This is a genomic window from Pedobacter sp. MR2016-19, assembly GCF_014947265.1.
GTDB lineage: Bacteria > Bacteroidota > Bacteroidia > Sphingobacteriales > Sphingobacteriaceae > Pedobacter.
On the sequence record NZ_JADCNK010000027.1, the window covers coordinates 1 to 57671 of the forward strand.

The 57671-nt window shown below is 35.2% G+C and carries 49 protein-coding genes (1 of these 49 running past the window's edge); 3 read left to right on the forward strand and 46 right to left on the reverse strand.

What is annotated here, in order from left to right:
- The first annotated feature begins 471 nt into the window (after window positions 1-471).
- The gene (locus IM793_RS22545) at window positions 472-1170 is read left to right on the forward strand and encodes a ComF family protein (protein WP_193425378.1); all 699 of its coding nucleotides are present in this window, start codon (window positions 472-474) and stop codon (window positions 1168-1170) included.
- Window positions 1171-1230: 60 nt separating this feature from the next.
- Complete coding sequence (locus IM793_RS22550; RefSeq protein WP_193425381.1) at window positions 1231-2604, forward strand: hypothetical protein; 1374 nt, start codon at window positions 1231-1233, stop codon at window positions 2602-2604.
- 407 nt (window positions 2605-3011) lie between these two features.
- On the opposite strand, the gene glmS is transcribed toward IM793_RS22550, so the two are convergent.
- The 3 genes from glmS to IM793_RS22565 all read right to left on the reverse strand — a co-directional run bounded on the left by glmS (window position 3012) and on the right by IM793_RS22565 (window position 7077).
- Complete coding sequence (glmS, locus tag IM793_RS22555; protein ID WP_121286146.1) at window positions 3012-4850, reverse strand: glutamine--fructose-6-phosphate transaminase (isomerizing); 1839 nt, start codon at window positions 4848-4850, stop codon at window positions 3012-3014.
- 149 nt (window positions 4851-4999) lie between these two features.
- A complete protein-coding gene (gene glyA, locus IM793_RS22560) occupies window positions 5000-6271 on the reverse strand; it encodes a serine hydroxymethyltransferase (protein WP_193425383.1) in 1272 nt (423 codons plus the stop codon).
- 62 nt (window positions 6272-6333) lie between these two features.
- The gene (locus IM793_RS22565) at window positions 6334-7077 is read right to left on the reverse strand and encodes a ScpA family protein (RefSeq protein WP_193425386.1); all 744 of its coding nucleotides are present in this window, start codon (window positions 7075-7077) and stop codon (window positions 6334-6336) included.
- 237 nt (window positions 7078-7314) lie between these two features.
- Between IM793_RS22565 and dxs the strand changes: the two genes are divergently transcribed.
- Entirely contained in the window at window positions 7315-9240 is a 1926-nt protein-coding gene (gene dxs, locus IM793_RS22570) for a 1-deoxy-D-xylulose-5-phosphate synthase (RefSeq protein WP_193425389.1), read from the forward strand.
- Between the two features lie 226 nt (window positions 9241-9466).
- Here the strand turns inward: dxs and IM793_RS22575 are convergent, their stop codons facing one another.
- The 43 genes from IM793_RS22575 to IM793_RS22785 form a co-directional block, all read right to left on the reverse strand.
- Window positions 9467-11062, reverse strand: coding sequence for a gliding motility protein RemB (locus IM793_RS22575; RefSeq protein WP_193425392.1), 1596 nt, complete (start codon window positions 11060-11062; stop codon window positions 9467-9469).
- A 390-nt stretch (window positions 11063-11452) separates the two neighbouring features.
- The gene (locus tag IM793_RS22580) at window positions 11453-12844 is read right to left on the reverse strand and encodes an undecaprenyl-phosphate glucose phosphotransferase (protein ID WP_193425395.1); all 1392 of its coding nucleotides are present in this window, start codon (window positions 12842-12844) and stop codon (window positions 11453-11455) included.
- A 332-nt stretch (window positions 12845-13176) separates the two neighbouring features.
- Window positions 13177-14160, reverse strand: a complete 984-nt coding sequence (locus tag IM793_RS22585) for a UDP-glucuronic acid decarboxylase family protein (RefSeq protein WP_193425398.1) — start codon at window positions 14158-14160, stop codon at window positions 13177-13179.
- Between the two features lie 4 nt (window positions 14161-14164).
- Entirely contained in the window at window positions 14165-15478 is a 1314-nt protein-coding gene (locus tag IM793_RS22590) for a UDP-glucose/GDP-mannose dehydrogenase family protein (protein ID WP_193425401.1), read from the reverse strand.
- Window positions 15479-15519: 41 nt separating this feature from the next.
- The gene (locus IM793_RS22595) at window positions 15520-16731 is read right to left on the reverse strand and encodes a WcaI family glycosyltransferase (RefSeq protein ID WP_193425404.1); all 1212 of its coding nucleotides are present in this window, start codon (window positions 16729-16731) and stop codon (window positions 15520-15522) included.
- 17 nt (window positions 16732-16748) lie between these two features.
- A complete protein-coding gene (locus IM793_RS22600) occupies window positions 16749-17594 on the reverse strand; it encodes a glycosyltransferase family 2 protein (RefSeq protein WP_193425406.1) in 846 nt (281 codons plus the stop codon).
- A 1-nt stretch (window position 17595) separates the two neighbouring features.
- Window positions 17596-18153, reverse strand: a complete 558-nt coding sequence (locus IM793_RS22605; protein ID WP_193425409.1) for a WcaF family extracellular polysaccharide biosynthesis acetyltransferase — start codon at window positions 18151-18153, stop codon at window positions 17596-17598.
- Window positions 18154-18302: 149 nt separating this feature from the next.
- Window positions 18303-19319, reverse strand: coding sequence for a glycosyltransferase family 1 protein (locus IM793_RS22610; protein ID WP_193425412.1), 1017 nt, complete (start codon window positions 19317-19319; stop codon window positions 18303-18305).
- Window positions 19309-20268, reverse strand: a complete 960-nt coding sequence (locus IM793_RS22615; protein WP_227256357.1) for a GDP-mannose 4,6-dehydratase — start codon at window positions 20266-20268, stop codon at window positions 19309-19311. The genes IM793_RS22610 and IM793_RS22615 overlap by 11 nt, the downstream gene beginning before the upstream one ends.
- An 82-nt stretch (window positions 20269-20350) precedes the next feature.
- Entirely contained in the window at window positions 20351-21463 is a 1113-nt protein-coding gene (locus IM793_RS22620; RefSeq protein WP_193425415.1) for a glycosyltransferase family 4 protein, read from the reverse strand.
- 47 nt (window positions 21464-21510) lie between these two features.
- Entirely contained in the window at window positions 21511-22893 is a 1383-nt protein-coding gene (locus IM793_RS22625; RefSeq protein WP_193425418.1) for a hypothetical protein, read from the reverse strand.
- Entirely contained in the window at window positions 22871-24040 is a 1170-nt protein-coding gene (locus tag IM793_RS22630) for a glycosyltransferase family 4 protein (protein ID WP_193425421.1), read from the reverse strand. The genes IM793_RS22625 and IM793_RS22630 overlap by 23 nt, the downstream gene beginning before the upstream one ends.
- A gap of 8 nt (window positions 24041-24048) precedes the next feature.
- Window positions 24049-24642, reverse strand: coding sequence for an acyltransferase (locus IM793_RS22635; RefSeq protein WP_121286103.1), 594 nt, complete (start codon window positions 24640-24642; stop codon window positions 24049-24051).
- A gap of 1 nt (window position 24643) precedes the next feature.
- Window positions 24644-25750 carry a glycosyltransferase family 4 protein gene (locus IM793_RS22640; protein ID WP_193425423.1) on the reverse strand — a complete coding sequence of 369 codons (1107 nt, stop codon included), beginning with the start codon at window positions 25748-25750 and terminating at the stop codon, window positions 24644-24646.
- Window positions 25750-26346, reverse strand: a complete 597-nt coding sequence (locus IM793_RS22645; protein WP_193425426.1) for an acyltransferase — start codon at window positions 26344-26346, stop codon at window positions 25750-25752. The genes IM793_RS22640 and IM793_RS22645 overlap by 1 nt, the downstream gene beginning before the upstream one ends.
- A gap of 5 nt (window positions 26347-26351) precedes the next feature.
- The gene (locus tag IM793_RS22650; protein WP_193425429.1) at window positions 26352-27446 is read right to left on the reverse strand and encodes an acyltransferase; all 1095 of its coding nucleotides are present in this window, start codon (window positions 27444-27446) and stop codon (window positions 26352-26354) included.
- On the reverse strand, window positions 27447-28562 hold the full coding sequence (locus IM793_RS22655) for a glycosyltransferase family 4 protein (RefSeq protein ID WP_193425432.1): 1116 nt from the start codon (window positions 28560-28562) through the stop codon (window positions 27447-27449).
- Window positions 28563-28997: an acyltransferase gene (locus tag IM793_RS22660; RefSeq protein ID WP_193425434.1), complete on the reverse strand. Its 435-nt coding sequence runs from the start codon at window positions 28995-28997 to the stop codon at window positions 28563-28565.
- Between the two features lie 142 nt (window positions 28998-29139).
- Window positions 29140-30243 carry a hypothetical protein gene (locus IM793_RS22665; RefSeq protein ID WP_193425437.1) on the reverse strand — a complete coding sequence of 368 codons (1104 nt, stop codon included), beginning with the start codon at window positions 30241-30243 and terminating at the stop codon, window positions 29140-29142.
- Between the two features lie 10 nt (window positions 30244-30253).
- Window positions 30254-31309 carry an NAD-dependent epimerase/dehydratase family protein gene (locus tag IM793_RS22670; protein ID WP_193425438.1) on the reverse strand — a complete coding sequence of 352 codons (1056 nt, stop codon included), beginning with the start codon at window positions 31307-31309 and terminating at the stop codon, window positions 30254-30256.
- Between the two features lie 8 nt (window positions 31310-31317).
- A complete protein-coding gene (locus IM793_RS22675; RefSeq protein WP_193425441.1) occupies window positions 31318-32061 on the reverse strand; it encodes a CatB-related O-acetyltransferase in 744 nt (247 codons plus the stop codon).
- Window positions 32058-32798, reverse strand: a complete 741-nt coding sequence (locus IM793_RS22680) for a hypothetical protein (protein WP_193425444.1) — start codon at window positions 32796-32798, stop codon at window positions 32058-32060. The genes IM793_RS22675 and IM793_RS22680 overlap by 4 nt, the downstream gene beginning before the upstream one ends.
- Window positions 32785-33936, reverse strand: a complete 1152-nt coding sequence (locus IM793_RS22685) for a polysaccharide biosynthesis protein (RefSeq protein ID WP_227256358.1) — start codon at window positions 33934-33936, stop codon at window positions 32785-32787. Before IM793_RS22685 ends, IM793_RS22680 begins: the two co-directional genes overlap by 14 nt.
- A gap of 141 nt (window positions 33937-34077) precedes the next feature.
- Window positions 34078-35193, reverse strand: coding sequence for a GDP-mannose 4,6-dehydratase (gene gmd / locus IM793_RS22690; protein ID WP_193425449.1), 1116 nt, complete (start codon window positions 35191-35193; stop codon window positions 34078-34080).
- A 30-nt stretch (window positions 35194-35223) separates the two neighbouring features.
- Complete coding sequence (locus IM793_RS22695) at window positions 35224-36255, reverse strand: acyltransferase (RefSeq protein WP_193425452.1); 1032 nt, start codon at window positions 36253-36255, stop codon at window positions 35224-35226.
- A 27-nt stretch (window positions 36256-36282) separates the two neighbouring features.
- Window positions 36283-38628 carry a tyrosine-protein kinase gene (locus IM793_RS22700; protein WP_193425455.1) on the reverse strand — a complete coding sequence of 782 codons (2346 nt, stop codon included), beginning with the start codon at window positions 38626-38628 and terminating at the stop codon, window positions 36283-36285.
- A 22-nt stretch (window positions 38629-38650) separates the two neighbouring features.
- Complete coding sequence (locus IM793_RS22705) at window positions 38651-39445, reverse strand: polysaccharide biosynthesis/export family protein (protein ID WP_193425458.1); 795 nt, start codon at window positions 39443-39445, stop codon at window positions 38651-38653.
- A 106-nt stretch (window positions 39446-39551) separates the two neighbouring features.
- Window positions 39552-40286, reverse strand: coding sequence for a tyrosine-protein phosphatase (locus tag IM793_RS22710; RefSeq protein WP_193425461.1), 735 nt, complete (start codon window positions 40284-40286; stop codon window positions 39552-39554).
- 378 nt (window positions 40287-40664) lie between these two features.
- A complete protein-coding gene (locus IM793_RS22715) occupies window positions 40665-42278 on the reverse strand; it encodes a gliding motility protein RemB (RefSeq protein WP_193425464.1) in 1614 nt (537 codons plus the stop codon).
- A 6-nt stretch (window positions 42279-42284) separates the two neighbouring features.
- The gene (locus tag IM793_RS22720) at window positions 42285-44225 is read right to left on the reverse strand and encodes a nucleoside-diphosphate sugar epimerase/dehydratase (RefSeq protein WP_193425467.1); all 1941 of its coding nucleotides are present in this window, start codon (window positions 44223-44225) and stop codon (window positions 42285-42287) included.
- Between the two features lie 259 nt (window positions 44226-44484).
- On the reverse strand, window positions 44485-45459 hold the full coding sequence (locus IM793_RS22725; protein ID WP_193425470.1) for a glycosyltransferase family 4 protein: 975 nt from the start codon (window positions 45457-45459) through the stop codon (window positions 44485-44487).
- A 60-nt stretch (window positions 45460-45519) separates the two neighbouring features.
- Window positions 45520-46590, reverse strand: coding sequence for a mannose-1-phosphate guanylyltransferase (locus IM793_RS22730; RefSeq protein WP_193425474.1), 1071 nt, complete (start codon window positions 46588-46590; stop codon window positions 45520-45522).
- A 19-nt stretch (window positions 46591-46609) separates the two neighbouring features.
- Entirely contained in the window at window positions 46610-47542 is a 933-nt protein-coding gene (locus tag IM793_RS22735) for a GDP-L-fucose synthase (RefSeq protein ID WP_193425477.1), read from the reverse strand.
- Between the two features lie 48 nt (window positions 47543-47590).
- Window positions 47591-48718: a GDP-mannose 4,6-dehydratase gene (gene gmd / locus IM793_RS22740; RefSeq protein ID WP_193425480.1), complete on the reverse strand. Its 1128-nt coding sequence runs from the start codon at window positions 48716-48718 to the stop codon at window positions 47591-47593.
- A 6-nt stretch (window positions 48719-48724) separates the two neighbouring features.
- On the reverse strand, window positions 48725-49684 hold the full coding sequence (locus tag IM793_RS22745) for an NAD-dependent epimerase/dehydratase family protein (protein ID WP_370629849.1): 960 nt from the start codon (window positions 49682-49684) through the stop codon (window positions 48725-48727).
- A 182-nt stretch (window positions 49685-49866) separates the two neighbouring features.
- Complete coding sequence (locus IM793_RS22750) at window positions 49867-50988, reverse strand: glycosyltransferase family 4 protein (protein WP_193425483.1); 1122 nt, start codon at window positions 50986-50988, stop codon at window positions 49867-49869.
- A gap of 96 nt (window positions 50989-51084) precedes the next feature.
- A complete protein-coding gene (locus IM793_RS22755) occupies window positions 51085-51993 on the reverse strand; it encodes a glycosyltransferase family 2 protein (protein WP_193425486.1) in 909 nt (302 codons plus the stop codon).
- Window positions 51994-52011: 18 nt separating this feature from the next.
- Window positions 52012-52836 (reverse strand): hypothetical protein, encoded by an 825-nt coding sequence (locus IM793_RS22760; RefSeq protein WP_193425488.1) that lies wholly within the window; start codon window positions 52834-52836, stop codon window positions 52012-52014.
- Window positions 52836-54269 (reverse strand): MBOAT family protein, encoded by a 1434-nt coding sequence (locus tag IM793_RS22765; RefSeq protein ID WP_193425491.1) that lies wholly within the window; start codon window positions 54267-54269, stop codon window positions 52836-52838. Before IM793_RS22765 ends, IM793_RS22760 begins: the two co-directional genes overlap by 1 nt.
- A 15-nt stretch (window positions 54270-54284) precedes the next feature.
- Complete coding sequence (locus IM793_RS22770; RefSeq protein ID WP_193425494.1) at window positions 54285-55601, reverse strand: O-antigen polymerase; 1317 nt, start codon at window positions 55599-55601, stop codon at window positions 54285-54287.
- The gene (locus IM793_RS22775; protein ID WP_193425496.1) at window positions 55601-56326 is read right to left on the reverse strand and encodes a glycosyltransferase family 2 protein; all 726 of its coding nucleotides are present in this window, start codon (window positions 56324-56326) and stop codon (window positions 55601-55603) included. Before IM793_RS22775 ends, IM793_RS22770 begins: the two co-directional genes overlap by 1 nt.
- Window positions 56319-57080, reverse strand: coding sequence for a glycosyltransferase family 2 protein (locus tag IM793_RS22780; RefSeq protein ID WP_227256359.1), 762 nt, complete (start codon window positions 57078-57080; stop codon window positions 56319-56321). The genes IM793_RS22775 and IM793_RS22780 overlap by 8 nt, the downstream gene beginning before the upstream one ends.
- 117 nt (window positions 57081-57197) lie before the next feature.
- Window positions 57198-57671: the 3' end of a glycosyltransferase family 4 protein gene (locus IM793_RS22785; RefSeq protein WP_193425498.1), read on the reverse strand. It continues 684 nt past the right edge of the window; only the last 474 of its 1158 coding nucleotides appear in the window; its start codon lies beyond the right edge, outside the window; the stop codon is at window positions 57198-57200.

Consider the following 57671-nt stretch of genomic DNA (forward strand, 5'->3'; position numbering starts at 1 on the left):
ATATCCCTGTGCCATCCTTTAATCAAAACCCCTTCCTCCGAAGCGGGATGCAAAAGTAGGAAAATTATGTACAACGCCAAAGGTTTTTTATGGAATAACGCAGGCTTTAATATAAGTCGATGGTTTACAGCAAGAAAAAGTTTTGCCCTCAGCAAAACTTTTTGACAAATCAGGTGTTTGCACCTCTTATAAACCTCGCAGGTTTTTAAAACCTGCGAGGTTTGACCTAAAGACTTACGAAGTTCCCTGCACCCTGCCATTAGAAACTTCGTAAGTTACCCCTGCCCTCCACCACCTAAACCCGATTGCAGTGGTAGCTGTCGGCTTCACGCCGGCACTACAAACGGAAAGCGGGACATATCTATATAGTAGCACAACAACTGCTTTGCTGAAAAAAAACGAGTGTATACTATATTTCACCCTAGCCTTAAAAACATAGTATTCTTCGTAAATATTTTATAAATTAGTTAGATGCTTCTGGTTAAACAATGGACTTCTGATTTATTTGGCCTGCTATTTCCAAATTTATGCAATGCATGCGGCACTGCTTTGTTTCGCCATGAAAAGTTGATTTGTTTAAAATGCTTATACGATCTCCCTTTTACCGACTATCATCAATATGCAGATAATAGGGTTGCCAAGCAGCTATGGGGCCGTTTACCACTTAACGCTGCAATGGCCATGTTATATTTTAGAAAAGGAGCGAAGGTTCAAAACCTAATACACAACTTAAAATATAACGGCAGAACAGATGTTGGCGTATTATTAGGCAATATGCTGGGAGAAAGGCTGAAAACCGCAATGCTTTACCAGGATATTGATCTGGTTATTCCGGTTCCCTTACATCGCAAAAAATATAGGAGCAGGGGATATAACCAAAGTACCTTTATTGCCGAAGGAATTGCAGCCCAGATGGGAATTGATGTCAGTGAAGACCACCTCATCCGGAATAAGGTTACCGAGAGCCAAACTAAAAAAAGCAGGTATAACCGTTACGAAAACATGACAGATGTGTTTAAGGTAAATTCTCCTGAAGACATCATCGGCAAACATGTTTTACTGGTTGACGATGTAATTACCACCGGGGCAACGCTTGAGGCCTGTGCCAATGCACTCTTAGCTATAGGAGCAATAAAAGTGAGCATAGCAGCACTTGCATTCGCAGAATAATTACCACGATACAATTTAAGTGCTATTGTAAGTAGCCAAACATTTTTCTAAGTTTGATTTATGCGTTTAAATATTGGTTTAGTGCTTTTAATTTCATTCTTTGGTTTAGCTTGCCGGAAAGGAGAGCGTATCACCACAGATCCAAATGCTAAACTCAATATCTCTGATAAAGAAGTATTATTTGATACCATTTTTACTTCGGTGGGCTCAACAACCAGAAGAATAAAAATTGTAAATAAAAATAACGATGCGGTTAAAGTATCCGAAATCAGATTATCAGGCGGGAATACTTCGGCTTTCAGTATCAATATTAATGGAGAGCAAACCCAGCGTAAAAACGATCTCATCATAAACGGTCAGGATTCTATAAATCTTTTTGTCAAGGTTTCGATCAATCCAAATTCAACTAATCTACCCTTTCTGGTTCAAGATTCTATTCTATTAAATACAAATGGGAATAAACAGGTGATTCAGCTTATAGCTTATGGACAAAATGCTGTATTTATTAACGAATCTACAGTTAATGCGAATACCATCTGGACAAAAGCCTTACCCTATATTATTAATGGATCATTAACCGTTAAGAGTGGTACTTCATTAACAATCCAGACTGGAACTAAAATTTTTTTCCATAAAGATGCTAGTTTAAACATAGAAGGAAATCTGATCGTTAATGGCGGCCTTACTGAGCCGGTACTATTTTGTAGCGACAGGCTTGAACGAATTTATAGCGATGAGCCCGGGCAATGGAAAGGAATTTTCTTAAAACGCACGGGATATGGGCTAATTAAAAATGCGATCATTAAAAATGCATCTGTTGGCATTACCTCCGATTCTTTATCTGTTAACAACAACCCCAAATTAATTTTAAGCAATAGTATTATCAAAAACATGCAGGTGGCAGCTTATATTGGCTACCACTCAGAACTGCTCGCGTTTAATAATGTGATGTATAACTGCGGTAATTATTTGATATATGGAGTTGGGGGAGGAAATTATAATTTGAAACAGAATACCTTTGTTGGCTACAACTTAAATTTTCCGCGTAAAACTGCCTCATTGAGCTTTTCAGATTATTTATCAGCAAATGCTTACAATAAACTTCAAATCGATTTGACCAATAACATCATTTGGGGAAGTTTAACTAATGAACTCGATATCCAAAAGAAAAGTTCTGCAATGGTGCAACTCAATTTTTGGAGTAATTTAATCCGATGTACCAACAGCACTTATAACAGTAATGGCAATATTTTGAATATTGACCCCTTATTCATCAAACAGGAAATGGAAAATTTTGAGCTCTTGGCGAATAGTGTAGCCAGAAAGAAAGGTACTGATTTGAATACCGATCCTTATTTTACCGGTTATCTTAATAAAGATATCAAAGGCACTACAAGAATTTCTCCCTCAACCTTAGGTAGTTACGAAAAATAACGGCTTTTTTTTATTTTTCAAAAACAAATCGTCTGGAAATCTCGTTTATATATACGAGAGCGTTAATTTAGATGGTAAGGGTCGATATTTCTTCTAAAGAATATCGGCCCTTTACTTTTTTAATAAGATTTTAAGATTGCCACTCCATTCTTTCAGGTCATTTTTGCCTGTTGCCTCTATCCCTAACAATTATTTATTTTTTTTGAAAGTTAGCGTTGTTGCAAAATGGCAGCCTGCGGTCCCGCTTTTCCTCCTGCCGTTTTAATTTATCAATATAAAAAAATATACGGTTCAAAACGGCATCCGTTCAATCGGGCTTAGTTAACAATGTCAATATTAAATACCTCTACAATCAAAAAAGCAGCTACAAATAATGCAGCTGCTTTATCTGTTTGTTGTGTTGTAAATTATTCTACAGTTACTGATTTGGCCAGATTTCTTGGCTGGTCTACATTACAACCACGCATTACCGCAATATGATACGACAACAACTGAAGCGGAATGGTTGCTATTAGCGGTAAAAAGGCTTCATTGGCATCAGGAATTTCAATACAATAATCGGCCATTTTTTTCACCTCGGTATCGCCCTGGGTTACAATCGCAATTACTTTCCCTTTTCTGGCTTTTACTTCCTGTATATTGCTGATCACTTTTTCGTATGATGAGTTCTGCGTAGCGATAAAAACCACCGGCATTTCTTCATCAATTAAAGCGATAGGACCATGTTTCATCTCTGCTGCAGGATATCCTTCTGCATGGATATAGGAAATTTCCTTAAGTTTTAAGGCTCCTTCCAACGCTACAGGGAAACCACTTCCTCTACCTAAAAATAAACAGTTGGTAGAATCTTTAATCTTTTCTGCTACTTCTTTAATCAGGTCGTTCGATTCTAAAGCAATCTGGATCTTATCAGGAATATTATCAAGCTCGGTTAAAAGTTCGATGAGTTTTGAAGTAGTAATGGTTCCTTTTTGTTGTGCCATATAAAAGGCCATCAACGTTAAAACCGTTACCTGTGCAGTAAATGCCTTTGTAGAAGCTACGCCGATTTCTGGTCCGGCGTGGGTGTAAACACCCGCATGCGTTAAACGTGGGATGGAAGCACCCGCAACGTTACAGATCCCGAAAATAGTTGCCCCACGTTCTTTAGCCATCTCTATAGCCGCCATGGTATCGGCCGTTTCTCCAGACTGCGAAATGGCAATTACCACATCTTTTTCTGTGATGATCGGATTTCTGTACCTGAACTCGGAGGCATATTCAACTTCAACAGGAATACGGGCATATTCTTCAATCAGGTATTCGCCAACCAAACCTGCATGCCACGATGTTCCACAGGCCACAATGATGATGCGATCTATATTTTTTAATTTCTCTGCAAATTCTTTGATTCCACCAAGCTGAACTTTCCCTTCTTCAGGATAAATACGGCCACGCATACAATCTTTAATCGAACGCGGTTGCTCATAAATTTCCTTGAGCATAAAGTGATCGAAGCCACCTTTCTCCAGCATTTCTAACTTTAACTGCAACTCCTGGATTAATGGCGTTTGTACCACATTATCCAATCTTTTAACTAAAAGATCATCTTTGGTGATCAGCGCAATTTCATTATCATTCAGATAGATTACGTTTTTGGTGTATTCAATAATCGGTGTTGCATCAGAAGCGATAAAGTATTCTCCCTGGCCCACACCAATTACCATCGGACTGCCTTTTCTGGCCGCAATTAAACGATCAGGATGATCCTGATCCATAATTACGATGGCGTAGGCGCCAATCACTTCCTTCAAAGCCAAACGAACGGCTTCTAAAAGATCTATATTTTCAATTTCCTGGATTTCTTCTACCAGATGAATTAACACCTCCGTATCGGTATCGCTTTTAAATTCGTGCCCGCGGTTAATCAGCTCTTCTTTTAAAGTAGCATAGTTTTCTATAATGCCATTGTGTATAATTGACAGTTTACCATTGTTTGAAGTATGTGGATGGGAGTTACGGTCAGAAGGAACACCATGGGTTGCCCAACGGGTATGGCCCATACCAATAGTACCAGACTTATCCTGATCTTGAGCAAATTCTTCTAAAACTGCTACTTTACCTGCTTTTTTATATATATGCTCACCACTTTCATTCATTAATGCGATCCCCGCACTATCATAACCACGGTATTCTAATCTTTTTAGGCCTTTAAGTACAATTGGCCAGGCTTCTCTATAGCCAATATAGCCCACTATTCCACACATATTTATATCTATTAATTTGGGATAAATATATAAAACAAACGTTTGTTTTAAAGCATTAAGCGCTAAAGATCTTTTTATTTAATCAAAAAAGCAGCTACAAATTAATGTAACTGCTTTTTATATATTATCACTAAATCGAATTACCTGTCCTATTTATAAAGTGGAAATGCACTCACCAATTTAATCACTTCAGCTTTCACTGTATTTAGGTTAGCTTCATCTTCCGGATTAGTTAAAACCCTGTCGATTAATTCAACAATCTGTTCCATTTCGGATTCTTTTAAACCGCGGGTAGTAATGGCGGCAGTACCCACACGGATACCAGAAGTTACAAACGGTGATTTATCATCAAAAGGTACCATGTTTTTATTCACGGTAATTTCTGCTTTCTCTAAAGCATTTTCAGCTACTTTACCCGTAATGTTTTTATTGCGCAAATCAATTAACATCAAATGGTTATCCGTACCGCCAGAAATAATGCCATATCCTTTTGCTACAAATGCTTTAGCCATTGCCTGTGCATTAGCCGCTACCTGTTTAATGTATGTTCCATACTCCTCGCTTAAAGCTTCGCCAAAAGCAATTGCTTTAGCTGCAATAATATGCTCTAACGGACCGCCTTGTGTACCAGGGAAAACCGCCATATCGAGCAGGTTGCTCATTAAACGGATTTCGCCTTTAGGCGTTTTCAATCCCCATGGGTTTTCAAAATCCTGTCCCATCATAATCATACCGCCACGTGGTCCACGTAAAGTTTTGTGGGTAGTAGTGGTTACAATATGGCAATGTGGAAGTGGGTTGGCTAACAATCCTTTTGCGATTAAACCTGCAGGGTGAGAAATATCAGCTAAAACCAAAGCACCAATTTTATCAGCTACTGCACGGATAAAAGCATAATCCCACTCACGTGAATAGGCAGAGGCACCGCAGATAATCAGTTTTGGTTTTTCAGCTAAAGCAACCTCTTCTAATTTTTTATAATCAATTAATCCGGTTTCTTTTTCTACCCCATAAAAGAAAGGTTGATATAATTTACCCGAAAAGTTAACAGGCGAACCATGTGTTAAGTGACCGCCGTGAGAAAGATCAAATCCTAATATTTTATCACCCGGTTGCAGAACAGCAAGCATTACCGCTGCATTGGCCTGCGCTCCAGAATGTGGCTGAACATTTACCCAAGCCGCGCCGAACAATTCTTTTGCCCTATCAATAGCAATCTGCTCTACCACATCTACTACCTGGCAACCGCCATAGTAACGTTTTCCTGGTAAGCCTTCGGCATATTTATTGGTCAGTACCGATCCGGCAGCTTCCATTACCTGCTTGCTTACAAAATTTTCTGATGCAATAAGCTCTAAACCATGCTCCTGGCGGTTTAATTCTTTATCGATAAGTTCAAAAATTTGGTTGTCGCGTGTCATTGTATATTTAGGTTTGTATTTTTTCTGCAAAAGTAAGAATTTCAAATTTAATTTTGGCCGTATTAAGATAATGCTTTCACATTAAAGTTGTTAAAGCCGCTCCCAATGGTTATCTCTACCACTTGTTGCTGCAACATCTCTAAAATAGCCAGAAAATTATAAACAAAATGCACTTTATTTTCTGAGTTTTTAAGCACGAGGGCAAAATCGATCTGTTTATTGATATCAAGCAAATTGGCAATAAAGTGTTTTTGCTGTTCGATAGTGTAGGGATATTGGACCACTGTATGTTTAACTTCTTCACTGCGCAGCTCATACTTCTGCATGGTCCGGTGATAAACGGTTAACAGCTTATATAGATCCAGTGATAAAAGCTCATCCTGATTTGTAGACGAAGCGGCAGCCAATGTAAGATCATATGCAATGTTACCCCTGTGGTTTTGCTTTAATCGCTCCTCTTCAAAAACCTTCATTTCTTCTGCTGCAGATTTAAACTGCTTATAGGCAATCAGCCGTGCAATAAGGTCCTGCTCCGAGTTGATTTCGTTCCCAACCTCATCCACTTCAATCCTTGGCAATAACATTTTAGATTTAATCCGCATCAGGGTGGCAGCAACCAGAATAAATTCGCTGGCTACTTCTACATTTAAGGCAAGGAGTTGGTGAATATAGGCCAAAAAGTCGTTTGTAATCTTCGCAATCTCCACATCCTGTATATTAAGTTCATCGCGTTCAATAAAGAACAGCAACAAATCGAAGGGACCTTCAAATACCGGAAGCCTTATTTCAAAATTTTCTGCCTGCATGTGGAGTAACAAACATAATGAAAATTTTTAGGCCTTTAAAGGATAAACCTAATTCAAAAATGCTCCATACCCATCACTAGCTGCTCTATGCCAAACCCTTACCGCTCAACACTAATCGCCATACCTATATAACTAAACCCCAGCCGCTTAACCCGCTATAACAAACTGCTATTTTTCTCTTCTATATTAAAACAAATTTACCTTACTTTGTATCTTGTTTTTTACCCTAAATTTCGAATGCAAGTAAAAGCTGGCCCCTTATTATCTAAAATTAACTATCCTGCTGATTTAAAGCAATATAGTGAAGCTGACTTAGTACAAATAAGCCAGGAATTACGACAATATATTATTGATGTAGTTAGTGTTAATGGTGGCCATTTTGGCGCCAGCTTAGGTGTGGTAGAATTAACCGTAGCCTTACACTATGCCTTAAATACCCCTTACGATAAGTTAGTTTGGGATGTGGGCCATCAGGCATATGGGCATAAGATTTTAACTGGCCGCCGGGATTTATTCCATACCAACCGTGTATATGGTGGCATTAGCGGTTTTCCAAAAATTTCCGAAAGTGAGTACGATACCTTTGGTGTTGGCCACTCTTCTACTTCCATTTCCGCAGCTTTAGGGATGGCGGTGGCTTCACAATTAAAAGGCGAAACCAACAGGCAGCACGTGGCCGTTATTGGTGATGGCGCCATGACAGCTGGTTTAGCTTTTGAAGGATTAAACCATGCAGGGATCGAAAACAGTAATGTACTGGTGATCCTGAATGACAACTGTATGTCTATCGATCCGAATGTTGGCGCGCTTAAAGAATATTTAACCAGCATCACCATTTCAAAATCTTATAATCGTTTTCGTGATGACATTTCTCATGTACTAACAGGACTTTCTAAGCTTGGCCCCAATGCACATAAGTATGTAAAAAAGATTGAAAAAAGCATCAAAGGAACCTTACTTAAACAAAGTAATTTATTTGAGGCTTTGAACTTCAGGTATTTTGGTCCTGTTGACGGGCACGATGTGACACGTTTGGCGCAAACCATAAAAGATTTGTCTGCTATTCCGGGTCCTAAACTTTTGCATTGTATTACAGTAAAAGGAAAAGGCTTTGCTTTGGCAGAAAAAGATCAAACCAAATGGCATGCCCCGGGTTTGTTTGATAAAATTACAGGCGAAATCAAAAAAAGCACTCCAGATAAGCCACAACCACCAAAATATCAGGATGTTTTCGGACATACCATGGTAGAACTGGCTGAGGCTAACGATAAAATTGTAGGCATTACACCAGCAATGCCATCGGGCTCGTCATTAAACATTATGATGAAAGCCATGCCTAAACGCGCGTTCGATGTAGGTATTGCGGAACAACATGCGGTAACTTTCTCCGCTGGCCTGGCCACGCAGGGATTGGTTCCTTTCTGTAATATCTATTCAAGTTTCATGCAAAGGGCATACGATCAGGTAATCCACGATGTAGCCATCCAGAAACTGAACGTAGTTTTCTGTCTGGACAGGGCTGGCCTGGCTGGTGCCGATGGCGCAACACACCATGGCGCTTACGATATCGCCTATATGCGCTGTATCCCAAATCTAATCATTTCTTCCCCTATGAATGAGGAAGAGCTTCGTAACCTGATGTTTACGGCTCAACAAGAAAATGGGCCTTTTGTAATCCGTTACCCACGCGGAAATGGGGTAATGCCCGATTGGAAGAGACCTTTTAAAGCGTTAAAAATTGGGGAAGGGCGTAAAATTTGCGATGGTGAAGATGTAGCCATATTAACGATTGGCCACGTAGGTAATTTTGCTGTTGAAGCATGTACAGAATTAAATAGCGAGGGTTTTCATCCGGCACATTATGATTTACGTTTTGTAAAACCATTAGATGAAGCTTTATTAAATGAGGTGTTTTCCAAATACAAAAATGTGATCACTGTTGAAGATGGTTCATTACCAGGAGGGGCAGGTGCTGCAGTATTGGAATTTATGGCCGACAATAACTATAATGCCCAGGTAGTAAGACTTGGAATCCCTGATAAGTTTATCGACCACGGAGAGCAACCGGAGCTTTGGGCAGAATGTGGCTACGATAAAAATGCAATTATTGAAGCGGTAAGAAAAGTTGGTATAAAAAGAACAACAGATAGTATGGCAGGGTAGGAGTTCCCCATTATATTTTTATCATTCTGAGGATTAATTTATTGTATAAAAACCGGTATAAATTATAGAAGAATTTAAAGGAAATGAATCTCTTCAGCTAATTGCCATTGCGAAGAATCTCAATGATACAAATAAAGATTCCTTCCTATCATCAGCATGAAATGTAAATTAACATGATAGCCCCGGTTAGTGAGATAACTGAAGCTTTAAATTTTATAAGGCTTTGCTAAAAATCGGTATATAAATTCCGGAATGAACTGCGTAAACCGAAAGTAATTAAACCTGTATTATTTTTACCCAAGCTATTACTCTCACGCCTTAGTATACCTCCCAATTCTAAACGTAAATTATATTTCGGATTTACAACGTAAGCTACTCTTCCCTCTGCATAAAAAAGACTCGTATTTATACCCTGCGTGGTGTAATTTCCCTCCTGCTTGATTGATGCAAGATAAGGCTCAAAAATATTTTTACCGTAATTTTGTCCTGCTTCATCTAATCCATACCTGGCATACATCAACTCTCCTGTAAAATCAAAACGCTTATAGGAATAATTTAATAAACCAACAGCTTCTCTAAAGTTAGCACCTAAAGGATGTGCCAATGGCTCATTATAATTGGCATAATTACCAATTCTTGTTCTGGACGAATAAGTATAAGGCTTAGCTGTATTATACTCAAGCAGATAATTTAAGCCGGCAACTTTAAAAATGTCTGCTCCACGAACCCCCAGTTGCCAGCCATACTTATTTCTTACACTGCCTTTTGAAGAGAAAAATTCTTTAGCCTGAAATTCATCAAGAGAGAACTGACCATAAGCCACAACTTCTTTTGCAAATTTATATTTGGAAGTAAACCCTAATAAAGCATTATCTGGCGAACCACTTGAAGCTTCAACTGGCCTTAAGAAAATAATAGGATTAGCATATCCCCAGTCGAAACCTCTTTTATTTCCAGCATCGTCTGTTTGTACCCAAACAATAGAATCAAAAAAACCAATAGATAGCTTATTATTAACATTCCAGTCTAAGTAATGAAAAATTCCGCCTTTTTTTCGGTTACCGGCATCATAAGATAATTTCTGCGCACCAGGATCCTGCATGGCAGCCCACATTACCATATATTGTACATTTCCTAAATTACCCGTTAATTTTAAGAAGGGATACGGAGAAGAAAAATCGGATAATAACATAGAACGATAACCATCACCAATAAATGTTTTATCGTAACCAGCTGTAATATTTAAATATTTTATTGGGGTATAGGATAAAGTAGCCGTTACATACGACCAATCTTTGGTTATTTTTCCGGAACTCCGATCATAAGATTGGCCGGGTACTACATTTGTAGTGTTTACATAGTTATCATAATAAGATGCAAAACGCCCTTGGTTTTCGTAACCACTAGTATAAAAAGAAAATTTCTTGCCTACAGTACCACCAATCTGATAACCGCGCGTGTTTAGAAAAGTATTTTTTTTACCAGAAGCATCCCTTCCTATCTGAAAATCGGGCAGAAAATCGGCATAAACAGTAAAATCTTCCATCTGCATATCAAACAAATGTTCGCTAAACAATTTACGTAATACCCAAGATTTGCGAACTGAATCTACCCCAACATTTAACAATAGTTTACTTTTATACTGCAGTAAACTATCATCTACAAAAAAAGGTTTCATTGAACTGTGTAACCTCGTATCGGGATTATAAATTTCTGAACTTAATTTTTGATAAAACTGAAATGAATATGGCTGGTAAACCGATTGGGCCTTTAATCCAAAAGTGGCAATAGTTAAGCTTAATAGGAGTAGAACTTTCTTCATACAGGGATAATTATATCCACAAAGAAACATAAATTATATCAATTGATGAATATAAGTAACCCAAATCCATTAGGAATGTATTTATGTTAACTCAAAGGAATAGCGTAAATAGCTTAATGTAGTAAAGCATGCTTATACACAAGAGAACAGCCAGCGAAACAACAATTTCCTAAATTAATTTAATAACTTGAGTTCGATTAATAAAGTGGCTTTTAGAGCTATTCTTTAGGTATTTTAGTATTAGTGTCGTCACCCTGATCCGATAACTATCGGATTCATTTCAGGGTCTTAATAGCAGAAAAAGATGCTGAAATAAATTCAGCATGACGATCGCGTGAGGTAAAGCGACTGTAAACACTCACTATGATTCAAATATTAATCGAACTCTGGTTAATAGGCATTTTCTTCGCCCTTAGCCATATTAATTACGGTCATAAAGATGATTTTTACATCCAGCATTGCACTCCAATGTTCCAGGTACCAGATATCGTGTTCTACACGTTTTACCATTTTGTAATCTTCTTTTGTTTCGCCTCTGTAACCGTTTACCTGTGCCCAACCCGTGATGCCTGGTTTTAAAAAATGGCGCACCATAAACTGATCTACAATGCCTTTATATTGTTCGGTATGACTTAGCATGTGTGGCCTGGGGCCAACAACACTCATGTGCCCCATAAAAACATTAAAGAACTGAGGTAACTCATCTAAACTCGATTTGCGTAAAAACTTACCAATAGCGGTAATACGATCATCATTTTTACTCGCCTGCTTTTTATTGCTAAAGTCATTCATCTGCATGCTTCTAAATTTAAAGCACCAAAAAGGTTCATCATCCCGGCCGCTTCTTAACTGTTTAAATAACACAGGGCCTTTACTCTGGATTTTAATGAGGATGGCAATAATGGGATATAACCAGCTCAATACAAAAAGGATAACCAAACCACTAAATATCACATCAATTAAACGTTTTTTAAAACGATTATGGATTTTTTCAAGAGGCTCTGATCTTAATGAAATCACAGGAAATTCATTACCTAAATAACTAACCGTATATGGAGATAATAATGCACCACTTATATCAGGAATAAATTTTAAACGAACACATTGCCTTTCTGCTTCCTCTGTCAGCAAAGCCATATCAGCCATGCGCTCTGGCGCAATGGTTACATAAATATCTTTAATCCCTTTATCTACTGCCATTTTGAACTGTCGGCCTACCATTTCAGAGATTTGCCCATCGCGGGTTAGATAATCTTCAGGCACATCGTTAATAAATCCGTGGAACTCTATATAACGCTGCTTTTCAAAATAAGTAGCCAATTGCAATCCTGTAGCATTATTGCCCATAATTGCAACAGATTTAACGCCACGTAAATGATTAAATAATAAAAATTGAAAAGAAGTACCAATAAAACGATTCACCAAAAACAAAATGGCTAGTATGCCATAAAAAATCACTAAGAACGATCTTGAAAAATCATTTTGCTTCGAAAAGAAAAGGTAAATAGAAAATAATACGGCATGCAACACCACACTTTTCCAGGTTCCGCGGTAAATGCGTTCAACCCGCCTTGACCCATAATCTGAATACAAACTGAAAGCAGTAGTACTCACAATCCAAATCAGGTTACACACAACAACATAATGCCACTGCAATTCAGAACTTACCATTTTACCCATATAAGAAGTAAATTGATAAGCAAAAAAATACACAATGTTGACCATGATCAGGTCTGTTAAAGGCAGGATGTATCTTAAAATGTATAAATAACGTGTTTGCATAGACCCTTGGGATGATTCCTTAACAAATTATTAAACAAAAATAATACATAAAATTGATATTTATTTATATATAAATTAATTCACTTTTATTAAGATTTGCTAATATAAGATCAGCCAATATTATTCCACTAAAAGAGTATTGATAGGAACAATTTTAGTCGATATAAGTATATAAGGAGTAGATTCAATTAATCAACGCTACGCTAAATAAGTATCTTAAATTTTCCAATCGGAAAAGCTGATAATCCCTTGTTACCAATGGGGAGTTAAAAAAATAAAAGCCCTTAAACTATTAAATGATTTAAGGGCTCCAAAAAATTTATGAGATTTTCTTAACGATTATATGTAGTAAAATCTTTATGTTCTATTTTATCCAATGCTGTTTTTGGTAACGATTTAAAGTATTCATAGGTAATTTTTAATCCTTCAGCACGACCAATTTTAGGTGTCCAACCTAAAATTTCAGTTGCTTTGGTGATATCTGGTCTGCGCTGCTTTGGATCATCCTGTGGCAGCTCCCTATACACAATTTTTTGGTTGGTACCAGTAAGTTTAATAATCTCTTCGCAAAACTGTTTGATGGTAATTTCATCAGGATTGCCAATGTTTACCGGCTGGGCATAGTCGCTCATTAATAAACGGTAAATGCCTTCAACAAGATCATCTACATAACAAAAAGAGCGCGTTTGACTACCATCACCAAAAACAGTTAAATCTTCGCCTCTTAAAGCCTGACCAATAAATGCAGGTAAAACACGCCCGTCATTGAGGCGCATTCTAGGTCCATACGTGTTGAAGATTCTGACAATTCTGGTTTCTACCCCATGAAAAGTATGATAAGCCATGGTTATGGCTTCCTGGAAACGTTTGGCTTCGTCGTAAACGCCACGAGGCCCCACAGGATTAACATTCCCCCAGTATTCTTCTGGCTGTGGGTTAACGTTTGGATCGCCATAAACTTCGGAAGTTGATGCGATCAACATCCTTGCATTTTTATTGCGTGCCAATCCTAATAGGTTGTGTGTTCCCAATGAACCAACTTTAAGGGTTTGAATAGGAATTTTAAGATAATCGATTGGACTTGCCGGTGATGCAAAGTGCAGGATATAATCTAGTTTGCCAGGAATATGGACAAACTTGGAAACATCGTGGTTATAGAATTCAAAGTTTTCTAAAGCAAAAAGATGTTCAATATTCGATAAATCTCCAGTAATGAGGTTATCCATGCCGATCACATAATAGCCTTCTTTAACAAATCGGTCGCACAAATGCGAACCTAAAAAACCGGCAGCGCCCGTAATCAAAATTTTCTTCATCCTCTTAATTTTCAACTAATTTACGCCCAATACTGTTATAATAATATCCCATATCGATCATTTTTTCCAAATCATATAAGTTTCTTCCGTCGAAAACAACTTTATTTTTTAATAAAGTATCAATTTTATCAAAATCAGGATTCCGGAAAACAGACCATTCTGTTGCAATTAACAGGGCATCGGCATTGTTTAAAGCGCTATATTGATCAGCTGCAAATTCGACTTTGTCACCGATCATATTTTTCACATTTTCCATTCCTTCCGGGTCAAAAACCGTTACCGTTGCACCTGCTTTTACCAGGGCATCAATAATATACAAAGCAGGAGCCTCACGTACATCGTCTGTTTCAGGTTTAAAAGCCAATCCCCAAAGCGCAAAGTGCTTGCCTTTAATATCGTTTTTATAATATTTTAAAACTTTATCAACCAAAATGGTTTTCTGTTTTTCATTGATTTCCATCACCGATTTTAAGATCTGGAAATCATAATTATTTTCATCTGCAGCTTTAACAAGTGCCTGCACATCTTTAGGAAAACATGAGCCCCCGTATCCAATCCCCGGAAATAAGAAACGTTTACCAATACGGTCGTCTGACCCTACTCCCTTTCTTACCGCATCAACATCTGCGCCTACCAGCTCGCAAAGATTAGCTACCTCATTCATAAAAGTAATTTTGGTTGCCAGAAAAGAGTTTGCAGCATATTTAGTCAGTTCTGATGAACGCTCATCCATAAATAAAATGGGATTCCCCTGCCGAACGTAAGGGCCATACAGATCAGTTAATACTTTTTTTGCTTTTTCACTGCTCGTGCCAATTACTACACGATCAGGCTTCATGAAATCTTCCACAGCAACACCTTCTCTTAAGAATTCAGGATTGGAAACCACATCAACTTCAATATCGGTATTGGCGGTAAAAACAGCTTTCACTTTATCCGCAGTTCCTACCGGAACAGTTGATTTATTGATAATAATTTTATACTCGGTAACAAGTTTAGAGATATCTTTTGCTGCTCCTAAAATATAAGAAAGGTCTGCTGCACCATCGCCTCCCGGAGGCGTAGGTAAAGCCATAAAAATCACTTTCGCCTCTTTAATTGCCATAGCCAGATCCGTAGTAAAAATCAATCTGCCCTGGGCAATGTTGCGGTGAAACAATAGATCCAAGCCTGGTTCATAAATTGGAACCTCGCCATCCTGCATTTTTTTAACCTTGGCTTCATTAATGTCTACACATATAACATCATTACCTGTTTCTGCCAAACATGTTCCGGTTACTAAACCAACATACCCTGTACCTATTACAGCTATTTTCATTATTTATAATATTTAAATTGATTAACTTCTACAATACGCTTTTAAGAAAGATTATTGATGAGATCTTTTAATATGGCATCAATGGAAAGATTTTCCAACGCATAAATATGCGATTTTTTGCGCATTTCTGAATCATCCATCATCAAGCCCTCTTCTATTTTTTGATATAATTCATCTGCATTTTCGGGAGCAGCAATTAAGCCCATTTCATTTTCGGCAATAACCTTGTATAAGGAAGTGTCCTTATTTGCAGTTACCAGTGCCAAACCACCCACAGCTAAAATAGTAGTGAGCTTAGATGGCATAACTAAATCACTTGCATCTTTCTTCTGAAGAATTAAATGAATATCTGCCATATTTAAAAAATCATTAAATACATTATTTTCCTGAAGCGGCAAAAAATCTACATGATGGAGATTCATTTGCCTTGCCAAATCCACCAGTTTAGGTTTATAGGCGCCTGTACCACAGATCAGGAATTTAACATTTGGCCTGTCAATAAACTTTTTAGCAACAGCTAAAATCCCATCCAATCCTTGTTTTTCGCCAATGTTGCCCGAATATAGAATAATTTTATCAGCTGCTTCATAACCCCATCGTAATTTTAGCGCTGCCTTATTGGCAACCGGATAGTAATTTTTAAGGTCGACCCAGTTTGGAAATTCTATTATATGCCTTTCTGCTTTTTGCCTGATTTTCAATATCATTCCTTCAGAAATACTGCTTACATGATCCACTTTTTTAATAATAAATCTTTCGATTTTGATTAGTACAGAAAGCAAGATTTTTGATTTAATCAGGCCTAATTCTTTAGCCGCATCCACTTGCAGGTCCTGTATGTGGTATAATATTTTTGAGCCTTTAAAAAAACGGTAAAATAAACTCACTAAACCTAAATGAAATGGTGGTGCAACCGTAATTACCACATCGAATTTTGGAAGGAATAAAAGTTTAATAAAAACAAAAAAGGATGAGATCAAAAAACTTGCATCGTGCAGCATTCTTTTTAAACCTGTTGGCTTTGCTGGCACATATAAAGGGCACCGGTAAACTTTAACACCATCAATTATTTCACTATGCCATAATTTGCCTTTATATTTTGCATTAATCTGCCATTGTGGATAATAGGGCACTGCAGTAACTACTGAAACATGGTGGCCCTGCCCCGCTAACCATTTCCCCATCTCACCGCTATACTTCCCTATACCGGTTAAATCAGGGCTGTAGTTAATGCCGTATATTAATATCCTCATTTAAAAATCTATTAGACCTAATTTTTGGCCTCTTGTGCTTCTCTGATTTTACAATAAATTTCATTGAAATAGGCCATTTTTAGCATCGCAAATGATAACCCTCTTTTTCCATCTAAAAAGCCTCCCATCAGGATAAAGCTACCTAAAAAATAAACCGGGCCAATAAATACACTACGCATAAGCCTGTATTTCAGTTTTTGTTTAAATGTCCAGCTCTTTCTTAAATCCTGCTGATCTGCAGATTTTAGATATCGCGAAGCCTCCCAATTTGCATATTCGTTATGCTTTTTTAAATAATGACTTATGCCTCTAAAATCCTGATGATCAATTTTAGCCTTAATCTCACCAACTCGCCCGGATAATATTGGATGCTCATGAATTTCCATATCCAGTTGGCTCCAGCGCTCTTCATCAATTCTTTCATATAAGCCTGCACCAACTTTAAATAAGGCGAGCTTTTTTAGTGGATATCCTCCCTTTAGGTTTTTACCCATAAAAAAAACGGTATAATTTAACCAATAGCCAGCCATATTACTTTGCGAAGTTAAAACCCGGCTCAATTCCTCTTTAAATGATGGAGTGATATATTCATCTGCATCTAAAAAGAGAACCCATTTTGTTGCCGGGGTATAATTCATCAAATACCAGTTGCGTTTTTTAGGATATTTCCCATCCCATTTGAAGTCGATTACTTCTATATTGTTGGCTTTAGCTATAGATAACGTTTCATCAGTACTGCCCGAATCAATAATTACGATTTTTTGCACCAGCTCTTTACCAATTGCCTGTAAGCATCCAGATAAATTCCTTTCTTCGTTTTTAACCGGAATAACAATAGTAAGATCTAGCTTAGGTGACAACATTTTAAGATTTAATTGAGGACTGAAATACTCTTTCTTTAATTGGTTTACAAGGATGACCGGAACAAACAGTCCAGGCAGGCATATTTTTAGTTACCACCGATCTGGCACCAATTACTGCTCCTTCTGATATAGTGATGCCGGGATGTACAAAAGCTTCCGCAGCCACCCATACCTGATCGCCAATCACAATGGGCATGGTAATAAGTGGAAATCCTGGTAAGGTATAGTCGTGTGTGCCTGCACAAAGATGTGCACCTTGAGAAATAACCGCTCTTTTACCAATCGTAATTTTACCCTGACTATACAAATTTACACCACTGGCAATGCCACATTCATCACCTAATTCAATATTCCAGGGCGCCCAAATGATTACTCCAGGATATACGTGTACACCCTTTCCTATTTTGGCACCAAAACATTTCAACAGAAAAACACGCCATTGGTGAAATGGCTTTGGACTTAATTTAAACAAAAATAAAGCTACAATTCCCCATACCAACCTCGCTAACCTGTTTTTCATGGAAAAAGATGGGCCAGTTACTGTATCCGTATTATGCATAATTTAAATTTAGCGCTTTCTCCAGGTTTATTGTGGCAATAAAGCAGAAAAATAATCCTGAAATGATTTATTGCACAAAGAAACCATTTTTTCTTTATCATTCGAAGGCAAAGTCAAGCAAGTGTATAAAATATGCAGGATTTTCATACTCATCGTTTCGAACTCAAAACCTCCTGGTAAAGCTGGAAATATTGGTTAGCTATAAGATCAGGGTTGAAACGCAATTTATTTACTCTTCCTTTTTCTATTAATGTTTCACGATAATTATCATCATTAATAACCTTCAAAATTCCATTTCGTATGTCTTCAATACTAAACGGATCAACCAAACAAGCTGCTTCATTTGCAACCTCGGGCATCGATGATAAATTACTGGTAACCACAACTCTTTCAACAGCATTGGCTTCAACTATTGGCATTCCAAATCCTTCAAAAGTAGAAACAAAAGTTAAAATATCGCATTCGTGATACTTTTCTAAAAGCCTTTCGTTTGAGACATTATATTCATTACTGTAATCAACATTAAATTTGCTTAAAGCCTCCAGGTATTCGGGGTTAAGCTTACCAACAATTGTTAAATGACATTCGATATTATTTAACGATTCTATTAACCTAAGTAAATTCTTATTGTGACCTGTACCGATGTGTAAAATTACTGGCTTAGTTTTATTGAATTGTTTATGGACTGGCTGAAAAACAGGGGCGATTGCAACCGGTATAACTCTTATTTTATCAGGATTGCAACCAGTATAGCCAACAATTTCAGCTTTTGTAGCCTCAGAAATAGAAGTTACGACTTTAGCCCTTTTTACCGGGCCTGTAAGATAAAGCCATTTTACAATTATTTTGGCTAATCCTGTTTTTCTCGGCATCATGCCACAGTCTAAAACGGTTAGTACCACGCGCTTTTTACGCATCAATAAATTAAGAAAATGAATTTCGCCGGTAACATGGTTAATATCATTCCCCTGTCTAAACGCTGCTTCTATTATATTAATAAACTTAGAGTAATATCCATCATTATAACATTTTGAGATAAATACCCTGGCATCAATCTTATCTGTCAGCCTTTTTCTTATATCTTCAAAGATATATTCCAGGCTAAAACTAAATCCATTTCTTGGTTTTCTTTGGAAAAAGTTAATTTTTATTTTTTTATTTACCATTTTCGATTTCTTCATTAATTAAAATCGTTAATACATCATAAAAAGACATCTCGTATTCCCAACCCAATTTTGCTTTAGCTTTTGTATTATCACCATAAATATCAATTATTTCTGTTGGGCGGAAATACTTTTCATTAATCACCAAACAATCAAGCGATATATTTAAATAGTTAAATACATATTCAATAATTGACCTCAGGGAAACAGAGTGGTTTGAGCAGATCAAATAATCGTCGGCATGAGGTTGTTGTAACATCAGGTACATGGCCTCTACATATTTAGGTGCCCATCCAAAGTCTCTTTTAATATCAATGTTACCTACCTCTAAAGTTTCTGCTTCACCATTTTTGATTTTAATCGCTTGTAAAATTACTTTCTTAATAAAAAAATTATCACTTCTTAAATAAGATTCGTGGTTAAATAAGAAGCCACTGCAGCTAAAAAGTCCGTAAGAATCCCGGTAATTTTTGGTTATCCAATGCGCAGAAGCCTTTGATATGCTATAAGGGCTAATTGGATTTATACCAGAAGTTTCTTTTATTGGCAGTTTTGCTTCACCGAAAACTTCGCTACTGGAGGCCTGGTAAAACCTGCATTCGGGATTAAGCATTCTAATGGCTTCAAGTAGATTTAAAACAGATAAGATATTAAATTGGATCGTACCAATAGGCTGCCTAAATGACAAAGAAACAGAGCTTTGTGCCGCCAAATTATAAATTTCATTGGGGTTATATTCTTTAATTATAGACATAACCTGTGATAGATCTGCAAGGTCGCATTCTAGCAGCTCCACTTTATCTTTTAATTTTAAATATTCAAGCCCCTTAAAATTAATGTGAGAGTAGCTCCTTATCAAACCAATTACCCTATAACCTTTACTGTGAAGTAGTTGGGCTAAATAGGCGCCATCCTGACCCGTTATTCCTGTAATAATTGCGACTTTAATCATATACACATTCAGAAAAAAACTTTTTTATACTCATTAGACAGATTTCAGGCGATATAAATAATAAATCAACAAGCTATTACGCTTATGTTAGTTTTTTTAATTGCTCCAGTATGCGCGCATAGCTGTAATTTTCAACAATATTCAAAGAATCGCATTTAATCCCGGCTTTTACCTCCGCAATTACCAGTTTTAATTTCTCTGCAAGATCGCTTATATTTCCGGTTTCAAAGGTATAGCCATTTTTGCCATTAACAACTAAATCTTCTGAACAGCCTGTTAAATCTGATATAATTAAAGGCATATTAAAATTCATAGCCTCATTGACCGATAGACCCCAGTTTTCTCCTAAAGCTGAACACATTACAAATACATCACCAATAGAATAATAATCTACAATTTCAGATTGATTTATAAATCCAGTTAAAACAACGTTCTTCAGTTCCAGCTCTGCTATCCTTTTTTCCATAGCAGGCCTTAACGCTCCCTCACCTATCATAACCAACCATGTGTGCGCATCGTTTAAAAGGGAAAACGAATTAATAAGGTCCAGTGGCAGTTTCTTATCAATATATTTGCCCGAAAACAAAATTACCCTATCGTTTTCGGGAATCTGCAACTTCTGTTTAAAAGATTTCCCACTTTTTTCGATTTGTAATTTAGATTGAACAAACCGATCATTATCAACAGCATACGGGCAAAACAAGAGTTTATGATCCTTAATCCCATAACTTTTATAAAAAAGCCTGTTCTGTTCCCCGATATATAAAAACCAATTAATACGAGGGAACAGGAAATACTTATAGAAAAAAAATTTAATCTTTTGTTTTACACCCTTTTTTAATTTTTCCTGTTTCAAAGGAACATCACATCTGATACAGATTTCGTGTCCTTTCAGCCCGCCAATCAGTAACACCAGAAAATGAGTAAAATAATGCCACCCATGAACAACGATAATTGATTTAGGAATTTGAAATAATTCTTTAATCAGCCCTAAGTTAATTAAACCAAAAAATCCTTTTTTATGAGAAGGTTTCCATGAATGATTTTTAAAAAATTTATGCTCGTAACCCTCTAATAATGGTATATCCCATTTAATCCTGGTACCAAATTCAATGTCCAGACCGCCTTTAATCGATTCATCAGATTCATACCAGGCTTTTGTTTTTACCCCATGATCATTCATATACTTGTACATAGGCGCAAAGTATTGTATGGGATGGGAGTTTATGAAAATAATATCTTTCAAACTGTTTGTGATTTATTTTTTAAATATAGCTGCCTATCTAAGCTTTTGATTGTTATCATAGCGCCAACTGCCATCCACCACCAGATAGATAAGGGAGGCTGCAAAGCTAAGGTACCTGTTATCCCATTAATGATAATGTATGCCAACAAAAAGGATGCAGCAGAAAAGTAATTTACGATATGCATTCTTTTCCATATTTTATATGCCATGTAAATAATATAAAGCCTAAAGCTATACCAGATTAAGGCCAGATATAACCCTCCTTCCCAGAATGTGGTAGATAAATCTGTTTCAGTCCACATTTTTAAGCGGACCTGGTAAGCATATTCACTTATTTTCTCAGCGCCATTACTCATTACACCAAGACCATTACCAAGAATAACACTCCCAAGATCTTGTTCCCAGAACCAGGTCGTCCAATTGGTAAAAGTTGATAAAACCCTCCCCTCAATTTCTTCAGAATGGCTTTGATTTTCTGATCCGGCGGAACGTTGCTCGTACGCGGCAAAATATTCAGGTTTAACAATCCGCAAGGCTGCAATGCCTATTATTAAACAAGATGCAAAAACAATTCCTTTACTCAACATCCATTTCTGGCGTTTAAAGCCTAATAAAACAAAGCCCAGAACAAGACAACTGGCTACTCCTAAAACAGCAGTTCTACCGCCCGTAATAAATGCCCCCACAATTAAACATAATGTTAACAACACATTAATTGGAATTTTTAACCGATTAAACAAAGAGGGATTATTTTTTTCTTTGGGGGAAATAAAAAAATGAATCATCAGAAAAGCAGCTTCAACATTTAGAAAATAAGAATACTGCCCGGTAAAAGAGAATGTGGAACCAACTCTTAAATAACCCGCAGCAGAAAAGGCTTCGAGTGATGTTCCTGCTACGGATAAATTTAACCAATGAGTGGCAGGCAGAGAGTTTTGCAAAACCGCTATAAAAGTTGTTGGAATTAATAATAAAACGAAAAAATTAACAAATTTCTTAAATTCAAATCCGTTATCTTTTGTAAAGCCTGTCACGGTTAGCAGTGCAACTATAACATATAATAAGTATTGCTTTGCACCAAAACAGGTTATTAAAAGTCCGTGAAAGGATGTAATAATAAATAACGGAACAAATAGAAAAAAAACAAACGACCAAACATTTTTTAAATTTTTACCTGCTTTGTCAAACTTTCTACTCAGAAAAACGTATAGGCCAATTAAGCAAATAACATCTTTAATAAAAAACACAGGTGTACCTAGAAAAGGAGGTAAAACCTTTCTTAGTAAACCTTCAAACACAAGCATTATCACTAAGGCATAAATTAAATACCTAAAGGCTATACCTAACTTCAGAAATCTATCTTGAGTTCTTTTTTTCATTAAATATAGTGGTTAATGTATTTACCAAATTGCTAGTGGTTACATCCCATCCGGGTAAATCCTTAGATTTAAATTTAGCCGCCTGTTTCATTGATGTTAAAAGCGCTTCATTATCTGCAAGGAGTTGCATCTTGGAAAGAATAGCTTTATCGTCGCAAATTGGCACAATAAAACCTTCGTATCCATCACTAATAATATCACTGGCTCCGGTATTAGTGGTAGCAATAATAGGAAGACCGGATGCAATTGCTTCGCCAAGTACCAATGCCAAACCTTCTTCTATTGAGGGTAAGCAAAATACATCAGCATTATGGTATGCATCTTCAAGGTCATTTCCTTTTAAAACGCCACGAAAAACAATGTCTGAGGATAAAGAAAGATCAGCAATTCCTGTATCATGATTAGTTGGGCCAACAATAACCAATTGTTTATTTGGATGTTTAAGCTCATTAAAAGCACTTATCAAATATCTTAATCCTTTCCTCACCGATATACTTCCAACAAATAAAACGGTGAATTTGGTATTATCTTTAGCAACCTGATGATTACTGGCCTGAAATTTATTGAAGCCGTAAGGTATTTTAAGTAGTTTCTCTTTAGCAAACCCCATCTGAATAAAGCTGCTTCTTACGAATTCTGATGGCATTAAAATAAAGTCAGCTTCCTGATACTCCTTAATTCTTCTTTCTTTTTCTTTTTGGTATGATGGTTTCCATACCAGGCCAAGCTTCTCATATTCTTTTTTAAGTATATCCTCCTGAAAGGAAATATGAGAATTTACAGCTTCTACTATCGTAATTACTCCATTTTTTTTTGCGTATGCACAACTCGAAAGTCCGCTTCCGTTATAAAATAAAAAAATGTCGCAGTCTTTTACATATTTTTTGCAGGCAAGGTCTTGTTCAATTTTGGCCAGGTATGCAATTTTCCGACATAAAAAATCAGGTAATTTAAATTTTAAGCATGCTATATATATGGTTTGTAAAATATCTGCTCTTCGTATTTTCGGAGCCAATTCTGCTTGTTTTGCCCTTGGGCTAAACCTCGAAAACCCACTAACGAAACGATAAAGAATATTTGCCTTTAATAATCCTAGTGCGTATATATAATGGTGGCTCTTATTGGGAGCAGTGTATACAACTTTCATAATTTTATTTATCCAATTAACCAGGCCCTGTTTGCGGCCAAAAAACTACATGGATTATATTCTAATTTTTCGGTTCTCTTTTTTGTCAGTACCTGAGCCGGATTCCCGGCTACAATCTCGTAATCGCCAACATTTTTACTTACAACTGCACCTGCTCCAACAACAGCGCCTCTGCCGATATGAACTCCCGGTAAAATGATAGAATTGGTACAAATCCATGCGTAATCCTCAATAATAATTGGTGATTTTACATGTTTCCATTCAGGATCTTTTAAATCATGAGATGCCGTTAAAAATAATACGCCATCATTTACACAAACGTTTTCGCCAATTACAATTTGATCGTGAAGTGAAAATTCTACCTGACCGATAAAGGTGTATGCACCAATTTTAAGATTTTTTTTGTTTCCACCCGCCTTTACCTGCCCAATTTCAGCTCTTTCATCAATACAGGCCCCTTTTTTTACCAGGCGGGATCTCCTCCTATTTCTTCTTATTAATTCAGGCAACGTTTGAAAACGCTTAGCCCATGCCTTAATATGTGCATAGGATGCGAATGGAAATACCGCTCTATTTTTAAACAAATAACTAAAACCTGCCATATTAGATTATATTAATGCCTCGCAAATCATTTAAGTACATTTGAGTAACAGCTGCTATTCCGAAGGGATGTGTTCGGTTCCTATCTTCCGTATGAGCGAAGTTATCAAAATAATCATTACAAGAGATCATTTCGCTGGGAATCGGGACATTATCAGTGCCTCTTACTTCCCACTTTCTTGAGATATCCAGAATGATTAACCCGTGCTCGCGCATGGCTGCAACAGAACCACTTTTCTCTGCCAATAATAGTGGAGTAGTAGAAATACCTACAACCGACTGGCTTAATATTTCCGAAATGGTACCTAAAGACTGTTCTCCAAGTACAACAACTTCGATTCCTGAATTACGAACCAAGGGCAACCACTGATCTAACTCACCACCATTTCTACCAACAAATACAAGTTTCAAATCATATTTAAATTTTTCCTTTATCCGGGCATTCAAATTAATTAAATCTCCAATACCGGCTCCCGGGTGTATCCCCCCAAAAACAACGAATTGACGTTGATTACGGTGAGGAGTAACGGCAGTTACCGGTATATTGCCAAAAAGAGGCAGATAGTTAGATTTTACACCAATATTGGCTAATTTTAACTGATATAGCCTGGTATGCGTATGAGTAATTACAGGATTAAGTATTGCTACCATCCTTTTGATAATGAATTTCTGGATTTTACCCCAAATGTTCATTTTAAAAGTAGCGCCCTTATCCATCCCCACCCATAACTCATGAAACATGATGTGCCAGGGAATATTATTGCTTATTTTCTTTAAACTTTTTGCTAAAGAAAAAGGTAAACCTTTATGATTAAATGAAAACACAACATATTGAAGGCTTATCAGATCTGGTTTTTCCTCCCTGATAAATTGAGCTGCCAAATCTAATTTCAAGTTCATTTCTTCACTTTTCGCTAATCTTAATGCAGGTATAGCTTTCCCTTCACTATTTAATACAGTTTTAAAATTGGTATCCACATAAGGATCATTTAACGAAATAATACTTACATCATAACCTAAAGTTGATAATGAAGCACATAATCTGGCTGTATAATCTCCTACACCGTCCTTTCCCTTTTCAATTGAACCACAAATAAATAATATTTTCATTATCTTGATTGAGTGGTTAAATGATTTTCTCTTTGCCCAATTTTTTTTGCGGGTACACCTCCCCAAATTTCGTATGCTCCTATCGGTTTATTTACAACTGCACCTGCTGCAACAATAGCACCATCACCAATTTCAACACCTTTTAGTATAACTACATTTGCGCCTATCCAAACATCATTTCCGATTATAATTGGCTTTTCTACACTAGGCTGTAACCGCATTAAAGTATCAGTCTTCATTCCGTGGTCATGATCTATAAATCTGGAACCGGAGGCAATCAGGCAATTATCTCCAATTACAATTTTTTTACTGATATTAAATTCACAATTGGTTCCAACAAAAACATTATTACCTAATATTATCGACTTACCCGTTCTCCATATCCCATCAAACTTAAAATAAATGCTTTTTTCGAGTATACATGAGTTGCCGATAGAAATTTGGTTAGGCCAGGTAAACAAGATTTTTGAAATACGGCAAGCCGTTCCAATTTCCATACCATATAACCGAAACAGTTTAATGCGGAAGAAATTGAGGAAAGCATCAAAAATCCTGAACCTTAAAAAGAAAATCCCTTTATCATAAATACCTTTCATAAATTCTATTGATTTTTGCTGCTATATCGGTCTTTAAGTTTAAAAAATGGCTTCTCTATTAAGTAGTAAGAAAGATTTGCACAGATTAAAATAATTAAAATCACCACTAAAAAAGGCATTCGGTGTAAATACTCGCGATCGGCGGTAAATAACTGTTGCCATAAATAGATGCTATAAGATAACGTACCTATGTAGTTGAGTAATCTGGTATTCAAAAGTTTAAACCATAAATTTCTTTGCGATATAGATATCATAACGATTACGGCGACACATAAATTTGTAAAAAGGCCAATATTACCAAACAAGCTGTATGCTATTGCAGTAACTGTAATGAGCAATTTAGAATGATCATAGGTACACAGGTGGTAAAAATAATTATAGATCAAAACAGAAAAGCAAAGTGCTACCGGAACAAGATATTTAACCCATTTGTGCTTAAAAAGCAATTCAATTATTCTGTCATGGTTTAGTGCAAAAAAACATCCCATCAACAAGGCATCACTTGTTACAAAAATGGTATTTGCCATTAACGGTAATGGATAAGCAAAGAACAAAAACCTACTTAAGGCTCCTAAAACAATGAGTACAGGCAATACTTTTTTAATATTCTTACCTGAAAAGATAAATAGAAAGGGAAAAATAAGGTAAAATATTTCTTCAACGGATAAAGACCAGAGATGGGCAGTTTCATGTATCGCACTTGGAAAAAATTGTTTCAGATAAGTTAACATCCCAATCCATTCTAAAGAGGTGATGTTAAAATATTTAAACATGAAAAGCAAATAGTACACAAACATTAAAAAATAATAAGCAGGAAAAATTCGCAAAGTTCTCCTGATATAAAACCCTTTTAATGAGATAGATCCGTTTTTTTCTTTTTCTTTGATTAATAGTGTAGTAATCAGGTACCCACTTATAATGAAGAAGACATTTACCCCCAAAGGCCCGTTACTAATTATCATACCTGCGTATCTGAATAAAGCGTTATGAGGTAGAAAATTATGTTGTGAAAAATGGTAGAGCAATACCATTATGATGCTTATAGCCCTTAATCCATTAAGACTGGGAATCATCTTTTTAGATATTTCTTGTGCTGCCATTTAGGTTAAATTATTAGCGCGTAATACTTGATTTAGTTGATTTTCAAATGCTTTCCAGTTTAATTGCTGAACACGTTTTTTTCCATTGATGGTTAACCTTTCCATTAATAAATCATTATTAATTAAGTGGTCTAAACTGTTATATAAGTTTTCAGCATTAGGTTGATCCAGCACTATAGCTTCTACTCCATCAATAAGATCATAAGCAATTCCGGTTGCTCCGGTTATTACCGCGCAGCCACAAAACATGGCCTCTGCAACAGTTAACCCAAAGCTTTCACAAACTGATGGATGAATAAATATAAGTGATTGATTATAATGTACAATTAAATCTTTTTTATGATCAACAAAGGGTATTAATTCTATATTTTGAAGCACATCTTCAGGAAATACCTCATCAACTTTAAATTCATAACCAGCACCTATAATCCTGAATTTAAACTGTTTGTATTTTCTTAAAATTTTCGGCATGGCCTGAATCATGGCATCAATGCCTTTTCTATCAATCCATGAACCACAAAATGTAATTATCTGCTCTCTTGCAACACTAGGCTCCACCTCAAAGAAAAGATCGGGCAGTGCCGGCTCTATGTAAAATACTTTTTCAGCAGGTACGTTTAGTGATTTTTTAGCAAAATCTGCATCGTATCTCGAAACGGTTAAAATCGCATCTACATTTAAATAACAGTATTGAAATAAAAAAGCGGTATTGAAATGATACCATTTCTTTTCTGTATGCTTTAAATAAGATTTAAATTCCTTTATTTTTTTTTCAACGTGAATTTCCAATCCATTAGAGTGCAGGATAATGGCCGCCTTTAATTTTAAAAAAGACTTAATGAGGTATAGTGCAAGGTAACTTTCGCCCCCATACAAAAATATACTATCATACTGCTTAAGCTTCTTCCTGTTTTTAATTACCCATATGCCCATGCCCAGGGCCATTCTGTATAGATTAGCCGTACCACTTAATTTTGGTAAAATGATCAGGTCTTCTGGCGGAACCATATCAACCCTATGCCCAAGGGCCGATAAAGATTTAGCTGTGTTTACAATTACATAGCCAGATCCCTGAGATTCAACTAAGGGACAATTACTAAGGAATAAAATCTTCATTTAATGGAATAGTCTTTTATACATTGATGTATGTTTTAAATCCTTTCTTCTTTCTTTTTTGAATTTTGCGGGTACGCCATAATAGATCCCATAAGGGAGTGTATCTTTTGTTAGCAAAGAAGCACCGCCTAAAACAGAACCATAATGCATTTTTACATTTTTGAAAATTTTTGCTCCATATCCAATAAATACATAATCTTCAATAACTACCTCATCTTTCCGGGCTATGCACATCTCGTCTTCAAAGTCATGATCTGCTGTAACAATACTTACCTGTGCAGAAATAGAAACGTTGCTGCCAATGTAAATACCGCCCCGGTTATCCATGTGGCAATATTGGTTTATTGTACTATTTGCACCCATCGAAAACAAGCCTGAAGTATTAAACCTGCAGCCTAAATGAATGCTGGCATTTTTACCTATCTTAAACTTCATCACGTATTTATAGTAAAACAACCTGATGCCATGCGAAGGAATATAAGCGATTATAAAATTGCAAATCCAGAGTTTGAAGTCCGAAAAAAAGGATTTTAATATTTCCATTAGTAAAATAAAATTTCTTGCTATTATGAAAAATTTATAATTGCCAAAATTTCTGCTGAATATCATTTAATAGAAACATTTTTTCTATTAAGGCCTTCGCATTTACTGATTTTTCTTTACCGTTTACGATTAATTCCTTTATGGATTCAATCATGTCGTCTTTCTCCAATGTAGTGCAAGATACAGCAGCTCCATTTTCTTTTAATAAGTTACCAGCTGCACTATCAAAAGGGCCATGATATAATATTGAACCCGAACCACCAAGGTAACCTACCATTTTGGTAGATAAGCTATATTTATAAAATTCAGGAACCGTAAACTTAATCGGTAAATATAGTATATCTGCTTCGTCCAATTCCTTTTTAAGTAACGCAGAGTCCATTGTTACCGGCAGATACTCGACAGTAAATTTTTTATTGTTTAAAAAATCAACATCCTGTGTTCCCCTAAGGGTTAATTTAAATTTATATTGATCAGAAAGGTCATTTAGTGCCTCCGAAAAAACGTTAAATAACGGAAGATAACTGATATGGAGTAAGCCTGCAAAATAGACATTGATGATATCATTATCATTAATGTCGCGAACAATGGAAACCTCAGATGCAGCAACACCGTCAGTTATCACTTCAAATGCTCTGGGTCCAAATAACCTTTGATACTCCAAACCCATTTCATTGGAAATTACCAATCTTCGATCTGCAATATTCCAAAGTTTCTCCGATATAGCGTGCGTTCCTCCGGCAGTTAAAAAGTGATCATGGTAAGATACCCAGATTTTGTGGTTACTATTAAAAGAGGATAAAAACGCCATAGAATATTTCCCATGGTCAACAATATGCAGAACATCGGCATCTATACCTTTAATTTTCTTTCTGATTTTATTTAAACAGTTATTGAGCAAAAGGCTTTCTCTACACCAGGTAGCAATGTCGCGGATAAAAGAGCGCATCCACTTTTTATGTACCGGGCTAGCCGTAATAATTTCTTCGGTAATATCGCCAACGCTAGTTTTACTATTGTTTTGCTTTACACCAATTGAAATAACCTGTTTTTCTCTATTTAGGTATAACCTTCTTAGAATTCTGCTTCCGCCACCGGTATCGTATAGCGAGTATTGTTGAAAAGAAATTAATTTCATCGTTTTATTTTTAAGCAAGTCTGGCTTTTGTAGCCTCAACAATCTGCCTAATGGTTTCTTCTAATGAAACTGTAATATTCCAGTTCGGATAGTGTTCTCTCATTTTTGACAAATCAGAAATGTAACAGATATGATCACCAATACGATTTTCATCCACATAGGTATAAACTTGTTGTTTACCCGTAAATTTCTCTGCGATTTTAAAGGCTTCCCAAATTGAGCAGGAATTATCTCTTCCTCCACCAATATTATACACTTCAGCAATTCTTGGTTTGTTGATAAATGCCTCAATAAAGCTGGCAACATCATGAGAATGTATATTATCCCTTACTTGTTTTCCTTTGTAGCCAAACACTTTGTATTCACGCCCTTCTAAGTTGCACTTTACCAAATAGCTTAAAAAACCATGAAGTTCTACCCCCGAGTGGTTTGGGCCTGTTAAGCAACCTCCACGTAAACAACAGGTAGGTATATTAAAATAACGGCCATATTCCTGAACCATTACATCTGCAGCTACTTTAGAAGCACCAAATAAAGAGTGCTTGGACTGGTCTATCGAAAAGCTTTCTTTAATACCATTAGCATACTCTGGATCGGCATAATCCCACCTGGTTTCTAATTCTACCAAATCAATTGTATTCGGCCTGTCTCCATAAACCTTATTTGTAGACATGTGCACAAAAGGAGATTCCGGACAAGCCTGCCGAACTGCTTCCAATAAATTTAAAGTACCTACTGCATTGGTATCAAAATCATCAAAAGGAATAGCAGCAGCCCTATCATGAGAAGGTTGGGCAGCAGTATGAACAATTGCATCAGGTTTTAATTCTTTTAATAAATTTAAAATTCCGGAACGATCACGAAGATCCAATTCATGGTGAATAAATAATGGTCCCAATTGTTCAGCTAATCTGCTTTGGTTCCATCGGGTATCACCCTGTGGACCAAAAAACACCGCCCTTTGATTATTATCCAAGCCATGGATTTCCCATCCGGCAGCAGCAAAATGTACACATACCTCTGAGCCGATAAGGCCTGATGAGCCGGTAACAAGTAATTTTTTCATATCTAATTTTATATGTTAATATCTTCAGCTATTGTAACCTGAAATTTTTTAATGTTTATTCTGATCCAATCCTCATCCTTATCCCACCAACTCAAATCAATCAATTTTTGCATAACGATATCGTTATGCCTGTATTTTATAACTTTACAGGGTACTCCTCCGGCAATGGCATAGGCTGGAATATTTTTAGTTACCACACTGCCTGCCCCTATTACAGCTCCATTACCTATCTCAACGCCATCTACAACCAATACATTAGCCCCTATCCAAACGTCGTTTCCAATCTTTATCCGCTTATATTCAACAAAACCTGTATTATCCTTAATAAATGGATTGTTTAATGCCGCTACGCTATAGAAATATGGGCTCGAGCTAATTGTATCAGTGGGGTGAGTACCTAAACCGGCAGTAAAGTTGGGTCCAATTGAGCTGAATTTCCCTAACTCGACATTGTTAATGTTCGACCTGTCAGCTATATACGAGTAGCGCCCTATATCTGAATTTGAGATAGAACAATCTTTTCCAATTTTATTATAGCCGTTTAATGTAACATCATGGACACGGGTATCACTATAAATGTTAATATTATCATGAATAAAAGAATTATATAAACGCACTTTATCATCAATACGAATCTTTTGCCCTAAAACTGAGGATTTTCTTATGATAACGTTAAAGCCAGATAAGCATTTATAATACTTAATATGTGTTAACACCGAGAAAAATAAATCTGATAAGAATTTCTTTATCATATAGATTTTGTTAAAAAGTATTTTACGCTCCTCATCTTATCTTTTATCAGCCACAATAAAGGATATTTCAAACTATATCCGGTAATTTTCCTTAACTGCAATATTAACTGGGGTAAAACAATTCTGGAGTAATGAATTCCATCCCATAAATATTTTTTAACCGTTTTATTATCTTCAGTTACTGTATCGTTTAAAACACCAATTGTAGGTATTCCATACTGCCCACATTTTGCTATATATGCCTGAATTAAGCACTTCGTTATTTCATTACGTTCTGTTTCACTTCCAAAACTCGGATATTCTGGTGTATCCTCTTCTTTAAATTTTGTTGGAGGAGGCAATAGCAGGCAAACATTATAGCCTCTATTTTTAATAGTTGCCAGATAGTCGATAAACTTATCTGTTAAAATACCACATATTTCTTCAAAGCTTTTGTTTTGCCTGATAGCTTGTTTTATCAAATGAACTCTGCAATCAATTTCACCAGCACTAACTACGATCCAGGAGTTTACAGGAATTGTATTTATAATGTTTTCAAACAATTGCTTTGCGTTTGTAGAACTGGTTTCCTCGCAAAAATTATACGCTGTTACCGGCCCTAACCTGAATATCTCAAAATGATTAACCAAAGATTTTCTTTGCTCGGGCACAATTGGAACCAGCCTGTCTTCTCCTGCAAAAACAGAAACATGGCTATCGCCAATGCAATAGATCTTATTTTTTTTATTCTTTTTCAACAGACCATGTTTTAAAGAAACCAAAAACAAAATGTATCATAAATTCAGAAACAGCTATAAAAATGTTTAATTTAAGTACCCCTGAAATTTTCGTTAAATCAAAAATAAATATCCCTGAAATAATGGGTAAAACACTTAATATGATTGCGTAAACAGGGTTAATAATCCATCCTCTGCTGGTGTAAAGTGATAATGCCAGCCCCATTAAAACATTAGCACAAGAACCAATCATAACGTATACTAATTCTTTTTCCAAATTTGCATACTTGTTTCCTAACACCCATAATAACTGGGAAGGAAATAACATGACAATAAAGGTTATTCCTGATAAAATGACAAGCATAGTTGCCAGAATAAACAAGTACCGTTTAAGCAAAGCCTTACCAGACTCTTTGGTTCTTGCAAACCTGGGTACAATAAGGATCGAAAACATAGTTGATATCACTCCAAGAAGCATCGATAACCTCCCTAAAGCGCCAACTTCTGCAATATTGGTCGTATTTCCGAACACAGAAATCAACCACACCGTTAACTGGCCGGCTAGGCAATAGTAAATTGCGCCGGGCAATATTCCTTTAACAATCTTAAAAATCTCTTTTTGAACCCCTAAGTCAATTTCATTGCTGGTTTCGGTAAATTTACCTGCAATCTTTCTCAATTTTATATTGCCCAAAATTCTTGGTATCCCTGCAGCCCAGATGGCTATAAATGTAAACGGGAATAAAAATACAGTTAGCGCACTGATTGTTAAACGAAGTACGCTAACTTTAATTTGATTTTCTTGCAGGGGTCTGATATCCTGGTGCAATTTTAGAATAATCTCCAGTAATGAATCGGATAAGGCGGCATAAAAAGCGGGTATTAATGCTGTAATGATTAATACAGTAGCTAAAATACTTGCCCCATGATGTAATAGCAAATAGGCCAAAATAGGAACTGCAACAATTAAGCTGAAAAACGCAAACTTTTTTCTCAGGTTCAAACCTGTTGACAAAACAATTCCAAGCTTTTTTTTATCCTCCCACACCTTTCCTCCAAGTGCCATTACACCTGTAGAAATACCTCCATCTGATAATAATGACATTGTTCCAAGCATCGTATTGGCTAATGTATAAAGCGCATATTCCTTAGTAGGCAACAGCCTGATGATCAGCAAACCACAGAGTAAACCAGTAAGTTGTACTATTGCCTGCGCTCCACCAGTTATAGAAATTAACTTTATCCACTTTAAAAGACTACTATCTTTAGCGCCCGACATTGAATTGAATTAAATACTTATTTATTCGTATTGATTTTTTACATTATAGCCATGGCCTTTCAATATTGATTCTTTTTTGAAAAGCTCAACATCAGCCGCTACCATTTCTTTTACCAGCGCTGCAAGGTCATATTTTGGTTCCCACCCCAATTTAGTTTTAGATTTGGTTGGATCACCAATTAACAAATCTACTTCGGTAGGACGGAAATAAGCAGGATCAACCGCTACTACTTCCGTACCTTCAACAATTTGATAGTCCGGATTTGAACAAGAAACGACATAGCCCTTTTCTTCTGCTCCATCTCCTTTAAATTCCACAACAACTCCTACTTCAGCAAAAGCCAAACGTACAAATTCTCTTACGCGTGTAGTTACTCCGGTTGCAATCACAAAATCTTCGGCAGTGTCTTGTTGCAGTATTCTCCACATGGCCTCAACATAATCCTTTGCATGGCCCCAATCGCGTTCAGCATCTAAATTACCTAAGTACAGTTTACTCTGCATGCCCTGGGCTATCTTAGCTACTGCACGGGTAATTTTACGTGTTACAAAGGTCTCACCACGCAACGGGCTTTCATGGTTAAATAATATGCCATTACAAGCAAACATCCCATAAGCTTCCCGGTAATTTACTGTAATCCAATAGGCGTACATTTTTGCTACGGCATAAGGTGAGCGGGGGTAAAATGGAGTGGTTTCTGATTGAGGTACCGCTTGCACCAAACCATATAATTCGGAAGTACTGGCCTGATAAATTTTTGTTTTTTTAGTTAAACCCAGTATACGGATCGCTTCTAATAACCTTAAAGTACCAATCCCATCCGCGTTGGCCGTGTATTCTGGGGTATCAAAACTAACCTTAACATGGCTCATGGCTCCAAGATTATAAATTTCATCTGGCTGAACTTCCTGAATAATGCGAATCAGGTTTGTACTGTCACTTAAATCACCATAATGAAGCTTAAACCTAACATCTTTTTCATGAGGATCCTGATATAAATGATCAATTCTATCTGTGTTAAATAAAGAACTACGGCGTTTAATCCCGTGAACGGTATATCCTTTTTCTAATAAAAGTTCTGCAAGGTAGGCACCATCCTGTCCTGTAATACCTGTAACTAATGCTACTTTAGCCATTTTGTTAATGTTTTTTTTTAAAAATTAATATTAATTCTGCAGCAACAATTTACTCCTTGTGCGTATTTTTTTGCTTACAAAAGAAGAAAATTTATGTGAGGGTTTTTCGATAATCAGGTAAAAAACGTATGCGAAAACCAGTGAGCAGGTTAAAATTGGCAGCTGCATATTAGTTAAATCACCTATTTTATAATAAATAAAAAAACCAATAGTTGCAGGGTGAATAATGTATAGCGAGTAGCTCCATTTCCCTCCCTTCTCTAACAACGAAGAAGGATTTGCATGCTCAAAATACATAATCTCATAGGCTAACCACATCATGGCAGGAATAGCAAAAATATTTAACGTGTAGCAATTGCTCGCAAATACTGTTGGCGCGTGAAACTTAATTATGTTTAAAAGTAAAGCGCCTGTTATCATGCAAAACCGAAGTACCCAGATTTTACTGATAGTAGGAGTTGTAAAACGATGATAATTCTCCGAAAGCCAACAACCCAGTAACCAACAAGGCAAACCTATTACCCATGTAAAAATCCCCATTGCGGGATAATCATTGGATTTAGCGATTAGTAAACCTGGATTTAAAAGCAAAGTAGTAAAACAAATAATATAAGCAGCTATAACGATATACTGCCATTTTATTATTTTTCTGATATAAAATAAAATGGGGAAAATTAAATAATAAATTACCTCACATATTATACTCCAAAAAACGCCATAGTCCGGAAATTTGCCTAATGAATTAAACTTATAACAGATCATTGCGGCAACTATTGCCGGTATGCCTATCCTTAATAATCTTCGGGAGTAATAAGGTAACAAATCTATTTTTTTTTCTTGCTGATAAGGATAATTTATACAAAACCCGCTAATAATAAAGAATACAATTACAGCAGCAGGACCATTGAAGGTTAGGGAAAAAACTTTAATCAAATTTAGCAACAAACCATCAATATTTGGGTTTTTCATTAAATTCGGAATAAACGGGATCCCGAAATGTCCTAAAAGCACATAAATTGCGCAAATAAACCTAATCGAATCCAGTCCCTTTATTCTTTTCATTATTATTTGTATGTAGTTTATTAAATATTAACTGAACATTTTACTAACTTTTTTCAATAGGCTTGGTTTCGTTTCTTCACCATAGGTTCCATATCCATATCCATACCCGTAATACTTATTGCTAATATCATTAATCACTAACGCAATGTTTTTCATTTTTTTACTTTGATGCAAATCTTCAACAATACTCAGCTGTGCTTTTTGGGTTACTTTCTGACGAACCAAATAAAGTGTAACATCAGCATAATTCGCCAGCAACTGTGCATCAGCGATAACCCCTATAGGAGGGGCATCCATAATGATATAGTCAAATTCTTGCTTCAGGGCATTAACTAAATCAGGCATCCGCTCACTCATAAGCGTTTCTGCGGGATTAGGAGGCAGAGGCCCGGATGATATAATAAAAATATTCTTATTGATATTTAACGGCCTTACAATATCTTTTACCGCTAAATTTTCGTTTATGGTATAGTTACTAAACCCAATTTCGTTTGAAACGCCAAGCTTTGCCGACAAGCCAGGTTTACGCAGATCCAATTCCATTAGCAGTACTTTTTTCCCTGCCAATGCTAAAATATTACCCAGATTTATTGCCGTAAATGATTTACCTTCTCCAGACATACTTGAAGTTAATAAAATAACCTTTTGATCTGTATTTCTAAGGTAAAAGGATAAGTTTGTTCGTAAAGCCCTGAACTGTTCGGAAATGGCAGACCTGCTTTTATTTGCTACAATTAAGTTATCGTCGTCCATATTATGGCTTATTTCGCCGATTATTGGCACCTGGGTTACATTTCTAATATCCTCTTTTGTTGATACGGATGTATTTAGAATGTTAATTAATAAAATTAATCCCATTGGGATAATCAATCCGGTAAAAAGCCCCCCTAAATAAATGTTATTTCTTTTTGGGCTAACGGGCATGCCATTGGTTTTGGGCGGATCTATAGTTTTAGCAATAGAGATATTGGCTGTTTTAGAAATAGCTGTTTCCTCTGCCTTTTGCATTAAAAAAATATATAATTCTTCTTTAATTTGCTTGTTTCGAGCTAGTTTTAAGTAATCTTTTTCGATTTTAGGAACATCGTTCACTTTACCCTCTACTGTAGCTATTTGATTTCTAAGCTTATTTCTGGTGATCAGATAGCTACTTTTACTGGTTTTTACGTTCTCTAACAAATCTTTACGCAGATTCGAAATCTGTTGATCAAGATTTTGTATAAAAGGACTGGTTTCCGTAACACTTAATAACTGCTTGTCTCGTTGAACAAGTAAAGAATTGTACTTAGAAATTGTTGTAGAAAAAACAATATCACCAGACATATCTATACTACTCGGGAGAATCCTTTTATTGTTTTCATTGCTCAAATAAGACTCCAATTGAGTGAGGTTGCTTATTTGTGTTTCCGTTTTAGATAGGTCCTCAACAAACGCATTTGTATTTTCAACCAGTAGCTTACTTTGGGCACTCATATCAGCAAGCTTGTTTCGCTGTTTAAAATTTTCTACATCAGTTTCCACATCACCAAGTTCTGCAGCAATTAAACTCAATCTGCCTTTAATAAATGCTGTTGTACTATCAGCAATAGCATTTTTATCTTCTAAATTTGCTTTAATATATTGTTTAATAAGTGCATTTAAAATGTCCTCTCCCTTCCTTGGATCAGGATAAGCAAGTCCGAGTTCAATAATACTTACCTTATTGTTTACCAATGCTATAGATAACTGGCCCAAAAGCTGCCCAGCCTTATTGTCAACTGAAATAATGGTGCATATATAAGGCCTTTCGTTAAATATTACATTTGGATTTCTAACTACTTTTACCGTACCGATGCCTTTTAATTGAAAAAGCTGGTTAAAGCTTACGTTACTAACCTTACCATCAATTTTTAATTTTACACCATCAGAATTTAATTTGGCAACTTCAACTCTACTGTAACCAATGGTATCTAAGCCCTTAATAATCTCCAATTGAAAAGGAGCCTGATAAAGCTCCATGTTTTTAAGCCCCACTCTTTGACTGTAAACGATATTTAATTTCAACTCTTCAACAACCTTAGTCATTAAATAACGGGTTTTTAAAATTTCGATCTCGTTATCAACAGAGTTCTTAGATCCCAACAAGCCACCCAGATCCATTAATCCATCTCCGCTGCCTCCTTTACTCTCACCATTAGAAACTAAAATACGGGCACTTACCTGATAAACAGGGGGAGTATAATTATAATAGATATAGGATATTAATAAGCAAACAGAAACACTCAATACAAACCATGGCCATTTTTCGAGGAAACGGTTTAGAATTTTTTTTAAATCAATTCCTTCTTCTTCTGTATCAAAGCTTTTATTTTGAAGGTCAAGAGATTCTTGCATACAGTATATGGTAAGTTAAGAGTTATTTGAAAAGAGAAATTGCCAATACCAATACAGATAGAACAGAAGAAATTATACCAATTGTTTGTACCTGACTTGCATTATTAGCCGATACCCTGGCCTTATTTGGCTCAATGTAAATGGCATCATTTTGTTTCAGGTAATAAAAGGGGCTTCTAAATATTGTTGTAGAGTTTAAATTTACTCTTCCAAATTCCTTTTTACCATCATTATCTCTTACGATTAAAATATTATCTCTCTTACCGAAAATTGTAAGATCACCAGCCCTGCTCAAAGCATCTAGTATAGTCGTTTTTTCATTAGGGAAAGTGTATGTTGAGGGCAAATTTACCTCACCAAATACCGAAACCTTAAAATTAGCGAATCGAACTTCCACACTCGCTTTATTGTAAATTTCCCTAACTTTTCCACTAATTAGCTCTCTTGCCTCAAATGTTGTTAACCCGGCAACTTTAATTCGTCCAAGCAGCACCAATTCGATTTCCCCGTTTTTATCAACCAGATAACCAGTTGTTGCAGCAGTTGATGTACTATTCAGTGCTCCGGTTGCAGGTGCCTGATTAACAATAGCTCCACTTTCCGGATCCAAAGTGAAAATATTTACCGTTAAAATATCATCGTTTTGTATTTTTGGCTCAACATACTTTGCTGAACTATCCAGACTAGCCTGGTTAACCGTCTGTATATCTTGAAAATAGGCTATCTTTTTATTGCTGACACAAGAAGTAAAAAATGCCAGTACGAAAAGAAGAGGAAACAGCCTCCACCTTTTATTCACATTAGTTTGTTTTTTCATATGGGAATACCATCCAATAGGATTAAATAGCTTGCAAACTTAATCATTTAATCGTAATATCTAAAAAAATGACTTTTGCTATTAAGGTTTAATTCCAAACGTCAAATTAATTACATCCAAACACTTCCTGATTTTTGAATTCGTATTTACCGATCAACTCGTATAATCGACCTGATTGAACAGCTTCAGTTAATGTTGCCAAATGTTTATCGTGGTGAAGGTCGGTACCAGCAAAATCGTACATTTTCTCTTTTAATAATTTGTCTGCCAGTTGTTTTACATCTTTGCCATAATATCCTAATACAGATAACAGATTTAATTGCATTAAACAACCTTTTTCCTTGAATCGCTTTAAACGGGTTAGGTCTTTAAAATAAAAAGTATAGCGTTCAGGATGAGCCAATACTGGCTTAAAGCCCTTGATCTCTATATCAAATATGGTTTGACTAATACCAGGGCTTTCTGTTAAGTACGACATTTCTACCAGCAAATGTTTCCCATCTAAAGGGCAGAGCTTCTCATTTAGTGTAAAATCCTGATCAATCATATATTCTGCACCCGCCTCAAGTTTTATTGAAATATTGGCTTTATCCAATGCATCCTTTAGCTTTTCTTTAGCTAGTGATATACTTTCGGCGGTATTGGGATATAGCTCTTTAAAAATATGGGGAGTAGCAATTAAGTGATTAAAACCCAACGCATTCAGTGATTTTACAAATTGTAAAGAAGTTTGTATATCAGGTGAACCATCATCAATGCCAGGTAAAATATGCGAATGCATATCTATACCCAGCCAGGCGATATCCGTAACTTTATTTTTTTTACTAAAAATGTTAAACATAAAAGAGTAATAATAAGAATTGATCAAAAATATGCAAAAAAGCCTTTAGGATTTAGTATTGTTAAATTGTCAATCAATTACTCCAAAAATAAATGGTTTGTGCAGACGGGAAATATATAAAAACATTACGTTTATCATTTTTTTCGCAAAATGACCTTTATATTTTGTCTAACCAAAAAATATAGCTTACAGCTTTTCAAAAGTAGATTAATATTTATATCCAGTAGATACCTTAGTTAATTATTTATAAAGTTTATTTTATACCTGGGCTCCTTCATTATTTGAAAAGAACCAAATTGTAGAAATTCTTTCCTTATTTAGAGAAATTCCCAACTAAGCCAATCTCATTTTTGTACTATTAACTACACAGTAATAAGTCTAAAAATCGTGATATATATTCCTAAAAGAACTTCTTATACCAATCGTTAACAAACTGGCTTTATTTATACCCAACTCATTACTTTCTTTTCGATAGGTACCGGCAACCTCTAATCTTAAGTTATATTTTGGATTAATGAGGTAAGCTACCTGCCCCTTCAAGTAATAAAGATTAGTGCCGATTCCCTGACCGATATGGCTTCCATATTGAACAGAACGGGTATCGTAGCTTTTAAATATGTCGCCCCCGTAGTTCATACCAGCAGGATCTAAGCCATACCTTGCATAAGATGCCTCGCCCTGAACATCAAATCTTTTATAGCTATAATTTAGTAAACCTAAAAACTCTCTAAAGTTGCCTCCAAGTGGATGTGCTAATGATTGATTATAGTTGGCATAGTTAGAAAGACGATCAAAGTGAGAATAGGTATAGGGCCTTGCACTATTAAACTCGGCCAAATAATTTAGGTTAGTCACTTTAAAAAGGTCCGAACCCCTAACACCAAGTTGAACAGCGTACTTATTTGCCCAATAGCCTTTACCTGCAAAAAACTCTTTAGCCGTAAATTCTTCCAGCATAAATTGTCCGTACAATGCAGTTTTTTTCAATAGTTCATATTTCAGGTTAAGCCCTAACCGCATTTTATCAGGCGAAGTGGTATTCGTACTTTCTATTGGCCGCAAAAATATAAAGGGGTGGATATAATTAAAATCAAATCCACGTTTAGCACCCTCTTGTGCATCGGCCCAGGTTACGGCCTGAAAAAAACCAACAGAAAATCTTTTGGTTGCGTTCCAGTCTACATAATGAGCGGCCATCCACTTTCCCCTGTCTCCTGTTGTCCTATCGCTAGATAGCCTTGGAGCACCCGGGTCTAACATATAAGCAAAAATGGTTTGGTATTGAACACTGCCTAGCGTAGCACGAACCCTGAAAAACGAATAGTTGGAAGAAACATCAGAGAGCAACATCGAGCGGTATCCATCGCCTATAAAATTTTTGTCGTAGCCCAATCCAAAATTAAGGTATTTACTCGGTGTGTAGGATAGCAAAGCAGTAACGTACGTCCAGTCTTGTTTATCAGTTCCTAATTTTCCATAGCCTTGCCCTGGCACAACCTGGTTATTTACAATGAAGCGATTCACATAATCAACAAACTTACCCTGATTTTCATATCCGTTTAAATAAAATGAAAACTGCTTGCCTACTTCTCCGCCTACCTGAAAACCCCTGGTATTCATCCATGTTGAACGTGAACCTGAAAAATCGCGACCGATCTGCAGGTCGGGAAGAAAATCAGCATAAATATGATAGTCTTCATTTTTAAAATTGAGAAGATGTTCCTGAAACAATTTACGGTGCACCCAGCTTCTTTTGTTTAAGCTGTCTGTGCCTGCGTTCATTAACGAATCATAACGCAACTGCAATGCACTGGCATCACTATAAAAACCCTTTATGGCTGAATGGAATTTACTCTGCTGATCGTAAACGGCTGGGTTCAGCTTTTGATAAAATTGATAATCATATGGAATATTTACATTCGGGGTAGCTTCCTGTGCAGAAACCTTCAAAGAAAAAATGGCCATCACGGCCATTAAAAGTATTTTTTTCATCAATAGTTAATCTTTTAAAACTTTATCAAGTTCTTCAAATATCGAATTTTTACTTATAAATTCAGGAACTAATTTTTTCATATTCATTACTACCTGCCAATCATCATCAGATGTTGCTGATGAAATCAACTCATATATCTGCCTTTGTATATCAGAGAACACATATTCCCTAACTTTTCCAATCATTATTTTTTCATGATGGGTAGGCATGGTATTTTCTGCATCATTTAACAATTCCTCATAAAGTTTTTCACCAGGTCGCAATCCTGTATATTCGATTTTTACATCAACATTAGGTTCAAGACCAGCTAAGCGAATCATTTTTTTGGCCAGTTCTACGATTTTAACCGATTTACCCATATCGAAGATAAAAATCTCACCTCCCTTACCCATACATCCGGCTTCTAAAACCAAACGGCAAGCCTCTGGTATAGTCATAAAATAGCGTGTAATTTCCGGATGGGTTACCGTAATAGGCCCTCCCTTTTTGATCTGCTGCTCAAATCTCGGAATAACAGATCCGTTTGAACCAAGCACATTACCAAAGCGGGTGGTAATAAATTTAGTGATTGGTTTAACCTCAAGGCTATTGATGTAACTTAATCCGTTACTAAATATAAAGTTATCCTGGTGAAGCGAATTATTTAACGATTGCACGTAAATCTCGGCAATTCGTTTAGATGCGCCCATGATATTGGTAGGATTTACAGCTTTATCAGTAGAAATCATTACAAATTTCTGCACGCCGTATTTAACAGACTTATCAGCGATTGTTTTAGTACCCAAAACATTGGCTTTGATTGCTTCTGCCGGGTTATCTTCCATTAAAGGCACATGTTTATAAGCCGCAGCATGATAAACATAATGTGGTTTATAGGTACTGAATAACACCTCCATACGCTGTTGATCACGAACATCGCCTATAAAAGCGTGAAAGTTTTTATTAGTATTGTTTTCCTCCAGCTCAAGATAAAGCTCATGTAAGGCCGACTCTGCCTGATCGCAAAGAATGATTAAACCAACATCGAATTTTGTAAGCTGACGAACAATTTCGCTCCCTATTGAACCTGCAGCTCCCGTAATCAATATGCGCTTATTATTGAGCATATTACCCAAGCCATCAATGTCGATTTTTATAGGTTTACGGTTAAGCAGATCTTCAATATTTAATTTCTGTATCTGTGCTGGTTTTAACTGTCCGTTTGTCCATACATCACGTGGCGGAATATTCAGGACTTTAATGTCGTTTTCTAAACATAAATCAATTACGTGATCTTTCCTTTCATCAGGAATAGCATAGGAGGCAAAAATAATCTCATCTAATTCATGCTTCTCAATCAACACCGACAATTTAGAAGCGTCTAAAATTTTTACTCCGTCGATTGTTTTACCAATTTTCCTTTCATCGTCATCTACAAATGCTACAATATTTTTGTTCACACTTGGATCATGATCGAAAGTTCTTTTAGTTGCTAATCCTGCCTCGCCTGCACCGTAAATAATCACTTTCCTTTTATCCAGTTTTAGATTTTTAACATAAAGGAAAAAATATTTAATCAGTACTCTATAGGTAATCAGTAATAAAAAGCTCGTTAAACCAGCCGTAATAAGTACCGTATTGGGAACCAAAAATCCTTTAAAAAAGGTAATATAAATAAGGTTGATGAATAAAAATATACCATTTGAGAGGGATATGGAGAACAATATCCTGAAAGAATCCTGGACGCTGGTATATCTGATAATTCCTGCATAAGTTTTAATGGCAAAAAAAACGCCAATATTAATGGCCGCAAAAATTAACAGGTTTCTGGAAAGTTCGAATACATTTACTGCCGTAAGGTCTAAATTGTGTTTTAAACCATAGGCAAATACCATAGAAAAGGTACAGATGCTGATATCAAGCAAAAAGATGATCCAACGTGGTACAATATTAATCTGTGTAAACAAAATTCAATAGGCTTAGTATAAAAAATATACAGTTTAACAATGCGCTTAATGTAAATAAAACTGAACTAAAAACTATTCAGTATCGTGTAATCACGAATCCACATTAAATTTTCTTTATTTATTATCTTTTCATACATAACGCTAAATTGTTCTTAAACGCTACATTCGATAATCATTATTTTAGATCAACAGGATTCAAATCCTTTTCTCAAACTGAATGTTGATCACAATCATTTAATGGATGCCAGTTTTAAACCAATTAAACAACCTGGGCTTTAAGCAATCGTTGTTTACCTTCCATTTTAAATCTTACGGCCATAAATATAACTACGCAAAATAAACACAATAACAGTGCCGAAAATATATTTTCGTTAACAACAGAAACAAGAATTATATTTATAATCAATTGTACCAAAAGATAAATTGTTGCTACAATTAAATGGGGAATCTTTTTTTCGTTAGAAAGAAATTGATAAAAATGGCTTCTATGCGCTTCAAAAATATTTTCATTCCTGATTACTCTAAATAAAATAGTACTTACTGCATCTATACCATAAAAAAGTAAAAGCAAAATGTAATTAAAGTTATGAGTAGCCAAAATTAACTGACCCATGAAGAAAACAATCGTGAAGGCTATGCCAACACTCCCAACATCGCCGGCAAAACATTTTGCTTTCTTTCTGAAATTAAAAAAATTGAAAACCAGTAGTGAAAGTGCAATGGTGATTAATAAAGCAGGTGAAGTAAAAGCATATATGTTTTTGTTTATGTAATAAAGCGTAATAATGGCAAGGAGGCTGTAACTCCCTGTAATGCCATTTATTCCATCCATAAAATTGTACGCATTAATGGTACCTATAACAAAAACCAGCGCTAAGGGAATCCAATACCAGGCTAAATCGAAAAGACCCCATTGGTAAAACATCAACAATACAGAAATTAAATGAACGCTCAATCTTATTTTATTGTTTAGCGTAAGCACATCATCAATAAAACTGATTGTCGAAATTGCAAATAGGCCAACGATAAAATAAGGGTAGTGAAAACCGAATAAAACAAAATAAATTATACTGGCTAAGCAAAAGATAACCCCACCTCCCCTAAGCGTAATACTGTTGTGAGAACTCCTTGCATTCGGCTTATCAATAATATTGAAATGGTCAGCGAGCTTGAAGTAGGCTATTTCTAAAAAAAACAGTCCGATAAGAATCAGAAAAGCAAAGGTTGGCATCATATCCACAAAAAATGTGAAGATAAAGAATTCAAATTGTTAAATTACAAACAGTAAGTTACTTTATTTATATTTATCTCCAAATGCTTCAACCATTTCTGATGCAACTTGTTTAATTTCCTGCTCATCAGACTTAGGGTAAATCAACAGCACCTTTCCATCATCCACCACAATAAAATTAGATAGACCTTTAATTACCGCAGCTTTGCCAATTGGTAATTGAATCACGCAATTTGTTGTTTCTGACAAACTTAAATGTGCACAATTGATGGCGTTACTTTGCTCATCTTTTTCGGCAACAGCATGCAGTGACGCCCAAGTTCCCAAGTCAGACCAGCCAATATCTGCCGGAATCGTATACACATTCTCCGCCTTTTCTAAAATGGCATAATCAATGGAGATGTTTGGGGCTTTTGGATAATTCTCTGAAATAAATTCAGCTTCTTTATCCGTATTATAAAATTCATTCCCACGCTCAAATAGAGCGGCAATTTCCGAAGCATAGTTTTGGAAAGCATTTTTGATCGTCTTTGCCGACCAAATAAAAATTCCTGCGTTCCAAAGATAGTCGCCACTCGCGATATAATTTTTAGCAACATCCAGAGATGGCTTTTCCATAAAAGCATTCACTTTTTTGATTTCGGAAGCATCATCTAGATGTTCAGTACTAGAATCATGAAACTTTATGTATCCATAACCCGTATCTGGACGAGTTGGACTGATACCCAAGGTTAATAAGGCATCATTTGCTTCAGTAAATGCCAAGGCTTGACTAACTTTAGCTAAAAATTCTTCTTCTTTTAAAATCAAATGGTCGGAAGGCGCAACGACAATATTTGCCTGCTGATTAGTCTGTGCTATTTTATAACTGGCATAAGCTATACATGGCGCCGTATTATTCCTGCTAGGTTCTAATAAAATATTTTTTTGCAAAACCTCAGGTAGTTGTTCTTGTACCAAACCTGCATAGTCTGCATTAGTCAAAATGTAAATCTGCTCGCTTGGGCAAATCTTTAAAAAGCGTTCGTAAGTTAACTGCAATAAAGATTTACCTAAACCTAAAATATCGATAAATTGTTTAGGAAAGTGGTTGCGGCTCTTTGGCCAAAAGCGTGAGCCCACGCCACCTGCCATGATTAGTATGTAGCTGTTATTAGTTCCAGTCATTGTCCTTTATTTCGTTATAGACTTTTCTTATTCCATCTTTCAACGTAGTCTTAGCCTTCCAGCCCATTGCGTTCAATTTCGATACATCCATTAACTTTCTTGGAGTACCATCAGGTTTACTGGTGTCAGTAATAATCGCTCCTTCAAATCCCACAATTTCTTTAACTAATTTAGCTAAATCTAATATAGAAATATCATCACCCACCCCAATATTGACTAAGCCAGGTTCATTATAATTGCTCATTAAATAAACACAAGCTTCAGCTAAATCGTCTGCATGTAAAAACTCCCGTTTCGGTGTTCCTGTACCCCAAATCGTTACTTTTTCATCTCCATTTTGCTTAGCAACAATAAACTTGCGTAGCATAGCTGGCAATACATGTGAATTATTTAAATCGTAATTGTCGTTAGGGCCATAAAGATTGGTCGGCATTACAGAAACGAAATTACATCCATATTGATCGCGGTAGGCATCACACATTTTAATACCAGCAATTTTTGCAATAGCATAAGGTTCATTGGTTGGTTCTAACTCGCCAGTTAGCAAATATTCTTCTTTTAAGGGTTGAGATGCCATCTTAGGGTAAATACATGACGACCCAAGAAACATCAATTTTGAAACTTTATTCATATAGGCTTGGTGAATCACATTATTTTGGATCATTAAATTTTCGTAAAGAAAATCTGCCCGGTAAATATTGTTAGCAATGATACCACCTACTTTGGCAGCGGCTAAAAATACATAGTCTGGTTTTTCGGTATAAAAAAATTCGGCTACAGCAGAGGCATCCCGCAAATCTAATTCTTTGGAGGTTCGCGTAATCAGATTATTAAAACCCTGAGTTTCCAAATTTCTCAGAATAGCAGAACCCACCATACCTCGGTGACCAGCTATATACACTTTATTGTTTTTGTTCATTACTTTGTCATTGCGAGGAAGAGTGGCAAAGCCATCTCCCTCTTATTTTTATTCGAATTGATTTTTAACACTATAACCAGCTGCTTTCAATAACAATTCTTTTTTAAAATGGTCAACATCAGATGACATCATATCTTCAACCAATCCTGCTAAGTCATATTGCGGTTTCCAGCCAAGCTTAGTTTTTGATTTTGTCGGATCACCAATTAATAAATCAACCTCTGTAGGTCTGAAATATTTAGGATCGACAGCCACCACTTCCTTGCCAATCTCCAGTTTGTAATCTGCATTAGAACAAGATGCAACATAAGCTTTTTCCTCTACCCCCTCACCTCTAAACTCTAATTCTATTCCTACCTGTTCGAAAGACATTTTCACAAAATCCCTTACTGATGTAGTAACACCAGTAGCTATCACATAGTCTTCTGGTGTATCTTGTTGTAAAATTAACCACATTGCTTCCACATAGTCTTTCGCATGCCCCCAATCCCGTAGGGCATCTAAGTTTCCAAGAAATAATTTGTCTTGCAAGCCCAAAGCTATTTTAGCTGTTGCCCTGGTGATTTTACGGGTTACAAAAGTCTCCCCTCTTAGCGGACTTTCGTGATTAAATAAAATACCATTACAAGCGAAAATATTATACGCTTCACGATAGTTTTTAGTAATCCAGAAGCCATATATTTTTGCTACACCATAAGGTGAACGGGGATAAAATGGAGAATTTTCATCATAAAATCCTTTGTCGTTTTTATTTTCAGGCATTCCGCCATATAGTTCAGAAGTAGATGCCTGATAAACTCTTGTTTTCTTTTCCAAACCTAAAATTCTCACAGCCTCCAATATCCTTAAAGTACCAATACCGTCTACATTGGCTACATATTCAGGCGAATCAAATGAAACTTTAACATGGCTCATCGCACCTAAATTGTAAATCTCATCAGGCTGTATTTCCTGTACTATTCTGATTAAGTTCGTTGAATCTGTTAAATCGCCATAGTGCAATTTAAATTTCAAATTGCTTTCATGAGGATCTTGATATAAATGGTCGATTCGATCGGTATTGAATAAAGAACTACGGCGTTTAATGCCGTGTACTTCATATCCCTTTTTCAATAATAAATCTGCCAAATAGGCTCCATCTTGTCCTGTTATTCCTGTGATTAATGCTTTTTTCATTTTGTATTATTTTATTTTAAATCCTTGCAAGACAGGACTTGGTTTCCAGTTTAATTCTTTTTTTGCTTTCGTATCGTCAAAAGTGAGATCTGCCATAATCTTTGCCAATTTTCTAGAATTAATCGGCGATTTATTGCCCAGTAAGTCTCCTAACCTTGCCATAATGTTCGCTACCCAAAGTGGTAGGTTGAAAATCCTTTTCTTGTTTATTGTTTTTGCAATTGTTGAGGCGAGCTCGGCAAATGAGGGGTGATAACCATCTGTGAGGTTATATATTCCGCCACTTTTAGAAGCATCGGGAATTATTTTTGCCACATCTTTTGCAAATACCATACTCTTTTTAGCTTTTCCTCCTCCAATATTAAAATAATAGCCTTTTTCAATTCCCCTGATCATAGCGCCTAAATTTCCTGGAGGATTTTTTCCAACCAAAAGCGGTAATCTCAAAATTGTGCAAATTACGTTGTTTTTAGCACACCAGTTCTGGATTAATTGCTCTGCTTGAATTTTACTTAATCCATAAGCGTCCTTTGCATTTAAAGGATGATTTTCGTTGATCATAGTACCAGATTCACAACCGTAAACTGCGACAGAACTAATAAACACAAAAGCTTTAGGCAACATGTTACTGTTCTCAAAACCTTTAAGCAAATTATGCGTGCCATTTAAATTAACGTCAAAAAAAACTTTTTCTTCTGATTTATTTTTAGGGACAGAGTGTGCTTTTCCTGCGGCATGTACAACTAAATCAAAGCTATGGGGAAATTTAGGAATTTCAATACTAATATCACAAACAATGTTAGTTGTAGGATTACCCAAGGTTGTTACCTCAAAATTACTTTTATTTAAGACAGATAAAATGTTTTTCCCAAGAAATCCTGTAGCTCCAGTTAAGATTAATTTATTCATGAATGACAATAGCTGAGTAATTCTTCTTATTAATATTATTATTTTTTTAATATTCACACATTTGCTTTTTATATTTTTACGACATAAATGTTTCACCCTTATCGTTTGATATATTTCAAGCTATCATCTCTTTTCTTTGAATAATCTTTTCATTTTAGTTTAAGATTATAAGCCTACTATCCGCTATATCAATGATAAGATTTATTTCATAATATTTATATGTTTGCCTTTAACAACTCTTAGCTTTTGATACTTAAGAGTTCTTTATAAATCGACATGTATGATTCAATCATTTTTACTAAAGAAAATTCTTCTGTAACCCATTCTTTAGCAGCAAGACCCATATTTTTTCTTAGCAAACTATCATTTATTAATATCCTTAGTGCACTACTAAACTCCTCTGGACTTTTGGGTCTAACTAATATTCCAGTTTTATTATTCAATATAACTTCAGGGATACCTTCCACCAAGGTTGAGACAGATGGTAATGAAAAGAAACCTGCCTCAACAAAAACTAAACCAAAAGCTTCGTAAATTGATGGAATGCATAATATATCACTAGTCTCATAGAATGGTGCAACATTTGATTGCCAACCTAACATACTTACATAATCATTGAGATTATTACCATTTATATATTTTTCACAAATCGAATACAATTCTCCTGTACCAATAATTCTTAAATATAAAGAATATTGTTTTTCATCAATCAATAGCTTAAACGATTTTAAAAGATTCAATGGATCTTTTTGTTCATCTAAGCGCCCGACAAATAACAAATCCACCCTTTTATCTTCCCTATGTTGTAAAGCATCATGCCCTAAAGTTATTTTTGAAAAATCAATACCATTATGAATAACTTTAATTTTATTACTAAAGAAAGAATAATACTTTCCATAAAATCTGTTTACCAAAATTAACTTATCACAAAAAAGAGTTGAAAAAAATTCAATCAAATAATATATTATTCTTTTTATAAAAGTTTCATTCTCATGGAATGCAATTCCATGTACTGTATGAACGACTTGGCAACCAGCTAATTTTGCAGCAATTCTTGCTATTATCCCTGGCTTGGTAGAATGGGTATGTACAATATCATATTTTTCTCTTTTACAGAGTCTATATATATCAATAAGCGCTATAATGTCATGTAATCCTATTCTTCTTTTTAGGTTTTTATTATGAAGAACGGTCGTGTTAATTTTTGAAAATTCAGCATCAAATTCAGCATATTCCTTTTGTGTACCTTCGCCGCACAAAATATATTTATTTTCAAAATCATTTAAATTTTCTAAAATAGAAAATGAAATTTTTTGAGCTCCAGCAAAAACTGGCAGCACAACGATATGTAATATTTTCATTTTATTAACGGTTCCTACCTATATCTGTAAAAGAATATAATAACACGATATTCTTTTCGTATAGAAAAAATTTGATCACTTATTTAACACTTATAATTATATAGAACCAAATTTTCCTTTTATTCCATCTTTTAATCCTCTAAAAGAAAATTTTAAATACTTCATCCTTTCTTGAGAAATCAAACTGAAAATAAAAATTCGGAAAACATTAAAAGTGAATTCTCTTAATTTGTATCCCCATGATACATGAGGAGACCGTAACATGTAAACGCTGTTACGAGTTAGATAATAACGTCTAATAGGTGAATGAACAGAAATCATACGTCCAAATACTGAAACCCTATTATCTCCAATTTCATGATGCATTAAGGCTTTTTGGATTGCAAATAATTTAAAACCTTTTGATTTACACCTAAAAGACCACTCAACATCTATATAATCAACAAATAAATCTTCGTTCATCAACCCAACTTCATGCAAAACATCTATAGAAATTAGAGATCCTGATGCTATTAAAAATGATGCTTCAACATTTGAACCTTCAGTAGGATTTACCCTGTTTATAAAAGGGCCGATATAACGTGTAATCGGATATTGTTCATTTGTTTTTTCATTAATATACACTGGCCCTACCGCTCCAACCTTAGCTCCCTGATTCTTTAATTGTATTGTAGAATTGACTAACTCATTAACAAATCCGGGCGTAAGAACTGAATCATGATCCAAAATTAAAACAAAGTTTGAATCCAATTCAATTGCCTTTTTTATACCCTGATTTTGAGCATATCCGAGTCCTAAATTAGAAGAATTTGATATTATAAATAACTTAATCTTTTTTTGTTGTACAAAATCTAGAAATAACTCATTAATTAAATCAATATTTTTAGAACCATTATCAACATAAACAATGGCATCGACTTGTTCATGAACACTCATAAATTGCCTTTGTAGAGTGGATAGGTCTGGATTATATGTAACAACTATTGCTGTTGTTTGAAGATTCATATTTTTATAAAGATTTAATTATAATTTTTTCACTAGTTTAAAATAGTCCTTTGGAATATATTCTTTCTTGAAATGTACATTATCAGCAAAAAGCGTATCAGGAAGGTATTGAATTTGCACCTTATAATTTGAAACAATCCTGTAGGCCTTACTGTTACTATCTACTTTTATATTTTGAATTTCGGAAAAAAAGCTTTTCTTAACAGGCGTTGGTTTTAACACAAACTTCACATCATTTCTTGCACATAAACTATCAATTTTAATCAGATAAGATTCAGAAATAGGAGACAATAACTTTGACTTCTTCAAATCTCCATCATAACTCGGTGAGAAATTTACCGCTCTTGTAAATGGAAATTGTGTTAATTTATAAAAAGGGATATGTGACACTTGCTTTTTTAAATTATCATCAAATAGAGATATATACTCATCGTTATAGAAGGGCTTTAACAAATAATTAAACGCAAAATGATCAAGGTTGTTCTGAAAGGAAAAAGGAGTATATACTAAAATTACCTGCTTAGGTAAATCATTTTTATTTGCCTTGAAAAAATTGTTTAATAAAAAAAATTGTCCGGCAAGTGTAGTCGCTTGACTACAAGGAATAGAGTATATCTCTCCATTATATTCTGTCACTGGATATAGCTGACCACAGACTGAATCTCCAATTAGCAAAGTATTTGCATGAGATTTTCGTTTACTTTTAAATATGGATTGATAAACTTCGCTTGCATTTGAAATAGAAGTTAACCATTCCCAGTATTTCATACCATACCCAATTAAAGTAAAAACAAATAGAAAAAAAAATCCTATAACCGTTGTTCTAAATAAAAAGTTTTTCATTAAAATTTAAAATAAATGAATGCTGATTGGTTTCCTCCGTACTCCATAATTAAGAAAAAAACAATTAAATATATCCCTATACGAACCATTGGAGATTTAATTTTAGAAATATTCAGTGTATGAGTCTCTGTTCTTTGTAACCATTCTACAAAAAGAAGCAGAATAATAAAGAACAATGCTTTATATCCGATAACTTGAGGGAATGAAAATAAAGAGGCACTAAAAATACCTTTAATATAATCGAATGCTTCTTTTATAGTATTAGCTCTAAATATTATCCACCCTAAGCAGACCAAACAAAAAGTTTTCAAAACTTTCCATATCTCATTAACACTAGAGAGCGGTCTTCCGAATCCATGGCTATCCACATGCTTAACTTTTACATTAAAAATTAAGTGAGGAATAAACAATATTGCATGGTAGGCTCCCCAACAAATAAATGTCCAATTAGCACCATGCCATAATCCACTAATAAGGAAAATGATAATTGTATTTCTAATCCTAGTTATTTTATTTACTCTATTCCCTCCTAGTGGTATATATATATAATCTCTAAACCACGAGGTCAAAGAAATATGCCATCTCCTCCAAAACTCTGTAATATCTCTTGAAAAATATGGTAAGTTAAAATTATTGATGAGTTTTATTCCAAATAATTTACCAATCCCTACTGCAATATCAGAATAGCCAGAAAAGTCACAATATATCTGGAAAGTATAGTAAATGGCGCCCAATAACAAGGTAGAGCCCGATTGATTGTGAATATCACTGAAAATTGGATTTACTAATGTAGCACAACTTTCAGCAACGACCATTTTTTTAAATACTCCCCATAAAATTTGGCGCATTCCGTCGACGGCCAAATTGTAATCAAAATCTCTTTTTTTTAGAAATTGAGGTAAATATTCAGGCGCTTTGGATATGGGGCCTGACGTAAGTTGAGGGAAAAAACTCATATATGCAAAAAAAGCTACGCCATCATTAGTAGCTTTAATTTTATTAGAATAGACATCGAATGTATAGCCAATAGCTTGAAATGTATAAAAACTTATCCCAATAGGCAATATCAAATACAAAGTTGTCAAATCAAAATGAATTCCAATTCCTTCGAACAGCAAGTGAAGGTTATCTGTGAAAAAATTATAATATTTAAATACACAAAGGATTAGAAGGTTTAATAAGATATTAAATATGGTTATTGCTTTTTTAAGTTTAAAATTGTTATAAAACTTCTCATAAAGAATTCCACTCAAAAAAGTAGAAAAAGTTGTGATAAATATTAAAATCAGAAAACGCCAATCCAACCATCCGTAAAAAAAATAGCTTGCGGCTACAATAAACAGATTCTGCGATTTAACTTTGTTAAAAACAAACCAGTAGAGCAAGAAAACAATCGGCAGAAATATTAAAAATGGTAAAGAAGTAAAAAACATACAATATAATCTATATTAAAATTTAGATAACTTATTTTCGATAGGAAATATAAAGAAATAGTAAACAAGCAACGAAATTCCTAATAAAAATGGAATTACCACTAGTATATTATTTAATTGAAAAAAGATATAATTTATATCAGTTTCAATACCTATAAATATACTATAAAAAAAAAGTAGAAGTATTTTCGAAAAAATTCTTGATGAATAGGCGTTAAGAAATAGTTTCCTTATATATCCAAGGGAGGTACCAAGAATAAATGAATAAAGTATTGAAAAATATGGCCCAAGGTAAATATATCCAAATATGTTATGTCGGGGATTTGGACCCACAATCATATCAACTGTATAGAACATTTTTGTAAGGGAATACCCTATAGGTTCAGGAAAAGCGGAAGAATCCACAATCCGGAAAAAACCTAAAAAACTAGAGAACACTGCTATAAAAAAATGATCATGAGGAAGCTTTTCAATATATGCATTTGGATAAGCATGCCAGTAAACATCGCCATATCCTACAATTCGCTGTGCCAAAAAAAGAAAAGCATTAGAAGGATCGCCATCAAACGTTACCAAAATTATACAAAAAGCGAAAATCAAACCTACCAAAACTATTTTGAGCTGGTATTGCCTTAATTTTAATATCAAATCTTTAACCCGTGGATTATTTTTATTAAGCATAAGAAAACAGAAATAATTCATTGCAAAAAACCACACACTCGATTTGGAGCCACTTAAAAAAGTAACCACTATATGACCAAATAAATAAAAAAATAATGAAGATTTAAATAGCCTTGAAACATTTTTTTCTATGATAATAAAATGTAGAAAGAGATAAAATGCTACGGCACCTGAGATTTCGGCAAATCTGGTAAAGATACCATAACCACCTGCATCAACCGTCAAATCAAGTCTAGATTTTAAAAAAAGAGGAATGCCTAAAGTTGCATAAACAGTTATATTCGATAAAAAAAATGTAATGAATGAAACGACAAAAAAACATTGTAAAAAAAATACATTGTCGAATTTAATTTTTGATTTTATAAAAACAGCGGGCGAAAATTTATTAAAAAATAAAAACCCCGCTAGAAAAGCAAACTGTGTCGCTAAATAATTAATAAAATAAAAAGATGAAATCGCTGATGTTGCAAATAAAAATACAACCACAGAAGCTCCAAAAGCTGACCCTACCAAAGATATAAATATTGGATCAAGCATGGAAAAGCAGACTTTTCTAAACAGAAAATAATAGAAAAGACAAACGCCAACAAAACAAGAAAAATATATTAAATTATTATTTATCAGTAATTCAAAAAATTCAGCAGTATTCATTACTTAACCAGTTTTAAGCATGAAATAATACAATTCTTGATGACCCTGATTACCAGATTCCGAAGTAATTCTAAAACCGATATTTTACGGAAAATATAGTCGAAACATATCTTTTGATACCAGGTCCAATTTCCTGCGGAAACCCCAGGTGCAGAATTAATAGATATTGGAAAGAGAGATTTCTTGATCAATGCAGAAGGAATAAGTTGAAAAAATAAATAATCAGATATTATATATTTCTGACTTACAATATATTCACCATATTTTGAGTGAAGCTCTCTTTTATAAATTACTGATTGATGCAAGACTATACCCCTATCATAACTTGCATGAATTAACTTAAGGCGTTGTTTTTTGTAAACGAAGAAGTCAGAATATATGAAACCAACCTTGTCGTCAAGGTTATTCAAAGAGTTCAAAATTGAATCTTCGGAATGAAATAAGTCTCCCGAATTCATAAAATTAAGCCATATTCCTTTGGAAGCCCTTATTCCCTTATTCATTGCATCATATATCCCTCTGTCTGGCTCACTAACAAAAATAGTTAAGCTATCCTCGTATCTCTTAATGATATCAATGGTTCCATCTGTACTCTGTCCATCTATTATAATATACTCAACATTAGGATAACTTTGAGCTAATACAGATTTTATGGTAGATTCAATAGTATCCACACAATTATAAGTAGCCGTTATTATTGAAATTAATGGTGCAGTATTATTCATGAAAAGTATTAATATAAGCTAAATGAAGTGTGTTTCGAAATAAAAATGGGAGATAGTAACGGAAATACCAATACCTTTTTGATTGTCCTCCCCTTATTTGATAATTTTCCCATAGTGCTTTCTTAAACTTTCTGCTTGAAACCCCCTCCATGGCTTCATAATTAGAAATAACCTGATCAATGTAACAGAAACTGTGCCCATCCTTATACATGCTGTAGAATAGGTGATCGTCTGCTACAATTTTATACTGCAAATTGAAATAATACTTTTTAAACTCTTCAGTTAACACTAGGGATGATTGATGGCAAAAAGGTAAATGGAAAGCAATCTGTCCAATTTCAGCAGGTTTCACTACTTTACTATAATTAGCATACAACTTGTTTGTATTACCGTAAATGACAGTACAATTCTTATTAAAAACCTCCGCTTTTGAAAATAACTCCACGAGTGTGTTAGTATTGTAGAAAGTATCACCAGAATTCATAAAACATAACCATTTCCCCCTAGCAATCGCAGCTCCCTTATTCATAGCATCATAAATACCCTTATCGGGCTCAGAGACCCATTGAGTAATTTTATTGCTATATTTTTTAATAATTTCTAATGTTCCATCTGAACTTCCTCCATCAACTACAATATACTCATAATCTTTACAATCTTGACTGATTATATTCAGTATAGTTTGTTCGAGAGTTTGTACAGCATTATAACAAACGGTTATTATGGTTATAAGAGGTGGCTCGATTATTTTCATATTATTAAACAACTTCACTGGTTTAGTTCACGATTCTGAACATTAATATCGTAAACAAGTAAGATATTTTTTATGCAGTGCATAAATCTTAATTTACCTGAATAACTTTTAAATAATTTAGCAGCGAGAAACTTCTTCCACGAATATCTTTTCTATTTTCGAGCTGTACATTTTATCCCATGTCATTTCGAGGGTATCACCAAATGCACGCTCCTGTAACCTTGCCAGCTTTATTGGATCATTAATTAACGACACAACAGAGTTGGCAATCCTACTGGCATCATTTGGATCCAGTATTATAGCATTGACATCATCAGTTAATAATTCAATAGCACCCACTGAGTTAGAGACGATAACTGGTAAGCCAAGATTCATAGCCTCAAAAACTGCCAATCCCCAACTTTGATCCACATTTAGAAAGAAGAAAAAATCGGAATTTTCATATTTTGAAATTAATTCAGTTTCAGAGATATCGCCAAGTATATCGCATTTGATATCCAATTCATGAACCAAATTTTTAATTTTTTCGGCATAAACGTTATCAAACTTTGTTGATCCAATTATTGAACTTTCTACATTATACCCTAAGTT

Bases quoted from the DNA above. Each gene is read 5' to 3' on its own strand.
- IM793_RS22700 (WP_193425455.1), bottom strand. From the start codon at position 38,628: ATGCAAGAATCTCTTGACCTTCAAAATAAAAGCTTTGATACAGAAGAA.
- IM793_RS22650 (WP_193425429.1), bottom strand. From the start codon at position 27,446: ATGGCAGCACAAGAAATATCTAAAAAGATGATTCCCAGTCTTAATGGA.
- IM793_RS22715 (WP_193425464.1), bottom strand. From the start codon at position 42,278: ATGAAAAAAATACTTTTAATGGCCGTGATGGCCATTTTTTCTTTGAAG.
- IM793_RS22750 (WP_193425483.1), bottom strand. From the start codon at position 50,988: ATGAAAATATTACATATCGTTGTGCTGCCAGTTTTTGCTGGAGCTCAA.
- IM793_RS22705 (WP_193425458.1), bottom strand. From the start codon at position 39,445: ATGAAAAAACAAACTAATGTGAATAAAAGGTGGAGGCTGTTTCCTCTT.
- IM793_RS22775 (WP_193425496.1), bottom strand. From the start codon at position 56,326: ATGAATAATACTGCACCATTAATTTCAATAATAACGGCTACTTATAAT.
- IM793_RS22625 (WP_193425418.1), bottom strand. From the start codon at position 22,893: ATGAAAAAAAGAACTCAAGATAGATTTCTGAAGTTAGGTATAGCCTTT.
- IM793_RS22590 (WP_193425401.1), bottom strand. From the start codon at position 15,478: ATGAAAATAGCTGTAATAGGTACAGGGTATGTTGGTTTAGTAACCGGA.
- IM793_RS22620 (WP_193425415.1), bottom strand. From the start codon at position 21,463: ATGTACAAGTATATGAATGATCATGGGGTAAAAACAAAAGCCTGGTAT.
- IM793_RS22610 (WP_193425412.1), bottom strand. From the start codon at position 19,319: ATGGTAAATAAAAAAATAAAAATTAACTTTTTCCAAAGAAAACCAAGA.
- glyA (WP_193425383.1), bottom strand. From the start codon at position 6,271: ATGACACGCGACAACCAAATTTTTGAACTTATCGATAAAGAATTAAAC.
- IM793_RS22655 (WP_193425432.1), bottom strand. From the start codon at position 28,562: ATGAAGATTTTATTCCTTAGTAATTGTCCCTTAGTTGAATCTCAGGGA.
- IM793_RS22645 (WP_193425426.1), bottom strand. From the start codon at position 26,346: ATGAAAGGTATTTATGATAAAGGGATTTTCTTTTTAAGGTTCAGGATT.
- IM793_RS22605 (WP_193425409.1), bottom strand. From the start codon at position 18,153: ATGCATAATACGGATACAGTAACTGGCCCATCTTTTTCCATGAAAAAC.
- IM793_RS22665 (WP_193425437.1), bottom strand. From the start codon at position 30,243: ATGAAATTAATTTCTTTTCAACAATACTCGCTATACGATACCGGTGGC.
- IM793_RS22755 (WP_193425486.1), bottom strand. From the start codon at position 51,993: ATGAATCTTCAAACAACAGCAATAGTTGTTACATATAATCCAGACCTA.
- IM793_RS22635 (WP_121286103.1), bottom strand. From the start codon at position 24,642: ATGGCAGGTTTTAGTTATTTGTTTAAAAATAGAGCGGTATTTCCATTC.
- IM793_RS22675 (WP_193425441.1), bottom strand. From the start codon at position 32,061: ATGATAAAGAAATTCTTATCAGATTTATTTTTCTCGGTGTTAACACAT.
- IM793_RS22565 (WP_193425386.1), bottom strand. From the start codon at position 7,077: ATGCAGGCAGAAAATTTTGAAATAAGGCTTCCGGTATTTGAAGGTCCC.
- IM793_RS22670 (WP_193425438.1), bottom strand. From the start codon at position 31,309: ATGAAAAAATTACTTGTTACCGGCTCATCAGGCCTTATCGGCTCAGAG.
- IM793_RS22545 (WP_193425378.1), top strand. From the start codon at position 472: ATGCTTCTGGTTAAACAATGGACTTCTGATTTATTTGGCCTGCTATTT.
- IM793_RS22595 (WP_193425404.1), bottom strand. From the start codon at position 16,731: ATGAGGATATTAATATACGGCATTAACTACAGCCCTGATTTAACCGGT.
- IM793_RS22735 (WP_193425477.1), bottom strand. From the start codon at position 47,542: ATGAACAAAAACAATAAAGTGTATATAGCTGGTCACCGAGGTATGGTG.
- IM793_RS22710 (WP_193425461.1), bottom strand. From the start codon at position 40,286: ATGTTTAACATTTTTAGTAAAAAAAATAAAGTTACGGATATCGCCTGG.
- IM793_RS22760 (WP_193425488.1), bottom strand. From the start codon at position 52,836: ATGAAAAACTTTTTATTTAGAACAACGGTTATAGGATTTTTTTTTCTA.
- IM793_RS22730 (WP_193425474.1), bottom strand. From the start codon at position 46,590: ATGGCAGGTGGCGTGGGCTCACGCTTTTGGCCAAAGAGCCGCAACCAC.
- IM793_RS22770 (WP_193425494.1), bottom strand. From the start codon at position 55,601: ATGAATACTGCTGAATTTTTTGAATTACTGATAAATAATAATTTAATA.
- IM793_RS22580 (WP_193425395.1), bottom strand. From the start codon at position 12,844: ATGCAAACACGTTATTTATACATTTTAAGATACATCCTGCCTTTAACA.
- gmd (WP_193425480.1), bottom strand. From the start codon at position 48,718: ATGAAAAAAGCATTAATCACAGGAATAACAGGACAAGATGGAGCCTAT.
- IM793_RS22600 (WP_193425406.1), bottom strand. From the start codon at position 17,594: ATGTTGTCACCTAAGCTAGATCTTACTATTGTTATTCCGGTTAAAAAC.
- IM793_RS22615 (WP_227256357.1), bottom strand. From the start codon at position 20,268: ATGATTAAAGTCGCAATTATTACAGGAATAACGGGTCAGGATGGCGCC.
- IM793_RS22765 (WP_193425491.1), bottom strand. From the start codon at position 54,269: ATGTTTTTTACTTCTTTACCATTTTTAATATTTCTGCCGATTGTTTTC.
- IM793_RS22575 (WP_193425392.1), bottom strand. From the start codon at position 11,062: ATGAAGAAAGTTCTACTCCTATTAAGCTTAACTATTGCCACTTTTGGA.
- IM793_RS22640 (WP_193425423.1), bottom strand. From the start codon at position 25,750: ATGAAAATATTATTTATTTGTGGTTCAATTGAAAAGGGAAAGGACGGT.
- IM793_RS22780 (WP_227256359.1), bottom strand. From the start codon at position 57,080: ATGAAAATAATCGAGCCACCTCTTATAACCATAATAACCGTTTGTTAT.
- IM793_RS22550 (WP_193425381.1), top strand. From the start codon at position 1,231: ATGCGTTTAAATATTGGTTTAGTGCTTTTAATTTCATTCTTTGGTTTA.
- IM793_RS22585 (WP_193425398.1), bottom strand. From the start codon at position 14,160: ATGAAGAAAATTTTGATTACGGGCGCTGCCGGTTTTTTAGGTTCGCAT.
- IM793_RS22725 (WP_193425470.1), bottom strand. From the start codon at position 45,459: ATGATGCCAACCTTTGCTTTTCTGATTCTTATCGGACTGTTTTTTTTA.
- IM793_RS22660 (WP_193425434.1), bottom strand. From the start codon at position 28,997: ATGAAGTTTAAGATAGGTAAAAATGCCAGCATTCATTTAGGCTGCAGG.
- glmS (WP_121286146.1), bottom strand. From the start codon at position 4,850: ATGTGTGGAATAGTGGGCTATATTGGCTATAGAGAAGCCTGGCCAATT.
- gmd (WP_193425449.1), bottom strand. From the start codon at position 35,193: ATGGCTAAAGTAGCATTAGTTACAGGTATTACAGGACAGGATGGTGCC.
- dxs (WP_193425389.1), top strand. From the start codon at position 7,315: ATGCAAGTAAAAGCTGGCCCCTTATTATCTAAAATTAACTATCCTGCT.
- IM793_RS22695 (WP_193425452.1), bottom strand. From the start codon at position 36,255: ATGAAAAGAATAAAGGGACTGGATTCGATTAGGTTTATTTGCGCAATT.
- IM793_RS22630 (WP_193425421.1), bottom strand. From the start codon at position 24,040: ATGAAAGTTGTATACACTGCTCCCAATAAGAGCCACCATTATATATAC.